57 protein-coding genes (2 of these 57 running past the window's edge) are annotated in these 55,835 nt (G+C 60.1%); 31 read left to right on the top strand and 26 right to left on the bottom strand.

Annotated elements, in window-relative coordinates:
* From BFQ03_RS27450 to BFQ03_RS27430, 5 genes are all read left to right on the top strand, one after another.
* A protein-coding gene (locus BFQ03_RS27450) for a FecR family protein (protein ID WP_032857559.1) crosses the window boundary here: on the top strand, nt 1-224 show its 3' end. It extends 745 nt beyond the left edge of the window; 224 of the gene's 969 nt are visible here — the last part of the coding sequence; its start codon lies off the left edge, out of view; it ends in the stop codon at nt 222-224.
* A 96-nt stretch (nt 225-320) separates the two neighbouring features.
* Nucleotides 321-2,726: a TonB-dependent siderophore receptor gene (locus tag BFQ03_RS27445; RefSeq protein WP_032857486.1), complete on the top strand. Its 2,406-nt coding sequence runs from the start codon at nt 321-323 to the stop codon at nt 2,724-2,726.
* Nucleotides 2,727-3,049: 323 nt separating this feature from the next.
* A complete protein-coding gene (locus BFQ03_RS30940; RefSeq protein ID WP_223232715.1) occupies nt 3,050-3,868 on the top strand; it encodes a hypothetical protein in 819 nt (272 codons plus the stop codon).
* 741 nt (nt 3,869-4,609) lie between these two features.
* On the top strand, nt 4,610-4,957 hold the full coding sequence (locus BFQ03_RS30110) for a hypothetical protein (RefSeq protein WP_139115751.1): 348 nt from the start codon (nt 4,610-4,612) through the stop codon (nt 4,955-4,957).
* Nucleotides 4,947-5,561: a hypothetical protein gene (locus BFQ03_RS27430; protein ID WP_032857483.1), complete on the top strand. Its 615-nt coding sequence runs from the start codon at nt 4,947-4,949 to the stop codon at nt 5,559-5,561. The genes BFQ03_RS30110 and BFQ03_RS27430 overlap by 11 nt, the downstream gene beginning before the upstream one ends.
* Before the next feature lie 13 nt (nt 5,562-5,574).
* Here the strand turns inward: BFQ03_RS27430 and BFQ03_RS27425 are convergent, their stop codons facing one another.
* Nucleotides 5,575-6,726 carry an MFS transporter gene (locus BFQ03_RS27425; protein WP_065944432.1) on the bottom strand — a complete coding sequence of 384 codons (1,152 nt, stop codon included), beginning with the start codon at nt 6,724-6,726 and terminating at the stop codon, nt 5,575-5,577.
* Between the two features lie 258 nt (nt 6,727-6,984).
* On the bottom strand, nt 6,985-7,647 hold the full coding sequence (locus tag BFQ03_RS27420; protein WP_065944431.1) for a carboxymuconolactone decarboxylase family protein: 663 nt from the start codon (nt 7,645-7,647) through the stop codon (nt 6,985-6,987).
* A gap of 152 nt (nt 7,648-7,799) precedes the next feature.
* On the opposite strand from BFQ03_RS27420, the gene BFQ03_RS27415 reads away from it, so the two are divergent.
* Nucleotides 7,800-8,771: a diaminopimelate epimerase gene (locus BFQ03_RS27415; RefSeq protein WP_065944430.1), complete on the top strand. Its 972-nt coding sequence runs from the start codon at nt 7,800-7,802 to the stop codon at nt 8,769-8,771.
* Between the two features lie 21 nt (nt 8,772-8,792).
* Here the strand turns inward: BFQ03_RS27415 and codA are convergent, their stop codons facing one another.
* The 12 genes from codA to BFQ03_RS27355 all read right to left on the bottom strand — a co-directional run bounded on the left by codA (nt 8,793) and on the right by BFQ03_RS27355 (nt 17,299).
* On the bottom strand, nt 8,793-10,028 hold the full coding sequence (gene codA, locus BFQ03_RS27410) for a cytosine deaminase (protein WP_032857477.1): 1,236 nt from the start codon (nt 10,026-10,028) through the stop codon (nt 8,793-8,795).
* A gap of 28 nt (nt 10,029-10,056) precedes the next feature.
* A complete protein-coding gene (locus tag BFQ03_RS27405; protein WP_065944429.1) occupies nt 10,057-11,262 on the bottom strand; it encodes a PucR family transcriptional regulator in 1,206 nt (401 codons plus the stop codon).
* Nucleotides 11,259-12,527 carry a cytosine permease gene (gene codB, locus BFQ03_RS27400; RefSeq protein ID WP_065944428.1) on the bottom strand — a complete coding sequence of 423 codons (1,269 nt, stop codon included), beginning with the start codon at nt 12,525-12,527 and terminating at the stop codon, nt 11,259-11,261. The genes BFQ03_RS27405 and codB overlap by 4 nt, the downstream gene beginning before the upstream one ends.
* 205 nt (nt 12,528-12,732) lie before the next feature.
* Complete coding sequence (locus BFQ03_RS27395; protein WP_032857471.1) at nt 12,733-13,356, bottom strand: NUDIX hydrolase; 624 nt, start codon at nt 13,354-13,356, stop codon at nt 12,733-12,735.
* A gap of 64 nt (nt 13,357-13,420) precedes the next feature.
* Nucleotides 13,421-13,618 (bottom strand): helix-turn-helix transcriptional regulator, encoded by a 198-nt coding sequence (locus BFQ03_RS27390; protein ID WP_032857469.1) that lies wholly within the window; start codon nt 13,616-13,618, stop codon nt 13,421-13,423.
* A complete protein-coding gene (locus BFQ03_RS27385; RefSeq protein WP_032857467.1) occupies nt 13,615-13,989 on the bottom strand; it encodes a hypothetical protein in 375 nt (124 codons plus the stop codon). The genes BFQ03_RS27390 and BFQ03_RS27385 overlap by 4 nt, the downstream gene beginning before the upstream one ends.
* Before the next feature lie 136 nt (nt 13,990-14,125).
* Nucleotides 14,126-14,482 carry a 6-carboxytetrahydropterin synthase QueD gene (gene queD, locus BFQ03_RS27380; RefSeq protein ID WP_003190259.1) on the bottom strand — a complete coding sequence of 119 codons (357 nt, stop codon included), beginning with the start codon at nt 14,480-14,482 and terminating at the stop codon, nt 14,126-14,128.
* Between the two features lie 141 nt (nt 14,483-14,623).
* Nucleotides 14,624-15,016: a hypothetical protein gene (locus BFQ03_RS27375; RefSeq protein ID WP_065944427.1), complete on the bottom strand. Its 393-nt coding sequence runs from the start codon at nt 15,014-15,016 to the stop codon at nt 14,624-14,626.
* On the bottom strand, nt 15,006-15,248 hold the full coding sequence (locus BFQ03_RS27370; protein ID WP_065944426.1) for a hypothetical protein: 243 nt from the start codon (nt 15,246-15,248) through the stop codon (nt 15,006-15,008). Before BFQ03_RS27370 ends, BFQ03_RS27375 begins: the two co-directional genes overlap by 11 nt.
* 72 nt (nt 15,249-15,320) lie before the next feature.
* The gene (locus BFQ03_RS27365; protein WP_032857464.1) at nt 15,321-15,533 is read right to left on the bottom strand and encodes a helix-turn-helix domain-containing protein; all 213 of its coding nucleotides are present in this window, start codon (nt 15,531-15,533) and stop codon (nt 15,321-15,323) included.
* A gap of 3 nt (nt 15,534-15,536) precedes the next feature.
* Nucleotides 15,537-16,118: a hypothetical protein gene (locus BFQ03_RS27360; RefSeq protein ID WP_032857462.1), complete on the bottom strand. Its 582-nt coding sequence runs from the start codon at nt 16,116-16,118 to the stop codon at nt 15,537-15,539.
* Nucleotides 16,119-16,219: 101 nt separating this feature from the next.
* A complete protein-coding gene (locus BFQ03_RS27355) occupies nt 16,220-17,299 on the bottom strand; it encodes a patatin-like phospholipase domain-containing protein (RefSeq protein WP_065944425.1) in 1,080 nt (359 codons plus the stop codon).
* A 159-nt stretch (nt 17,300-17,458) separates the two neighbouring features.
* Between BFQ03_RS27355 and BFQ03_RS27350 the strand changes: the two genes are divergently transcribed.
* The 7 genes from BFQ03_RS27350 (at nt 17,459) to BFQ03_RS27320 (ending at nt 23,781) form a co-directional block, all read left to right on the top strand.
* Complete coding sequence (locus tag BFQ03_RS27350) at nt 17,459-17,767, top strand: PepSY domain-containing protein (RefSeq protein WP_032857459.1); 309 nt, start codon at nt 17,459-17,461, stop codon at nt 17,765-17,767.
* Entirely contained in the window at nt 17,767-18,081 is a 315-nt protein-coding gene (locus BFQ03_RS27345; RefSeq protein ID WP_032857456.1) for a PepSY domain-containing protein, read from the top strand. Before BFQ03_RS27350 ends, BFQ03_RS27345 begins: the two co-directional genes overlap by 1 nt.
* The gene (locus BFQ03_RS27340; protein ID WP_032857454.1) at nt 18,081-18,749 is read left to right on the top strand and encodes a response regulator transcription factor; all 669 of its coding nucleotides are present in this window, start codon (nt 18,081-18,083) and stop codon (nt 18,747-18,749) included. Before BFQ03_RS27345 ends, BFQ03_RS27340 begins: the two co-directional genes overlap by 1 nt.
* Nucleotides 18,746-20,065 carry a sensor histidine kinase gene (locus BFQ03_RS27335; protein WP_032857451.1) on the top strand — a complete coding sequence of 440 codons (1,320 nt, stop codon included), beginning with the start codon at nt 18,746-18,748 and terminating at the stop codon, nt 20,063-20,065. The genes BFQ03_RS27340 and BFQ03_RS27335 overlap by 4 nt, the downstream gene beginning before the upstream one ends.
* A 207-nt stretch (nt 20,066-20,272) precedes the next feature.
* Nucleotides 20,273-21,226 carry a TAXI family TRAP transporter solute-binding subunit gene (locus BFQ03_RS27330; protein ID WP_032857449.1) on the top strand — a complete coding sequence of 318 codons (954 nt, stop codon included), beginning with the start codon at nt 20,273-20,275 and terminating at the stop codon, nt 21,224-21,226.
* 129 nt (nt 21,227-21,355) lie between these two features.
* Nucleotides 21,356-23,383 (top strand): TRAP transporter permease, encoded by a 2,028-nt coding sequence (locus tag BFQ03_RS27325; RefSeq protein ID WP_032857447.1) that lies wholly within the window; start codon nt 21,356-21,358, stop codon nt 23,381-23,383.
* On the top strand, nt 23,380-23,781 hold the full coding sequence (locus BFQ03_RS27320) for a DUF1850 domain-containing protein (RefSeq protein WP_032857444.1): 402 nt from the start codon (nt 23,380-23,382) through the stop codon (nt 23,779-23,781). The genes BFQ03_RS27325 and BFQ03_RS27320 overlap by 4 nt, the downstream gene beginning before the upstream one ends.
* 7 nt (nt 23,782-23,788) lie before the next feature.
* Here BFQ03_RS27320 and BFQ03_RS27315 read toward each other — a convergent pair whose 3' ends face one another.
* Entirely contained in the window at nt 23,789-25,936 is a 2,148-nt protein-coding gene (locus tag BFQ03_RS27315) for a methyl-accepting chemotaxis protein (protein WP_065944424.1), read from the bottom strand.
* Nucleotides 25,937-26,280: 344 nt separating this feature from the next.
* On the opposite strand from BFQ03_RS27315, the gene BFQ03_RS27310 reads away from it, so the two are divergent.
* Both BFQ03_RS27310 and BFQ03_RS27305 read left to right on the top strand, forming a co-directional pair.
* A complete protein-coding gene (locus BFQ03_RS27310; RefSeq protein ID WP_162237631.1) occupies nt 26,281-27,600 on the top strand; it encodes a Na+/H+ antiporter family protein in 1,320 nt (439 codons plus the stop codon).
* A gap of 163 nt (nt 27,601-27,763) precedes the next feature.
* Nucleotides 27,764-29,443 carry a methyl-accepting chemotaxis protein gene (locus tag BFQ03_RS27305; RefSeq protein ID WP_032857436.1) on the top strand — a complete coding sequence of 560 codons (1,680 nt, stop codon included), beginning with the start codon at nt 27,764-27,766 and terminating at the stop codon, nt 29,441-29,443.
* Between the two features lie 93 nt (nt 29,444-29,536).
* Here BFQ03_RS27305 and yegQ read toward each other — a convergent pair whose 3' ends face one another.
* Nucleotides 29,537-30,856: a prephenate-dependent tRNA uridine(34) hydroxylase TrhP gene (yegQ, locus tag BFQ03_RS27300; protein WP_032857434.1), complete on the bottom strand. Its 1,320-nt coding sequence runs from the start codon at nt 30,854-30,856 to the stop codon at nt 29,537-29,539.
* A gap of 162 nt (nt 30,857-31,018) precedes the next feature.
* Here yegQ and BFQ03_RS27295 point away from each other — a divergent pair, with 162 nt between their 5' ends.
* Nucleotides 31,019-32,080, top strand: a complete 1,062-nt coding sequence (locus tag BFQ03_RS27295; protein ID WP_032857433.1) for an AI-2E family transporter — start codon at nt 31,019-31,021, stop codon at nt 32,078-32,080.
* On the opposite strand, the gene BFQ03_RS30380 is transcribed toward BFQ03_RS27295, so the two are convergent.
* The 3 genes from BFQ03_RS30380 to BFQ03_RS27285 form a co-directional block, all read right to left on the bottom strand.
* On the bottom strand, nt 32,077-32,244 hold the full coding sequence (locus BFQ03_RS30380) for a hypothetical protein (RefSeq protein WP_032857432.1): 168 nt from the start codon (nt 32,242-32,244) through the stop codon (nt 32,077-32,079). The two genes, BFQ03_RS27295 and BFQ03_RS30380, sit on opposite strands and share 4 nt — an antisense overlap.
* 109 nt (nt 32,245-32,353) lie before the next feature.
* Nucleotides 32,354-32,548 carry a hypothetical protein gene (locus BFQ03_RS27290; protein ID WP_032857430.1) on the bottom strand — a complete coding sequence of 65 codons (195 nt, stop codon included), beginning with the start codon at nt 32,546-32,548 and terminating at the stop codon, nt 32,354-32,356.
* Nucleotides 32,549-32,777: 229 nt separating this feature from the next.
* Nucleotides 32,778-33,125, bottom strand: coding sequence for a hypothetical protein (locus BFQ03_RS27285; protein ID WP_032857429.1), 348 nt, complete (start codon nt 33,123-33,125; stop codon nt 32,778-32,780).
* Nucleotides 33,126-33,291: 166 nt separating this feature from the next.
* Here BFQ03_RS27285 and BFQ03_RS27280 point away from each other — a divergent pair, with 166 nt between their 5' ends.
* A complete protein-coding gene (locus BFQ03_RS27280) occupies nt 33,292-34,110 on the top strand; it encodes a shikimate 5-dehydrogenase (protein WP_065944423.1) in 819 nt (272 codons plus the stop codon).
* Nucleotides 34,111-34,228: 118 nt separating this feature from the next.
* Here BFQ03_RS27280 and BFQ03_RS27275 read toward each other — a convergent pair whose 3' ends face one another.
* Nucleotides 34,229-34,876 carry a YceH family protein gene (locus BFQ03_RS27275; RefSeq protein ID WP_065944422.1) on the bottom strand — a complete coding sequence of 216 codons (648 nt, stop codon included), beginning with the start codon at nt 34,874-34,876 and terminating at the stop codon, nt 34,229-34,231.
* A 114-nt stretch (nt 34,877-34,990) separates the two neighbouring features.
* On the opposite strand from BFQ03_RS27275, the gene BFQ03_RS27270 reads away from it, so the two are divergent.
* A complete protein-coding gene (locus BFQ03_RS27270) occupies nt 34,991-35,500 on the top strand; it encodes a DUF1993 domain-containing protein (protein ID WP_032857425.1) in 510 nt (169 codons plus the stop codon).
* A 149-nt stretch (nt 35,501-35,649) separates the two neighbouring features.
* On the opposite strand, the gene sstT is transcribed toward BFQ03_RS27270, so the two are convergent.
* Entirely contained in the window at nt 35,650-36,873 is a 1,224-nt protein-coding gene (sstT, locus tag BFQ03_RS27265) for a serine/threonine transporter SstT (protein ID WP_032857422.1), read from the bottom strand.
* A 211-nt stretch (nt 36,874-37,084) separates the two neighbouring features.
* Here sstT and BFQ03_RS27260 point away from each other — a divergent pair, with 211 nt between their 5' ends.
* Complete coding sequence (locus BFQ03_RS27260) at nt 37,085-38,239, top strand: MFS transporter (protein ID WP_032857421.1); 1,155 nt, start codon at nt 37,085-37,087, stop codon at nt 38,237-38,239.
* Here the strand turns inward: BFQ03_RS27260 and nhaR are convergent.
* Nucleotides 38,236-39,141 (bottom strand): transcriptional activator NhaR, encoded by a 906-nt coding sequence (nhaR, locus tag BFQ03_RS27255; RefSeq protein WP_032857418.1) that lies wholly within the window; start codon nt 39,139-39,141, stop codon nt 38,236-38,238. The two genes, BFQ03_RS27260 and nhaR, sit on opposite strands and share 4 nt — an antisense overlap.
* Nucleotides 39,142-39,275: 134 nt before the next feature.
* On the opposite strand from nhaR, the gene BFQ03_RS27250 reads away from it, so the two are divergent.
* From BFQ03_RS27250 to mnmH, 4 genes are all read left to right on the top strand, one after another.
* Nucleotides 39,276-39,527, top strand: coding sequence for a hypothetical protein (locus BFQ03_RS27250; RefSeq protein ID WP_032857417.1), 252 nt, complete (start codon nt 39,276-39,278; stop codon nt 39,525-39,527).
* Nucleotides 39,528-39,555: 28 nt separating this feature from the next.
* Nucleotides 39,556-40,305: a TerC family protein gene (locus tag BFQ03_RS27245; RefSeq protein ID WP_032857415.1), complete on the top strand. Its 750-nt coding sequence runs from the start codon at nt 39,556-39,558 to the stop codon at nt 40,303-40,305.
* A gap of 94 nt (nt 40,306-40,399) precedes the next feature.
* Complete coding sequence (selD, locus tag BFQ03_RS27240; RefSeq protein WP_032857414.1) at nt 40,400-41,434, top strand: selenide, water dikinase SelD; 1,035 nt, start codon at nt 40,400-40,402, stop codon at nt 41,432-41,434.
* Nucleotides 41,434-42,534 (top strand): tRNA 2-selenouridine(34) synthase MnmH, encoded by a 1,101-nt coding sequence (gene mnmH, locus BFQ03_RS27235; RefSeq protein ID WP_065944421.1) that lies wholly within the window; start codon nt 41,434-41,436, stop codon nt 42,532-42,534. The genes selD and mnmH overlap by 1 nt, the downstream gene beginning before the upstream one ends.
* A 67-nt stretch (nt 42,535-42,601) precedes the next feature.
* On the opposite strand, the gene lpxH is transcribed toward mnmH, so the two are convergent.
* Both lpxH and BFQ03_RS27225 read right to left on the bottom strand, forming a co-directional pair.
* Nucleotides 42,602-43,351 (bottom strand): UDP-2,3-diacylglucosamine diphosphatase, encoded by a 750-nt coding sequence (gene lpxH / locus BFQ03_RS27230; protein WP_032857411.1) that lies wholly within the window; start codon nt 43,349-43,351, stop codon nt 42,602-42,604.
* Nucleotides 43,348-43,851 carry a peptidylprolyl isomerase gene (locus tag BFQ03_RS27225; protein WP_032857410.1) on the bottom strand — a complete coding sequence of 168 codons (504 nt, stop codon included), beginning with the start codon at nt 43,849-43,851 and terminating at the stop codon, nt 43,348-43,350. The genes lpxH and BFQ03_RS27225 overlap by 4 nt, the downstream gene beginning before the upstream one ends.
* 248 nt (nt 43,852-44,099) lie before the next feature.
* On the opposite strand from BFQ03_RS27225, the gene BFQ03_RS27220 reads away from it, so the two are divergent.
* Nucleotides 44,100-45,800: a glutamine--tRNA ligase/YqeY domain fusion protein gene (locus BFQ03_RS27220; protein WP_032857408.1), complete on the top strand. Its 1,701-nt coding sequence runs from the start codon at nt 44,100-44,102 to the stop codon at nt 45,798-45,800.
* Between the two features lie 21 nt (nt 45,801-45,821).
* On the top strand, nt 45,822-47,204 hold the full coding sequence (cysS, locus tag BFQ03_RS27215; protein ID WP_032857406.1) for a cysteine--tRNA ligase: 1,383 nt from the start codon (nt 45,822-45,824) through the stop codon (nt 47,202-47,204).
* A 133-nt stretch (nt 47,205-47,337) separates the two neighbouring features.
* On the opposite strand, the gene BFQ03_RS29440 is transcribed toward cysS, so the two are convergent.
* Together BFQ03_RS29440 and BFQ03_RS27210 are read right to left on the bottom strand one after the other, a co-directional pair.
* On the bottom strand, nt 47,338-47,697 hold the full coding sequence (locus BFQ03_RS29440; protein WP_083204924.1) for a DUF6124 family protein: 360 nt from the start codon (nt 47,695-47,697) through the stop codon (nt 47,338-47,340).
* Between the two features lie 253 nt (nt 47,698-47,950).
* The gene (locus BFQ03_RS27210) at nt 47,951-49,762 is read right to left on the bottom strand and encodes a sigma-54-dependent Fis family transcriptional regulator (protein ID WP_065944420.1); all 1,812 of its coding nucleotides are present in this window, start codon (nt 49,760-49,762) and stop codon (nt 47,951-47,953) included.
* A 368-nt stretch (nt 49,763-50,130) separates the two neighbouring features.
* Here BFQ03_RS27210 and BFQ03_RS27205 point away from each other — a divergent pair, with 368 nt between their 5' ends.
* From BFQ03_RS27205 to BFQ03_RS27180, 6 genes are all read left to right on the top strand, one after another.
* Nucleotides 50,131-51,225 carry an ABC transporter ATP-binding protein gene (locus BFQ03_RS27205; protein WP_032857401.1) on the top strand — a complete coding sequence of 365 codons (1,095 nt, stop codon included), beginning with the start codon at nt 50,131-50,133 and terminating at the stop codon, nt 51,223-51,225.
* Nucleotides 51,225-52,322, top strand: coding sequence for an ABC transporter ATP-binding protein (locus BFQ03_RS27200; RefSeq protein WP_032857399.1), 1,098 nt, complete (start codon nt 51,225-51,227; stop codon nt 52,320-52,322). Before BFQ03_RS27205 ends, BFQ03_RS27200 begins: the two co-directional genes overlap by 1 nt.
* Nucleotides 52,319-53,185, top strand: a complete 867-nt coding sequence (locus BFQ03_RS27195; protein WP_032857398.1) for a carbohydrate ABC transporter permease — start codon at nt 52,319-52,321, stop codon at nt 53,183-53,185. Before BFQ03_RS27200 ends, BFQ03_RS27195 begins: the two co-directional genes overlap by 4 nt.
* 10 nt (nt 53,186-53,195) lie before the next feature.
* Nucleotides 53,196-53,996: a carbohydrate ABC transporter permease gene (locus tag BFQ03_RS27190; protein ID WP_032857395.1), complete on the top strand. Its 801-nt coding sequence runs from the start codon at nt 53,196-53,198 to the stop codon at nt 53,994-53,996.
* Between the two features lie 10 nt (nt 53,997-54,006).
* On the top strand, nt 54,007-54,279 hold the full coding sequence (locus BFQ03_RS27185; RefSeq protein ID WP_029293327.1) for a DUF2160 domain-containing protein: 273 nt from the start codon (nt 54,007-54,009) through the stop codon (nt 54,277-54,279).
* Between the two features lie 166 nt (nt 54,280-54,445).
* On the top strand, nt 54,446-55,835 hold the 5' portion of the coding sequence (locus BFQ03_RS27180; protein WP_032857394.1) for an ABC transporter substrate-binding protein. 353 nt of this gene lie beyond the right edge of the window; the window shows 1,390 of its 1,743 coding nt (coding positions 1-1,390); the start codon lies at nt 54,446-54,448; its stop codon lies off the right edge, out of view.

Raw genomic sequence — 55,835 nt, 5'->3', positions numbered from 1 at the left:
CCGGCAAACTGATATTCAACAACGCCAGCCTCGGTGAAGTGGTGCGGGAAGTCTCGCGTTACCGCGAAAAACCGCTGCGGGTCAGTGCGTCAGCCAGTGATTTGCGCCTGACCAGCGTGTTCAAGGCCAACGACACCGATGCCTTGCTCAAGGCCTTGCCGCACATTCTGCCGGTGGCCTTGCGCACGCTGCCTGATGGTAGCCAGGAAATAATTTCGCGCTAGGTTCAGGTTTTTTTCGAGTTCTTCGTCTTCTTGTCCAACTGCAACTGGTTTGCATTAACAGCCGCGCTCTCTTGGCATCACCGGACTAGGTACGACGTGAAAAAACTCGCTGCGAACAACAATAAAACCTCCCGCTGGGCCCCCCTGGCCCTGGCCTTGGCGGTCAGTGCCGCAATGCCAGCGGCTTTTGCTGACGATGCCATTCATATCAAGGCTCAGTCCCTTGGGGCGGCGCTGAGCCAATTGGGCCAGCAAACTTCGCTGCAAGTATTTTTCAGCCCGCAGATGGTGGCCGGCAAACAGGCCCCGGCCGTCGACGGCAACCTGTCGCCGGAAGAGGCCCTGCGCCAGTTGTTGCAAGGCAGTGGCCTGGACTATCAGATCGACTCGGGTTCAGTGACTCTGCATCCTCAGGCCAATGGTACCGGTGAAGCCGGTTCCCCCCTGGAGCTCGGTGCGACCGATATCAAGGTGGTGGGCGACTGGCTGGGGGATGCCAATGCCGAAGTGGTGCAGAACCACCCCGGCGCACGAACCGTGATCCGTCGCGAGGCCATGGTGGAGCAGGGCGCGATGAACGTCGGTGATGTGCTGCGCCGGGTGCCCGGTGTGCAGGTGCAGGAGTCCAACGGTACCGGCGGCAGCGATATTTCCCTCAACGTCGGTGTACGTGGCCTGACGTCGCGCTTGTCACCGCGCTCCACGGTATTGATTGACGGTATTCCCGCTGCTTTCGCGCCCTACGGTCAGCCACAGTTGTCGATGGCGCCGATCTCAGCCGGCAACCTGGAGAGTATCGACGTGGTACGTGGCGCCGGCTCCGTGCGTTATGGACCGCAGAACGTCGGTGGGGTGATCAACTTCGTGACCCGGGCGATCCCCGAGACCTTTTCCGGTGAAGTCGGCACCACCCTGCAAACCTCGTCCCACGGGGGTTGGAAACATGTCGACAACGCCTTTATCGGCGGTACTGCGGACAATGGCATTGGCATGGCGCTGCTGTATTCCGGGGTCAATGGCAACGGGTACCGCGATAGCAACAGCGGCAACGATATCGACGATGTGATCCTCAAGACCCACTGGGCGCCGACCGATCAAGACGATTTCACCCTCAATTTCCACTACTACGACGCCAGCGCCGACATGCCCGGCGGCCTGACCCAGAAGCAGTACGACGCCAATCCTTATCAGTCGGTGCGCGATTGGGACAACTTCAGCGGGCGGCGCAAGGATGTCTCGTTCAAGTACATCCGCCAGATCGACGACCGTACCCAGGCCGAAGTGCTGACGTACTATTCCGACAGTTTTCGCGGCAGCAACATCGCCAGCCGTGACCAAGTGACCCTCGGTTCCTTTCCACGCACCTACTACACGTTTGGCATCGAGCCACGGGTGTCCCATGTGTTCGACCTGGGGCCGACCAGCCAGGAAGTCAGTGTCGGCTACCGCTACCTGAAAGAGGGGATGCACGAACAGGCCAGCAACCTGCGGCTGGTCAACAACGTACCCACACCGGTCGGCCAGAATGACGGCCATGTCTATCAGGACCGTACCGGTGGCACCGAGGCCAATGCGTTCTACATTGACGACAAGATCGACGTCGGCAAGTGGACGATCACACCCGGCATCCGCTTTGAAAGCATCCGCACCGAATGGCATGACCGGCCGGTGGTGGGCTTGAACGGCACCCGCACCCAGGAGAAACGTCGTGAGGTCAAGAACAACGAACCGTTGCCAGCCCTGAGCGTGATGTACCACGTCTCCGATGCCTGGAAACTGTTTGCCAACTACGAAACGTCCTTCGGCAGCCTGCAATATTTCCAGTTGGGCCAGGGCGGTAACGGCGACCAGACGGCCAATGGCCTGGAGCCGGAAAAGGCCAAGACCTACGAGATCGGCACCCGCTACAACGATGATGTCTGGGGTGGCGAAGTGACGTTGTTCTATATCGACTTCTCCGACGAGCTGCAGTACGTCAGCAATGACGTAGGTTGGACCAACCTGGGCGCCACCAAGCACACGGGTATCGAGACCTCGGCCCACTACGATCTGTCCAACCTCGACCCGCGCCTGGACGGTTTGACCGCCAACGCCGGTTTCACTTACACCAAGGCGACCGCCGAAGGCGACGTGGCGTTCAAGGGCCGTGACCTGCCGTTGTATTCCCGGCAAGTGGCGACACTGGGGCTGCGTTATGCCGTCAACCACTGGACCCATAACCTGGACGCGTATGCTCAGTCCGGCCAACGGGCACCCGGTACCACCAGCACCTATATCACGCAGCCGACCGCAGATGGCCAGTACGGTGATATCCCGGGGTATGTTTCCGTCAACGTACGCAGTGGCTATGACTTTGGCGCCCAGTTATCGAACCTGAAGCTGGGCGTGGGGGTGAAAAACCTGTTCGACCAGCAGCACTACACCCGTTCCAGTGATAACAACTCCGGGATTTACCTGGGCGAGCCGCGGACGTTCTTTGTACAGGCGAGCGTGGGTTTCTGACGGGGATCGTCGCCTGTCCTGAGGGTGATCGGGGCGGCGGCGCTTTGTCTTTTGATGGGTGCATTGATGCTGACACGCGTCAATGTGCTTTTCCTCCTGGTGTTGCTCTTGCCTCTTACGATCCTTCTGTCGATGTTGAAGGGGGGCTCTGGCGCGCGTCCTACCTTTTTTAAGCGATTTTCATCGCTTTCAGGAACCGAACTCCGTAGGACTGCCACAGACACAATTAGCCCACTGTGCACGGGCATCCCGCGATCAGCTTATCGCCGGGGTGCTTTGGACGGTGAGGTACATCGTGTCAACAAGCCGCACTGGAGAACATTATGTCGGTACCTGCGTTCAATCAGCCTATCGTCAACCTACCTAATGACGCCACGCGTCATGGGGCCGAAGCAAAGGCCAACACCACGGGCGCTGCCGCGCCGGCCACCGGACCAGCCTCCAAGGGGCCTAGTTTCGGCGGGCCAGAGACTAAGTTGGGGCCTGTGCTTGCTGGTGTGCAGAGCGATGCAGCTCGGGGGGGCAGGCCTCCGCACCATGGGAGCCCGCCGCCAAGGCCTTTTCCTCAGCAGCCGGATCCGATCTATTCAAAACGCAGCCATGATCAGTTGGCCCAGCAACTGCTGGACAACTTCAAGGTATTCAACGATCCGAAAAACCCGTCGTACATTACGCCACAAGGTTTGAAAACCAAGGCTGAAAGCCCTCTGACAGGCCATCCGCACAAGGACCAGGACACCCGGCTGGCGAGGGAAATCATGAAACGTCCGGACCTTCTCAAAGCGCTTGATCGCGACGGTCGTACGGGTGGGTTGGATGCTCAGCTTACCCGGCAAAACATCTATGACGTCATACGCTCCGACAACCCGTTGAAGTTCAAGGACGACGAACAACTCGCCAAGGACATGCTTAAGAACTTCAATCAGTTGAAAGGAAGCTTCTGGAGCAAAGATATCAAGTTCGCCGATCTCGATGCCAAGGCCCAGCGCCCGCTGACGGGTGACACTTACAGGGATCAACTCACCCAACTGGCAAGGGAGGTCTCCAACCGGTCCAACCTGCTGCAACAAATGGACAATACTGCTGGCCCCGACTATGACGGCAGGATCAACAAGAAAGCGTTGAAGAAGTTGTCCCGTTAGACCGCTGGCAGTACAGAACCGGGAAGTACCGCAAGTCTTTCGCGGTGTTTCCCGGTTCGCCCCGGATTCCCAATTTCTCGATGACAGGGCAGTCTGATACTGCCCGCATCCGCTCATCGCCTGCTACTTCAATGATCAGGAACTGTTTTCAGTGGGTTGCCACATAACGTGTATCTGGCGGCCTTTATGACGCTGCCGGTTTTACTCAAAGCGAGGGTGTTGACATGACTTCAACGTCGTTTGGAACTCAAACTCCCGGCCTGCCGCAATCCCTTCTTGTGCCTCCTTGCGAAAACAGCACGCAGGGCCAATCTATCGGCGTCCAGAGTCAGGATACGCCTGGCAAGGAAGGTGCCGAAGTTCAGCAATTCAAGAATTTTTCTGGTCAATACACATTCAAGGCCCCGGCAGCGGACGACTTTGCCAAGGGCATGCTGCCCTACCGACCCCCCGTTGCTCCAGGCGCCACAATGGAGGCTGGCGCAGGTGTCACAACGGGGCTGATCAGCGCTATAAAAGCCTTGCTGGGGGGGGCCAGGTCGGGAACGTTGTCGTCCCGAGAACCTGACTGAATCTGCGCCCAGGCCCTGCTCGTTGTTTACATGCAGTCATCGAAAATGATCGGCTACCCCGGAACCATTGCGGGCGGTAGGCCACATACTTTGCGCTTGTTGGAAGCCACTCTTGCAGTGACGGTGGTGGCCGGTCTGAGTATGGATCTAGTAAAGGTGGAAATGAAACATGGCAATTGACGGTGGGGTACCTCTGCTGCGGCCCGATATCACGAGCCGCCATGATGCGATACCGGATGACGCACAACAGAAAGCTCATGCTGCTTCAAGCGAGAACACGCCGCGTGGGTGGCAGGTTGACAATCAACCTTTGCCCAGCACGATTCGATCCTCAGGTTTCCGGCGCCCCTTGCGATGGGCCACGCCTGACGAGATCACGCAGCATCATCAGGAGCTGAAAAACACGCCACCAGCGCGTGCAACCCATGTGAATCCCTATACCCAACTGCCGGATAGCCAGCTAGTGAAGGCGCTGGGTGATCATTTTTCCGCGCTGGAAAACTTTCATGAAAAATGAAGGATTGAAACTGTCGTCGCTGCAGCGAATCGCCAGTGAAAAAATGACTGATACACCAGCGCTCAATAACGCCATCCTGCTGGCCAGAGCCCTTGTCCTGCGCCCACGGTTGATCGACGCAATCCTCGATGAGAAGGGTTTTATAACGCGGCAAAGTCTGTCGAGGGCCGTAGAGGGCGTATTTGGCAACAGCGACCCGAATGCCTTCAGCTCGGACCCCTTTCACGCCAAGACCAATGTCGAGCTGGTGCAGGCGTTCAGGGCGGCATTTGATGAGCTGCGTGACAGGTCCCGGGACCGTATAAGCTTTTTTGAGAGCGTCGGCTATGTGCAGATCGAGAGGCTTGTCTCAATCAGCAGGGACCCGGACGAAATGGACAAGGAGGGCGTGGTTATTCGGGACCCTGCCACGGGGTTGCCGAAAAAGATGTACAGCGAACAACTGGTGTACATGTCCAAAAACCTGGTGGACCGCCCCAGGCTCTTGAGCTCACTGGAACGCATCCATTCTGGCTGGCGACGCATTTATGGCAGTCATTACCAGAAGGGGTGGTTGAGCAACAAAGACCTTGATGGCTGGCTTGAAAACAACAAGAACCTGTAGTGCCCCGGGGTTATTACACCCGCAGTATTTTCCCACTGATCGCTACGCCCAGCAGGAGCACGGCGATCAACACAAAGGCCATGCTCAGGCTGCTGCCGTGGGCGATAAAGCCGATCAGCGCGGGGCCTGCGAGAATACCTGCATAACCCAGTGTGGTAATGGCGGGCACCGCAATATGCTCCGGCATGACCGTTTGTTTGCCGACTGCGGTGTACAGCACCGGCACGATATTCGAACAGCCGGCGCCTACCAGTGCATAGCCCAGCAGCGCGGTCTCCCACGCGGGAAGCAGCGTGGCCAACAGCATGCCGGTGGTGGCCAGCGCGCCGCCGATCACGATTACCCGTGTGGCACCCAGGCGACGAACAATGGCATCACCGGTCAGGCGTCCGATGGTCATGGTCAAGGCAAACGCCGCATAACCCAGGCCCGCATAGGCTTCATCGAGGCCGCGTTCGTCACTGAGGAACACGGCGCTCCAGTCGAGCACGGCACCTTCTGCCAGGAACACGATAAAACACAGGCAGCCGATAAACAGCACCACGCCGTGCGGGATGGCAAAGGCTGGGCCGCGGCTCTCACTGCCGTAGGGCAACAAGTGCGGGGCCGCCTTGAGCAGTGCGGCCAGCGTAATCACGATGACCACCAGGGTGGCCGAAAGCGGTGAGAGCCCCAAGCCCAGCAACGCGCTGACACCCGCCGCCCCGACAATCCCTCCCAGACTGAACAGCCCATGGAAACCCGACATCATGGTTTTGCCACTGGCCCGTTCAACGATCACCGCCTGCAGGTTGACGGTGGAGTCCACCGTGCCAAGGCCTGCACCGAACAGAAACAACCCTGCTATCAGCCACGGTATCGAGCTGACCGTGGCCAGCATCGGCAAGGCCACGCAAAGCAGGATCGTCCCGGCGCTGAGCACACGTCGGCAGCCATAGCGTGACGCCAGCACGCCGGCTACCGGCATGGCGATTATGGACCCCACGCCCAGGCACAACAGCAACAGGCCCAGCGTACCTTCGTTGAGTTGTGCGCGTGCCTTGGCATAGGGGACCAAGGGGGCCCAGGCGGCAATACCAAAGCCGGCAATAAAAAACGCGATACGGGTCGACATTTGTTCCAGGCGTCCTGGAACCACAGGCGCAGGGGTGGGAATGGCAGTCATGAAAATCCTTGGTTTTGCGTTCGGCGAACGATGTCCGGCGCGACATCCTTGCACATCAGGCCTTATCGAGCGAGCCAGGTTCCCTTGGGCGCCATGAACTTTCTTTTTACAACACGGAACACTTTGCCAATGACCACCACATAGAGGCTATCAGACCTGCTTGAGGTGGCCTGGATGGTGCGTAATCCGTGTGAATGGTGTTGAACCCCGGGCTGTTTGCACAGGATTACCACCTTCCAGGCCACTTCTGCATATGGATCAGGTGGCTGCCGGGACGTACGCCCTGACTTGTACGACGTCGGCGCCAGTGACCCGTACCAGGACTGTGCCACGCGGCGTCGTTTCCTGGCCGACGTAGCTCTCCACCAGCACCCGATCCGCCGCCGTGGCGTGCAGCGATAGTTTATGGGGTTTGCGCAGCAGCTTTCGAACCAAGGTATCCACCGCAAATGATGGGTGGCCCCGGCGCACACTCTCGCAAAATGCTACCGCCACGGCGCGTGGGGGTGGTGGCGGAGGGGAGGGCAGGTTGGCCCCGGCGAACAGCAGGTTGAGCTGGTCGGCAGTGGCGACGGCCCGGGGGAAACCGGTAAAGGCCGAAACGAGCAACAGCAACTCAGTCAGTTCTCCCGCAGCCAGGCCCTGGGCGAGGCTGGTCTTGAAGTGCACGCTCAACGGCGGGCCGACCATGCCGGCGGCAACGATGGCTGCAAAAATCGCCGCTTCCTGCAGGCGCGGATCAAGGCCCTGGCGATCATGCAGATAGCCATACACCACACCGACCGCCAACTCGCCCAGGGCCGGTGCGGTATGGAACAACGCATCCAGTCGTGCGCCGCCATCAGGTACCAGCTCAATGAATGTTTTGCGGCCTTCGCGATAAAGCGCTTCAATGGGATTTTGCGGGGCAAGGGGCTTCATGGTGCATCCTCCGAGTAAATGAGGACGGCGTTTGCTCGACTGCGCACGGGCTTCGGCCTGATGAAAACGTCCATCCAGGGAGATAGGAGTGTAGAGGCCCCTGGCGCTTTTCCTATTATCGGCAATCGGCGGATGTTGAGGTGGACCACACAATGACCTTGTTCTACGACGCTCGCGGCAATATCTACGGAGTGGTCAGCCCGGCCCTGTTACGTCGCCGGGGCATTGCCGTGCCCACCAGCGCCGCACTGGCCGCCAGTACCCGCCAGGCGTGGACGGCGTCGGCGATAGCGTCTGAATGTGGCTGGGGAACGTCGCCGCGTCCAGCCGAGGCCAAGGCCTATCGCTGCGATGGTTTGCTGGTCGGGCCGTTTCAGGCTGCGCCGCCGTATGACCTGCTGATCATCAATACCGATGGTTCCCTGGCCGAGCGCAGTGGCAATGGCTTGACGATCTTTGCCCAGGCCCTGACGGATGCGGGGTTGATGACCCAGGCCTGCGAACTGCTGGTACACCATGACAAACCTGATGCGCTATCGCCGGTGGCGACATGGGTTGAGCCGGCGGTCCATGAGCAGGTTCCAGGGTTCTGGTTGGCGCTGGGGCAGCCGGCATTCGGGCCGCCGGCGGTGGGTGCGCAGGGGATGGGGAGTGCCGAGCCGGGCCCTGTGAGTGCACTGGCCGCGATCAACTCGCAATGGGCACGCAGTCAATTTGTGCGTATTGGCAATCCCCATTGTGTGACCTTGGTCGAGCACGTATCGGCCTTGCCGGACAATCGGCAAATGCACCAGCCTGAGCTGTTCGACGCGTTGAAAGCGATTGCCTTTGCCCCTCCAGCAGGTGATGGCCGGCCCTGTGCGGCCGGGGTCAACCTGCAATGGGTCGCGCGCGCGGCTGGCAACCGGCTCATCGCCCGAGTATTTGAGCGTGGCGAGGGACCTACGGCGTCCTCCGGGACCAGTGCCAGCGCGGTTGCCTGTGCGGCTTGGCGGGCTGGCTGGGTCGAGGCGGGAGACGTTGCCGTGGTGATGCCGGGTGGCACGGCGCCGGTACGTCTGCAGGTTCAGGCGGATACGCTGCTGAGTGTCAGTCTTTTCGGGGCCGCGACGCACCAAGGCTGAGGGGTATACGTACTTGATTGTTTATAGAAACGTCACTTGCGCCGGCTGGCGCTTCATCAACACCTTGGCGTTGCGGATCGAATACAGCGCCAGGCCCTGGCTGCGAATGACTTCGTAGTCGCTGTCTGCCGACAGGATCAACAGGTTGGCCGGCCGCCCGGGCTCCAGGCCGTAGCGATCGCCCAGGGCCATGGCTTTGGCGCTGTTGTCGGTGACCAGGTCCAGGGCCCTCTGCAGGTTGCTGTAGCCGAGCATATGGCAGATATGCAAACCGGCTTCGAGCACCCGCAGGATGTTGCCGTTGCCCAGTGGGTACCAGGGGTCGACGATGGAGTCCTGGCCGAAGCAGACGTTCATGCCGGCCTCCAGCAATTCGTTGACCCGGGTCACGCCCCGGCGTTTGGGGAAACTATCGAAACGGCCCTGCAAGTGAATGCTTTCGGTGGGGCAGGACACAAAGCTGATGCCGGAGTGTCCCAGCAGGCGAAACAGTTTGGCGCAGTAGGCATTGTCGTAGGAGCCCATGGCTGTGGTGTGGCTGGCGGTGACGCGGCTACCCATGTCACGGCTGCGTGCCTCTTCGGCCAGCACTTCGAGAAATCGCGAGTGGGGGTCGTCGGTTTCATCACAATGCACGTCGACCAGGCAGCCCGTGCGTTCGGCCAGGTCCATGAGGAACTTGACCGAGCTGACCCCCTGGTCGCGTGTGTACTCGAAATGGGGAATGCCGCCGACCACATCGGCGCCGAGGCGAATGGCTTCCTCCATCAGCTCGCGGCCATTGCGGTAGGACTCGATGCCCTCCTGGGGAAACGCGACAATCTGCAGGTCGATCAGGTGGCTGCTCTCCTGGCGCACTTCGAGCATGGCCTTGAGCGCCGTCAAGTCGGGATCGGTGACGTCCACATGGGTGCGCACATGCTGGATGCCATGGGCCGCCAGGGCCTGGATGGTCTGTTTGGCGCGGGTCTTGGTGTCTTCCTGGGTGATGCTGGCCTTGCGTTCGCCCCAGCATTCGATCCCTTCAAACAGCGTCCCGCTCATATTCCAGCGCGGTTCGCCGGCGGTGAGGGTGGCGTCGAGGTGGATATGTGGCTCGACAAAAGGCGGCACCACCAGGTTACCGGCGGCATCCAGGTCGTCCGGTCCCAGGGGCGGTACGGCCGTTTGTGGGGTAATGCTGGCGATCCGGCCATGTTCCAGGTGCAGATCATGCAGGCCTTCACGGTTGCGCAGGCGGGCGTTGATGATATGCATGGGCAAGTTCCTCTTGGGCAAAAAGCAATCAGGCAGACAGCCGCCAGATCATCAGCGCGACGCCGATGTCCAGACGGTCATTGGGATTGTCCAGCGATAGCCCGCACAGGGCCTCGATGCGCTGGACGCGGTGGGTCAGGGTGTTGCGGTGGACCGCCAACCGCAGGGCCGCAGCCACAAGGTTACCATTGTCGAGGAACCAGGCTTGCAGGGTCGGCATCAGGCTGGGGCCGTGGCGTTGGTCATGGCGCAGCAGAGGCCCCAGGCGTTCATGGAGAAACTGGTCGAGTAGCCCGCGATCGCGCACCGCGCTCAGTAGCTTGAGCACCCCGAGTTCATCGTAGACACAGACACCGGCATGTTCGCCAAAGCGCCGGGCGACCACCAGCGCCTGGCGAGCTTCGTCCAGGGCCTGGGCCAGGCCGGCGGCCGGGTGTTGGGCCGCGCTCAAGCCGATACAGAGCTTTAGCGGGGCCAGGCGCAGATTCAATGGTTTGAGCCAGTTCGCCAGGCGTTGTCGGTGGTCCTGATGGGGGGCCGCAAGCAGCAGGGTCCATTGTCCAGCCCTGCCGAGCACGGGCAGGCGCGAGGGATGCTCGGCGGCGAACTGGCGCAATCGACGGGTAATGCCATCGTGCTGGCGGGCCAATTGGGTCTCGGCATCCCCCGCCAGGTTTTGCGCAAATAACGCGTCGCCGCCGTCCAGTTGCAACTGCACGACTTGCCAGTGCCCGGTCAGTGGCATGCCCAGTTGGCTGGCGCGGTGCAGGAGCAGGTCGAGGGATTGATAGTCTCCGGCCAACAGGCGCTCCAGCACGTCATGCCGTGAACGCCCCAACTGTTCGGCCTCGATCAGCGCGGAACCGATGGCCTGGGTTACCAGGACCATTTTCAGTGAATAAGGTTGTTCGATCAGCGGCATCCCGGCGGCGTCGGCGGCGTCCAGCAATCCCGGGGCAATCCCCTGGATGTAATCCGGCCCCGTCAGGATCACCAGGCCGGCGACGCGCCGCGAGCAGGCTTCGTCCAGCAGGCGCAGGAGATTGGTCTCATCCCGTGGATGGTTGATGCCGGTGACGAACACCAGTTCACCGCCTAGCACCCACTCGGCAATGCCGTTGTTCTCGGCCACATAAGGCCAGCGCACGCCATTATCCAGGCCTGCGCTACCCGCGCGCAGGCTCATGGATTCCAGCCCCGGGAGGGCCAGCACATCCGCCACGGTCAGGCTCATACCTGAACGTCAGCCAATGGCACGCGTATGCGCAGGACGGCCGTGAGCAGGATGTAAGTGGCGGCCGCAGCGACAATCCCTACCAGGGGCGCAACCCACGGCGAACTGAATGCCAGCACCGTCCCGACGGCATAGGCCATCAGCCCCGGCCAATTGAACGCCGGCAAGCGCACGTCTGCCAGCCGAGGATACTGGCCGCGATAGCGATAGAAGAAGTCAGCCATGATCACCCCGCCAATCGGTGGAATCACGGTGCCCAGCAAAATCAGGTAGGGCACCAGCATGTCGTACATGCCCAGCAAGGCCAGCAGGGTACCGATCACGGCGCCGGCCAGGGTCACGGTCTTGCGCCGTCTGGTACGCAGCAGGTTGCAGCCGGCGACGGCGAAGTTGTAGATGGTGTTGTCCTGGGTACTCCAGATATTGAGCAGCAACATGGCCATTGCGGCCATGGCGAAACCTTGCAGCAGCAACACTTCCACCACATCCGGCTGTTGATAGACGATGGCACCATAGGCACCGATCAGCACCATCAGGCCGTTGCCGATAAAAAAGCCGATCAGGCTGGCCAGTACCGCCACCTTGGCCGAGCGGGAAAACCGTGTCCAGTTGGTCGCCTGGGTGGCGCCACTGACAAAGGTGCCGAATACCAGGGTAATGGCCGTGGACAGATCCAGCGCGCCACTCGGCACGACCGCGAGCAAGCCTTCAAGCCCGCCGACTTTCACGGTGGCCACCCACATCGACAGCAACAGCAGCAGGCCCATGGCCGGGACGGCAATGTAAGAGAGGATTTCCAGGCCTCGATAACCCACGTAGGCCGTGGCGCAGAACACCAGGCCGAACAGCACCATCAGCGCCAGCACGCTGCCCTGGCTCAATTCGAAATATTTGCCCAGCACCACGGCCGCCGTGGCGGTGCCCCAGGCGTACCAGCCAATCTGGGTGAAGCCCAGGATCAGGTCGCTCAACTTGCTACCCACTTCACCGAAGCAGAAACGCCCCATCAGCACCGAGTTCAAGCCGCTCTTGAAGGCGATGTAACCCAGGCCTGCGGCGTAGATACCCAACAGCAGGTTACCCAGGGCCACGACACCGAGCATCTGGGTAAAACTGAAGGCCACCCCCAGCTTGCCGCCGGCGAACATGGTCGCGGTAAAAAAGGTAAAGCCCAGCAACACCATGGCCGTGGAGCCAAGGCCCTTGCGTGCATGCATAGGCACTTCGCTGAGAGGGTAATCGTTGCCCGGTTCGTTCTGCGTCATGTGCCGTTCCCCTGTGAGTGACACAGGGCCTGTTGCAGCGCGCGTGCCAACTGCGTGGCAGTGATGGGTGCACGGTGGGCGCTGTGCAGGTTGCACAGTATTCAGGGCTGGGCAGGCCCGGAAGGCGAAATTGCTTGTGGGTGTTGCCCTGCCGGGCACGAATGCGGTGCAGGGGTGATACAAATTGGATCACTACGCCTGGGTGTCAGTCGAACAGGGTTTGGGTGATGTCCCCGCGGTGAAAGGCGAAGGCCGCTTCAAGATCACTCTCGATGGTGCGCCCGCGTGACAGGGGCGGCAGTTCGTCGAGGCGGAAGAAACCGACGTCGGTGGTTTCAAAACCCGCCATGGGAGCGGCCTGGTCGGTGCGCTCGCAGAGAAAATACAACTTGTAGAAGTCCCGCACGTCGGGCCGGTACAGGCCCTTGGCTTTGTGGGTCACGCTGTACAGCGCCCGTGCGGTGACACTCAGCCCAGCCTCTTCGTGAAGCTCCTTGACGATGTTTTCGGCGGCCGACAACCCGATATCGGCATAGCCCCCCGGCAATGCCCAGCAGCCATCCGTCGCTTCGCGCACCAGCAGGATCCGATCGCCTTCAATCAGCGCGCCACGGACATCGATCATTGGTGTTGAATAACGTTGGGCGAAGTCCGAGACCAGTCCGGTAATGCGCTCCAGCGGCACGTGCCCCAACTGCGCGAGCATGTTGTGGGCAATCTGGGCGATCTCTTCCAGGCGTTCGCGCTCGAAGTCATCGGTGCAAAAGTGCAGCCCGGTGGAGGCCAATGCCTGCAGGCGCTTGGCCTGGGCCAGCCAGGTGGATTCCATGGTTCAGTTCCTTGAGTTGCGGCGAAGTCTGGTTTTAATCGCTGTGATCCTCGAACGCAAACCCTTACGCCGAGGGCGCCTCAAAAATCGCCTCGATCGGGCGCTCAAACAGCCTGGCTATTTTGAAGGCCAGCGGCAAACTGGGGTCGTAGCGGCCGGTCTCGATGGCGTTGACGGTCTGGCGCGACACTTCAAGTTGTGCCGCCAGATCCGCCTGGGACCAGCCCCGTTCGGTGCGCAGTTCGCGCATCAGGTTGTTCATCGATAACGCCTTGCGCCGATCACCGTGGCCACTGCCCAGATACCGCCCATGAGGGGCCATACAAAAAACATCGACAGGCGTGGCAGGCCGGCGGTTTCCAGGAAGCCATAACTGAAAGTGATCAGCGCCGTGCAGATGAACGCGATGCCCAGAGCTTCCAATTGAATCTTGCGGCCCATTTCATCCATCCGGCCCAATTGACGGATCACCACGAAGGCCAAGGCAATCAGCGGGATGACCGGAACCAGGGCTAGGGCGATTTTCCCGGACCCTTCGGGAGCATCGGCCAGGAAGTGGGTGCTGACGAGCACGGCAGCCAGGTAGGCGGCCAGGGCAATGAAGAACTCCACCAGGTAGCGTTTGATCGACATAGGAACCTCTGAAAGTAAAGGGTGCTTTACATTGGAGGGGCGATCAGTATATGTCAAGCTCGCTTTACATTCGAGGCTGCCTGAACGACGGGTACAAAAAAACCACCGCTGTGGGTGGTTTTTTCAACTCATCGCCTTACTCTCCGCGATAAATGCAACCGCTGGTGCAGGTTTCATGAATACGGATGGCGCTCAGCTCTGGCAGCAACGGCTTCAACTCGTTCCAGATCCACTTGGCCAGCACTTCGCTGGTAGGGTTTTCCAGGCCGGGGATGTCGTTGAGGTAGTTATGGTCGAGGCGCTCGTAGAGCGGCTTGAAAATCGCCTTGATCTCTGAGAAGTCACGGATCCAGCCGGTATGCGGATCGAGGTCGCCGCTCAGGTGGATGGCCACCTTGAACGAGTGACCGTGCAGGCGCCCGCATTTGTGGCCTTCGGGGACGTGAGGCAAGCGGTGGGCGGACTCGAATGTGAACTCTTTGAAAATTTCCACGGTATGACCTGTAAGGCAGGAGTTTCTAGGGCGATGTGCGATTGTCAGTATCGGGTGGGCGCTTGATGGGCCCGGGCGAGCGACGTGGTGCGCATTCTAACCTGTTTTATCAAGCGATCTGGCGGTGTGTGTAAAGTCCGGTTATTCCTGGGACCATACCGTTGTACTGACCTTGACCCCATCACCGCACGGCAGTGCGCGCTGCGACCCTCGGCGCTCCAGTTCTGCATACGCGCGTGCGCACTGCTCCTGCCCTAGGGCGACGGCGTTATCAATGCTGATATTGCCGGTGGTTTCGGACACCAGGTCGCCATTTTTCTCCACTCTGATCAATGGCCGTTCGGGCTGAATCGCAAAGCGGCTTTTCGTCGGCTCGGGGTTCAGTACCGGGGCGGTGGGGGCTGCTGGCAATTGATCCTCGGTGACGCCATACCGAGTGAGAAGCGACGGATTGGGCAGGTCTTGCGCGTTTGCATGGCCTAGTGCCAAAAGCAGCAACAAAAAAAGGCTACATGTTTTGTTGTTAAAACCCATGATGAGTGTTTTCCATGGTTGATTCCGGTTGGGCTGGATTAAAGAACAACTTGTTGTTGTCGCAGCCACGTTTACGGCAAGGAGTTTCCAGCCAGGTAGAAGAACCGTAGCGGTTGCCAAACTGCGTGCCAGGTTCATAAACCTTGAACGAGGAAGGGTTGAAACTGGTGTTGCTGCATCCGCCAGTCATCAGGACGATAGTGAAGAGGCCCAGGAACTTCATGGGTTTCATAGGAAAAGGTCCGCTTTAAGTTGATCAGTGTTTTACAAGGCTGCCCAAGAGCCAGGTAGTACAGTCCAGGGCCTAGGGCTCTTCAGACTCGAACTCCAGCAAGTCGCCGGGCTGGCAATCCAGGGCGATACAGAGCTTGTTCAGGGTTTCGAGTTTAAAGCCTTTGATTTTTCCGTTTTTCAATAGCGACAGATTGGCTTCCGTAATCCCAATGGCTTCTGCAAGCTGGTTGGAGCGGATCTTTTTCTTCGCCATCATGACGTCCAAACGAATAATGATGGTCATGGTTTAGATGATGCTTTTGTTTTCATCGTTGATAACTTTTGACTCAGCCACTATGAGTGAAAATGCGCAAAGGAATATGCCTTGCAGTATTCCATAGATGGCTTGGGACGAAATACCAATGCCGATGCTGATGCTTCGCTCATTGGGTGGCATATCGATAGCAAAGGCCAGCCCTTGAAGCGTCTCAATAATGGGGGTCAGCAGGGGGTTAATAATAAACAGTAAGCCCATCCACCACAGCATTCTGATGTTTGACTCGGTCCAGATATTACCTTTGGAAATACCCATGAAAAACAGCCCGGTGAGCACCAGTGCAACAATCGTCAGGCTGATGGGCAGCATTTCCAATGCCAGGGCCAGGCCCATGGCCAGCGAAGATGGCTGATAGCCGGGTGCCAGCAACAAAGGCATCTGTTCGCCGTAGGTCTTCATGTAGTCCGCCAGGGCGCTGGGAAAGTCGAAGACCCAGAACAAAATGGGCGCGCCGAACTCGATCAATGCGACGCACCATGCCAGCAGCGCGGCAAATGCCCCGATGGATCGCAGTCGGGTGTTGGTGGAGATGGAGTCGAGATGATTGTTCATGGGTAGATCCATACGGGCTGATGGAAGAATAATCCATGAATAATTATCTAATTACAATAATTTCTTTCGAAAAATAATTAGCCGTGCTTGCGGCAGGCAATTCAGAGCTCGATCAGGCGCTCGCCCAATCTGCCGCTATCGACCAATTCAAGGAATTCATCACCCAAGCGCTGGCTTTCACTCATTGCGGTTTGCCAGTACTGATTGCGGCGGGCGTCGTCCCCCAGAAAGCGCTTGAAGTCGCTTCGATCCGGCAATTTGCCGTGGGGCAGGCGGGCCAGATAGTCCCGTGACGGGGCCACTAGCAACACATCCTGCAAGCCCTGCGGGTTGCTGCGCCGCCAGGGCAGGCTCTTGTCGAACCAGCCGGGGATGACCCGATCGGTGAAGTGCGGGTACAGCACAATGTCATCGCCGTGGTAGGGCAGGTCGAGGTGGTAGTCCAGCAGGCCGCCATCGCGATAGGTGCCAGCACCGGCGCCCGGCAAGTCGCGCACGCCTTGCATGACCATCGGGATCGAACCGGACGCCAGCAATGCCTGGCGCAGGTTGCCCAGTTCCAGGTCGAGAAAGCGTGAAGGGAAGTCCTTGAGCGGGTGCAGGGGTGGCGCCTGGCGCGGGTCGTGGATGATCAGTCGCTCAAAATGCCGGGACAGTCGCGCACGGCCGCGCAGGTTGTCGGCGATCACCGAGGACAGTCCCAGGCCCAGGCGGCCACGGTGGTCGTCGGCCAGCAGGCCATGGCTTTTGACGACAACGATGTTCAGGCGATAGTGCGGGTTGGCCAGAAGCATCGCATCGCGGCCGGCCAGCAGGTCATCGAGCATGCGCTGGCAGCTCTGGCTGACCTCGGCCATGGTCACGCCCTTGGCAAAGCGTTGCTCGTTGTACAGGCGACCGAGATCGAGCAGACCCTGCACCGGGTCGGGCAGGCAGGCGCTGGCAAAGCGCCAGGAACCGATGGACGCACCCATCAGCGAGCGCTCGCGGGGCGCGCGCGCCAGCCAGTCACCGAACAGCGCCAAGTCCAGGCCCTGGATCCCCAATGCCTTGGGGCCACCGGCCGCGCCGGGCAGGATGCCCACGTCTTGAGGTTTGAGGCCTTGCTCGCGAATGCGTGAAAAGGCGCGCTGGCCAGCCTTGATCGTCAGGGCTGGGAACTTGATGTGGATGGCCGTCATACCGATCTCTGTGCAGGCGAGCGGGGCAGTATAGGAAATCTTCCCCAGGGCCTGGCAAGGTGTTGTGGGATAATTGCCATGATGGCAATTCAGTTTCAGTTAAGTTGCGATCCGTACTGTGGGGGCCGTAGGCAAAACATCCTGAAATGGAGAATCATCATGAAAATCCTCACGGCAACTATTGCCGCCAGTATCATCGCCCTCACCACCGGCCTGGCTCAGGCGCGGGACCTGGGGCCGGATGAAGCGCTGAAATTGCGTGACGCTGGTACCATCCAGTCTTTCGAGAAGCTCAATGCCGCTGCCCTGGCCAAACATCCTGGCGGCACCGTGCATGAGACCGAGCTGGAACAGGAGTACGGCAAGTATATTTACCAGGTTGACCTGCGCGATGCCCAAGGTGTGGAGTGGGATGTGGAATTGGACGCGGTCACCGGGCAAGTCCTCAAGGATCATCAGGATACGTAATGAAGGTAAATCTACGCACCGGCAGTCGACTGGCGCTGGTGCTCCTGGCCTTTTGCTCGGTGGTGGCTGCCCGGGACCTCAATCAGGACGAAGCCCTGGCGCTGCGCCAGCAAGGGGTGATCCTGCCCCTTGAACAACTGTTGCAGCAGGCCATGGCGCGGCATGCCGGCTCCCGGTTGCTGGAGGCCGAGCTTGAGAGTAAACACGGTAGTTACGTCTATGAAGTGGAGCTGGTGACCACCGACGGCGTGGTTCGGGAAATCAAACTGGACGCGACCACCGGCGTACTGCTTAAAGACGAGGAAGATGACTGATGCGCCTGCTTCTGGTGGAAGACCACGTGCCCCTGGCCGATGAGTTGATGGCCGGGCTCAAAACCCAGGGCTATGCGGTGGATTGGCTGGCGGACGGTCGCGATGCGGTGTATCAGGGGCGCAGCGAGCCTTACGACCTGATCATCCTTGACCTCGGCCTGCCCGGGTTGCCGGGGCTTGAGGTGCTGAGCCAATGGCGCGCCGCTGCCCTGGCGACCCCGGTATTGATCCTCACCGCCCGCGACTCCTGGGCCGAGCGCATCGAAGGGCTCAAGGCCGGGGCCGACGATTACTTGAGCAAGCCGTTTCACCCCGAGGAGTTGCACCTGCGCATCCAGGCCCTGTTGCGCCGTTCCCATGGCCAGGCCAACCAGCCGACGCTACAGGCGGCCGGCCTGCACCTGGATGAAGGCCGCCAGTGCGTGATACGCGACGGTGCCGAGGTGCAACTGACCGCTGCCGAGTTTCGCCTGCTGCGCTACTTCATGCTGCATCCCGAGCAGATCCTGTCGAAAAGCCATTTGGCCGAACATTTGTATGACGGTGAAACCGAACGTGACTCCAACGTCCTCGAAGTCCATGTCAACCACCTGCGGCGCAAGCTCGGCCGTAGCGTAATTGAAACCCGGCGCGGCCAGGGTTATCGCTTTGGCGCCAGCCCCACGTGAGGTCGATCCAGCGGCGGCTGAGCCTGGGGCTGATCAGCGTGATGGTGATCGTCGGCCTGGTGCTGGCGCAAACCAGCCTGTGGCTGTTCGAAATGGGCCTGCAGCGCTACCTGGAGGCTGGCCTGCGCAACGACAGCGAAAACCTGCTGGTGGCCCTGGTGCGCGGCCCAGGTGGTGTGCAACTGGATGAGCAACGCTTGTCGCCGGCCTATCAACGGCCGTTCTCCGGGCATTATTTTCGTATCGACTTCAGTGACAACCACTGGCGCTCCCGCTCACTGTGGGACCAGGAGCTGCCGCAACTGCCCCAGGCTGGCTTGAAGGGTAATCTGCAGTTGGGGCCCGAAGGCCAGCAATTATTGATATTGCGCTCGGACTACAAACGGTTTGGCCAGGCGATTTCGATCAGCGTGGCCCAGGACTACACACCTGTCAGGGAAAGTTTTCGCCTGATGCGCCAAGTTGGCCTGGTCCTCGGGTTGGCGGCGTTACTGCTGATCCTGGTTCTGCAGCGTGTCACTGTGCGCCGGGCGCTGCGCCCACTGGAAACCGCCCGCGAGCAGATTGCGCAGTTGCAGCAAGGCCAGCGCTCTCAACTGGATACCCAGGTGCCAGTGGAGCTGGAACCGCTGGTGGCGCAGATCAATCACCTGTTGGCCCATACCGAAGACAGCCTCAAGCGCTCACGCAATGCCTTGGGCAACCTCGGCCATGCCCTGAAAACCCCATTGGCGGTGTTACTGAGCGTGGCGTCCAGCGAGCAGCTCAAGGACCGGCCACAGTTGGCCAAGCTGCTTCGCGAACAATTGACGCAAGTGCAGCAGCGGCTCAACCGTGAACTCAACCGCGCGCGTCTGGCCGGTGAAACCCTGCCTGGTGCATTGTTCGACTGCGACAGTGAACTGCCGGGCCTGCTGGCGACCCTGAATATGATCCACGGCGAGCACCTGGACTTGAGCTACCACGTGCGCCCTGGCCTGCAATTGCCGTGGGACCGCGAAGACTTGCTGGAGCTGCTGGGCAATCTGCTGGACAACGCCTGTAAATGGGCGGATGCCGAAGTGCGCCTGAGCATTGAGCAGACTGCGCACAATTACCAATTGATCGTCGAGGATGACGGCCCGGGCATTCCCGAGAGTCAGCGTGACCAGGTTTTCAGCCGTGGTACCCGCCTGGACGAACAAACCCATGGACACGGCCTGGGGTTGGGCATCGTGCGCGATATCGTCGAGGTGTGGGGGGGCGCGTTGCAGTTGCACGAGAGTGAACTGGGCGGCCTCAAGGTGCTGATCGAGTTGCCTCGACGCCCAACCTGATTGGCCGAAAGGCCATCAATGTGGGGAGCCGATTTGCAACAAGACTTTTCTTGCGGCGCCTGGGCGGGACAATTTCGCATATAACAACGACCTGGCTAGCCGTGCCAAGCAAGTTTCCCAGGCTTGCAGGCACGGCATCTGCCATTGCGCTCGTCAGCCAGATACTCGGCTGCTCGGCACCTAATAAGAAAGATAAAAGGTGAACCCATGCGAATGACCAAACGCTTCAGTCTGTTTGCTGCTGCCGCAGCCCTTGCCGCCAGTTCCTCGGCGCTCGCCGCCCCGACCTTTATCAACGTACTGACCGGTGGCACCAGTGGCGTGTATTACCCGATTGGCGTGGCCTTGTCGCAGTTATACAGCAACGGTATCGAGGGCTCGAAGACCTCGGTACAGGCCACCAAGGCGTCGGTGGAAAACCTCAACCTGCTGCAAGCCGGTCGCGGTGAGCTGGCCTTTGCCCTCGGCGACTCGGTAGCCGATGCCTGGAATGGCGTGGAAGACGCCGGCTTCAAGACGCCACTGAAAAAGCTGCGGGCGATTGCCGGTACCTATCCGAACTACATCCAGGTTGTCGCCAGCAAGGAGTCGGGCATCACCACCCTGGCCGACCTGAAAAACAAGCGCATTTCCGTCGGCGCGCCGAAGTCCGGTACCGAACTGAATGCCCGCGCCATCTTCAAGGCCGCCGGCCTGAGCTACGAAGACATGGGCAAGGTCGAGTTCCTGCCGTACGCCGAATCGGTCGAGCTGATCAAGAACCGTCAGTTGGACGCCACTTTGCAGTCTTCGGGCCTGGGCATGGCGGCGATCCGCGACCTGGCCGCGACTATGCCGATCACCTTCGTGGCCATTCCGGCGGATGTCACTGCGAAGATCGATAACGCGGCTTACCAGGCGGCCTCGATCCCGGCGGGCACCTACGACGGCCAGGACAGCGATGTTCCGACCGTGGCCATCACCAACCTGCTGGTCAGCCATGATGGCGTGTCCGATGACGTCGCCTACCAGATGACCAAACTCATGTTCAACAACCTCGACCGCCTGGGTAACGCTCACTCGGCCGCCAAGGACATCAAGCTCGAAGGCGCGGCCAAGGGCCTGCCGATCCCGCTGCACCCTGGCGCCGAGCGGTTCTACAAGGAAGCGGGCGCGCTGTAAGTGACGGGACAGTAGGGCGCTTTGCCCGCGTCAACCGCTCCGGCCATGTGCTGGCTCTGCGAACAAAACCGGCGCCCACCGCGCGCGGGTCTTGTTCGCACATCGACGTTGTAACCAGGGAGTGACCCCATGAGCGAGCAGGACCAAGGCCTCGCCGCCAATCCCGGCAGTTGGCCGAGAGCGCTGTTCTATGTCGCGCTACTGTTTTCCATCTTCCAGATCATCACTGCAGCCTTTCACCCGGTATCCAGCCAGATTCTGCGTGCCGTGCATGTGGGCTTTCTGCTGCTGGTGGTGTTTCTGTGCTTTCCGGCGCGTGGCAAGGAGCAGCCTTGGCAGCCAATGGCCTGGCTACTGGGCCTTGCGGGGATGGCGACGGCGTTCTACCAGTGGTATTTCGAGGCCGACCTGATTCAACGCTCCGGCGACCTGACCCGTAGCGACATGGTCGCAGGCCTGGTGCTGATCGTGCTGGTATTCGAAGCCGCGCGACGGGTGATGGGCATTGCCTTGCCGCTGATCTGTGCGCTGTTTCTGGCCTATGGCCTGTTCGGCCAGTACCTGCCGGGCGAGTTGATGCACCGTGGCTATGCCATTGACCAGATCGTCAACCAACTGGCCTTTGGCACCGAAGGGCTGTACGGCACTCCGACCTACGTATCGGCCACGTATATCTTCCTGTTCATCCTGTTCGGCGCGTTTCTCGAACAGGCAGGGATGATCAGGCTGTTCACCGACTTCGCCATGGGCCTGTTCGGCCACAAGCTCGGTGGCCCGGCCAAGGTTTCGGTGGTGTCCTCCGCGCTGATGGGCACGATCACCGGTTCAGGTGTGGCCAACGTGGTCACCACCGGCCAGTTCACCATCCCGTTGATGAAGCGTTTCGGCTATAAGTCGGCGTTTGCCGGTGGCGTGGAGGCGACCGCGTCGATGGGCAGCCAGATCATGCCGCCGATCATGGGCGCTGTGGCCTTTATCATGGCCGAGACGATCAACGTGCCGTTTTTCGAGGTGGCCAAGGCCGCGCTGATTCCGGCCCTGTTGTACTTCGGCTCGGTATTCTGGATGGTTCACCTGGAAGCCAAGCGCTCCAACCTGTGTGGCTTGCCCAAGGATGAGTGTCCGAACCCCTGGGCGGCGGTGAAGCAGCGCTGGTACCTGCTGATTCCGCTGTTTGTGCTGATCTACCTGCTGTTCTCCGGGCGCACCCCGTTGTTCTCCGGCATGGTCGGCCTGGCCCTCACGTCCATTGTGATTCTTGGCTCGGCGATCATCCTGCGGGTGTCGTCCACGGCCATGCGCTTTGTCTTCTGGATCGTCCTGGGCGTGCTGTGCGCGGGCTTCTTCCGGCTGGGTATCGGCATGGTATTCGGGGTAGTGGCGCTGTTGGTGGCGGTGTGCTGGTTCATCAAGGGCGGCCGCGACACCCTGACAATCTGCCTGCATGCTCTGGTTGAAGGCGCACGCCATGCAGTACCGGTGGGGATCGCCTGCGCGCTGGTGGGGGTGATCATCGGGGTGGTGTCGCTGACCGGGGTGGCCTCGACCTTTGCCGGCTACATCCTCGCCATCGGCCAGGACAATCTGTTCCTCTCGCTGGTGCTCACCATGCTGACCTGCCTGGTGCTGGGCATGGGCATACCGACGATTCCCAACTACATCATCACCAGCTCGATTGCCGCCCCGGCACTGTTGGACCTGGGCGTGCCGCTGATTGTGTCGCATATGTTCGTGTTCTATTTCGGCATCATGGCCGACCTCACGCCGCCGGTGGCGCTGGCCTGTTTCGCGGCGGCACCGATTGCCCGGGAGAGCGGCCTGAAGATCAGCTTCTGGGCGGTGCGCATCGCCGTTGCCGGGTTTGTCGTGCCGTTTATGGCGGTGTACGAACCGGCACTGATGCTGCAGGGCGATAGCCTGCTGGCCACTTTTTATGTGGTGGCCAAGGCGTTGCTGGCCATTGGCATCTGGGGCGCTGCGTTTACCGGTTACTTGCAGGCCAGGCTGAGCGGGTGGGAGCGCTTGCTGGGCTTTGCCGCCGGCGCCAGCCTGATTCTGGCAACGCCGTTAAGCGATGAAATCGGCTTTGCCCTGGCGGCATTGTTGATCGCGCAGCACTGCTGGCGTGCCCATCGTGCCCAAGCGGCTACGGTGTGATCGGCCTGTGTCTGGGCTTGGCGGGCACGGTGTGGGCACAGGTGCCCACGCCGGCCTTCACCCTGGCCTGGACGCATACGATTGAGCAAGTACGCTGGGAGGAGGATTACCGCGTGAGACCCGAGGGGCTGGTGTTGGGCGAGGCGCGGGTCAAGGGTTCCGGGGCCGGTATGGAAATTCCGCACGGCGCCGAACTGCGCGAGGGCAGTTGGCATTACCAGCGTCAACTGCCCCCGCTGCAACCCCTGCGCCTGGGGCGAACACCCGAAGCCGGGGATTATCAACTGTGTTTCAACCAGCGTTGCCAGTCGATGAGCACCTGGCTCGGCCCGCCACAGGCGCGCCAGCCGGCGGTGGAGCTCTGGAGTTGTGAGCTGGCGCCGTACAGCGCCAGTTAAATCACCCTCAAACCCGGAACTGGTCCATCAAGCCTTGCTGTTGATTGGCCAGGCTGTTGAGCGTCTGGCTGACCCGCGCCGATTCATTGGCCTGGCCCGACAGCGACTCGGTCACGTCGCGAATGGTCGCCACGTTGCTGTTGATCTCCTCGGCCACCGCGCTTTGCTGCTCGGCGGCGCTGGCGATCTGCAGGTTCATGTCGCTGATCACCGTCACCGCATCGCCGATCTGGCGCAATGCCGTAACGGCCTGGCCCACCTGCTCGACACTGCCCTGGGCCTGGCGATGGCTGTTGTTCATGGAACCCACCACTTCCCGGGTGCCGCTCTGCAACTGCTCGATCACCTGGCGGGTTTCCTCCACCGACTCCTGGGTGCGTCGGGCGAGGTTGCGCACCTCATCCGCCACCACCGCAAAGCCACGGCCAGCCTCACCGGCGCGGGCCGCCTCAATGGCGGCGTTGAGCGCCAGCAAGTTGGTCTGCTCGGCAATCGCGCGGATCACTTCCAGGACGGAACCGATCTGTTCGCTATTGGCTGCCAGGCCTTCGACCTGGGTCATGGCCGTGCTCATATCTGCCGCCAGGGCGCCGATGCTGGCGGTGGTGCGGTCGATCACGGTCAGGCCTTCGCGGGTGGCCTGGTCGGCATCGCGGGCGGCCTGTGCGGCCTGTGCGGCGCTGCGGGCCACATCCTGGGCGGTGGCGCTCATTTCGTGGGAGGCGGTGGCTACCTGGTCGACCTGGCGGTATTGCTGGTCCATGCCGGCGCTGGTCTGGCTGGCAATGGCCGCTGATTGGTCGGCGGTGCTGCGCGCGTCCTGCACCGAACGTTTGACCTCGGCAATGATCGGTTGCAGTTTGTCGAGGAAGCGGTTGAACCAACTCGCCAGTTCACCGAGTTCGTCGCGCTTGTCGTAGGCCAGGCGTCGGGTCAGGTCGCCTTCGCCGCTGGCGATATCTTCCAGCATATGGGCCACACCGAGGATTGGCCGGGTGACGCTGCGGGCCATCAGCCACACCAGCAACAGGCCGACAATTGCGGCCAGCAAACCCAGGCCCAGTTCCAGCAGGGTGCCTTTGGTGTTGTCGGCATCCAGTTCGGCCTTGAGCGCTTGCGCGGGGCCGATCAGGACTTTTTCCGGGACATCCAGCAACACACCCCACGACTTGCCGTCGGGAATCGGCTGAAACGGTGCCAGCACCTTGAGCTGATGATCGGTGCGCAGGCTAAAGGTCTGGGTGCTGTTGGCCATGGCGCTGATCAATTGCGCACCGCTGGTGGTGTCGACGCTGTCCAGGCGCTGGCTGAGCTTGCTTGCATCCGGGCTGTAGCCAGCGAGCAAACCCACCGGGCTGATGATGCTGACACGGGTCTGGCCGTCATAGAGCTTGCGGCTGGCGTTCTGGCTGACGGCCTGCAAGCTGTTGAGGTTGATGTCCACCGACAGCGAGGCGATGACTTTGCCATTGACCGTGAGCGGGAACACGATGCTGGTCAGCAATACGTTTTGCCCGTCGATCACATAGAAGTACGGCTCGATCACACACGGTTTGAGCGTGGTACGCGGGCAGGTGAACCACGTGTTGGCCTTTTCGCCGCTGGGGCCGATGCTGGTGTCGGACATGTCGCTTTCCGGCAGCGCCATCGAAGTCAGTGTGCCGGGTGTCGGCTGTGACCAGTACAGGGCGAAGCGGCCTTTTTCGTTGCTGCCCAGCTCCTGTTGACCGGCGAACAGCTCATCCTTGCCATCCAGGGCATTGGCTTCGAAGACCAGGGACAGGCCCAGCAGGTCCGGGTTGGCTTGCAGGGCGGCCTTGACCTGGCGGGTCAGGTCTTCACGCAGGTCGAAGGCATCGAGGAAGCGTTTCTCGGCCTGTTCGCGCAAAAACAGCACCTGGCGCGAAAAGCCATGGCCGTACTGGTAGGCATCCATAAACTGCTGGCGAATGCCCAGGGCCTGGACTTCACCTTGGGCTTCGATGCGCGATTGGGCCGCGACGTTGAGCATCTCGGTGCTGGAGGCCTGGACGCGTTGCGAGCTCTGGTCCATCCGATACAGCGAAAGGCCCACCAGCAGGGTCACGATGCCCAGCAGACAAAGGCCGGCGAGGAGGGTGATTTTCCATTGAATGGACAGCTGCCTGAGCGACATGGAGATCCTTAACCTTTCGTTACGACAGAGATGATCCGTTGTATCGGCCGCACGGTTTTTTTCTTTATTCATACGCTCAATTGAATTCTGTCTGCGACGTCGCGCTTTGACATGGCGCGCCTGCTGCTGCAAAGTGCGCGCCCTCTAATAAAACTCCTTTTCTGCTGGCGTCCACACTGCCGTTACCCCGGCGGGCGAGGCCCTGGCGTGTGTTTTTGGTAGGCGCGAGCTTGCTCGCGAAGATCGTGAACGATCATGCTGGTTTGCCGGTTGATCGCGGCGTTCTTGGGTTATTCGCGAGCAAGCTCGCTCCTGCATTACGTTTCTGTCTTGAGGTAACCATGATTAACGCAGTAATCGCCGCGGTTGGTACCATGCTGGTGCTCAGCCTGTCCCGCGTGCATGTGGTCATCGCGATCATCGTCGGCGCCCTGGTCGGCGGCTTGACCGGCGGTCTTGGGATCGACGCGACGCTCAGCGCATTCAACAGCGGTCTGGGCGGCGGTGCCACGGTGGCGCTGTCCTACGCATTGCTCGGCGCTTTCGCCGTGGCGATTGCCAAGTCCGGCCTGGCCCATGCCCTGGCGGACAAGGCCCTGCTGCTGGTGGGGCGCCAGGAGGCGAGCGGCGGCAATCACGTCAAATGGCTGCTGATCTGCCTGCTGGGGGCGGTGGCGATTGCCTCGCAGAACATCCTGCCGATCCATATCGCCTTTATCCCACTGCTGGTGCCGCCGCTGCTGTATGTGCTGACCAAGTTGCAGATTGACCGGCGCCTGATCGCCTGCGTCATGACCTTTGGCCTGATCACCCCGTACATGTTCCTGCCGGTAGGGTTTGGCAATATTTTCCTCAACCAGATCCTGCTGGCCAATGTCGCCAAGAGCGGCGTGGATATCAGCCAGGTCAACGTCACCCACGCCATGGGCATCCCGGCGTTGGGCATGGTGTTCGGCCTGTTGGTCGCGGTGTTTATCAGCTACCGCAAAAAGCGCGTCTACGACCTGGAGAAGATCGAACGGGTCGAACAAGTAGCGGTGCAATACAACCCGCTGACTCTGTTGGTGGCCGGGGTGGCCATTGCCTCGGCGTTTATCATCCAGTTGTGGCTGGACTCGATGATCGTCGGTGCCCTGGCCGGTTTCCTGATCTTCTCGGTATCGGGCATCGTGCGCTGGCGCGACACTGATGATCTGTTCACCGAAGGCATGAAGATGATGGCGATGATCGGCTTCATCATGATCGCCGCCTCGGGGTTTGCCGAAGTGCTCAAGGCCACCGGCCAGGTGCAGACCCTGGTGGAATCCTCCGCCGCCTTCATCGGCCACAGCCGTGGCGTGGGTGCGCTGTTGATGTTGCTGGTGGGCTTGCTGGTGACCATGGGCATTGGCTCGTCGTTCTCCACGGTGCCGATCCTCGCAGCGATTTTTGTGCCGTTGTGTGTGCAACTGGGCTTCAGCCCGCTGGCCATTGTGTGCATCGTCGGTACCGCCGGGGCCCTCGGTGACGCCGGTTCGCCAGCTTCGGACTCGACCCTGGGGCCGACCTCGGGTTTGAATATCGACGGCCAGCATCACCACATCTGGGACACCGTGGTCCCGACGTTCCTGCACTACAACCTGCCGTTGCTGGTGTTCGGCTGGTTTGCCGCGATGACTCTCTGACCTCTCCTGTAGGAGCGAGCTTGCTCGCGAAGGACTCAAGGGCACCGCGCCCATCCAGGATGCCGGTGTTATTGCCGAGCTTTTTCGCGAGCAAGCTCGCTCCTACAGTTTTCTCTCACAGGGCCGTTAACCTCTTAACATTGCCCGAGAAGAGAGAAGATCCATGCGTCTGAGTCTGAAGGCCAAAGTCCTGTCCCTCGCCGTCCTGCCGGTGTTGTTGTTTGCCGTGGTCATCAGCCTGACCACGGTGTGGATCCTCAAGGAGCAGGCGCGCACCGAGGTGGCCGAAACCCGCCAGCGCCTGCTCAACAACGCCAAGGCCACCCTGCAAAGTTATGTAGAAGTGGCGATGACCACTATCAAACCGCTGTACGACGCCGCCACCCCTGGTGATACGCAGGCGCGGGCGCAAGTGGTCAAGCTGTTATCCAACACGACCTACGGCAAGGACGGCTACTTCTTTGGCTACGACTCGGAAACCATCCGCCTGTTCAAGGGTAATAGCCCCGATGGCGTAGGCAAAAGCTTCAAGGACAATCGCGACCCTAATGGCGTCTACGTCAACCGCGACCTGGTGAAGGTCGGCAAGGACGGCACCCATTACCTGCAATACAGTTCCACGCAACCGGGGCAAACCGAACTGGTGCCCAAGCTCGGCTACACCGAATACCTGCCCAAGTGGGACATGGTGATTGGTACGTCGGTCAACCTGGACGGTATCGATGCCCTGGTCAGCGAGGTCGAGGCCAAGGTCAACGAACGTATGGAAGGGGTGCTGTTGAGCATCATCGGGATCGCCGTGGTCCTGCTGTTGCTGATCGCTGCGGTGGGCATGGTGCTGGCCAATACCATCCTGCGGCCGTTGCACCTGATGAAGGCCAACCTCGATGACATCGCTGCCGGCGAAGGTGATTTGACCCGGCGCCTGGCGATCACCAGCCAGGATGAGCTGGGCGAATTGGCAGGCTCGTTCAACCGGTTTGTCGACAAGATCCATGGTCTGGTGCGCCAGATCACCGACATGACGTCGCAACTGACCGGCCTGGTCAGCCAGGTGTCCGAGCAAGCCCAGCGTTCGGAACAGGCCATGGAGCGTCAGCGCCAGGAGACCGATCAGGTGGCGACGGCGATCAATGAAATGTCCTCTGCGGCCCATGAAGTGGCCCGCAGCGCCCAGGGCGCCGCGGTGGCGGCGCAACAGACTGACGTAGAAGGCCAGAGCGCCAAGCGCGTGGTGGATGGCAGCATTGCGCAGATTCATGCGTTGGTGAGTGACATCCGCAGCAGTGGCGTATCCCTCGATAGCCTGCAACAGGACGTGTCATCGATTGTCAGCGTGCTCGGGGTGATCCGTTCGATTGCCGAGCAGACCAACCTGCTGGCCCTCAACGCGGCCATTGAAGCGGCGCGTGCCGGTGAAGCCGGGCGTGGGTTTGCGGTGGTGGCCGATGAGGTGCGTGCGCTGGCCAGCCGCACCCAGCAAAGTACCCAGGAAATCCAGGGCATGATCGACCGCCTGCAAAAGGGTACCGAGGCCGCCGTGGAGTCCATGCGCCGTTCCAGCGATGCCGGTGAGGGCACCTCGGCCCAGGCCAACGAAGCCGGGGCGTCCCTCGATACCATGGCGCAACTGATCGGCACCATCAACACGATGAACGCGCAGATTGCCAGTGCCGCCGAAGAACAAACCGCCGTGGCCGAAGAGATCAACCGCAGCGTGCATCAGATTGCCGTAGCGGTGGACAGCGTGGCGGATGAGACCCAGCAGGGCGCACAGACCTCCCGCAGCTTGGCGGACCTGGGGCAGCGGTTGGGGCAGTTGGTGGGGCAGTTCAGGATCTGACTTGGGAATTGCGGTGCTTGTTCTGGCCTCTTCGTGAGCAAGCCCACATTTTGAATGTATTCGCAGTTCAGAATGTGGGCTTGCTAACAGTCGCTACACATCCCGCATCAACAACCCAAACCCGATATCCATTTCCAGCGGCACCGGCACATACACCGTATGCCCATCCCCCGGCGCCACCTCGATGGCTTCACCCTTGGCGTTGTGCATCAGCCCCAGGTCAAAATGGAAGTTCCCCGCCGGGGTCATCAATTCCAGATGATTGCCCACGGCAAAGCGGTTCTTCACCTTGACCTCGGCCAACTCCCCGCGCCGCTCGCCGGTCAATTCGCCGACAAACTGCTGGCGTTCGGAGACTGAGCTGCCGTTCTGGTAGTTCTGGTATTCGTCATGCACATGGCGGCGCAGGAAGCCTTCGGTGTAGCCGCGCTGGGCCAGGGATTCAAGATTGGTCATCAAGCCACGGTCGAACGCACGACCGGCCACCGCGTCATCGATGGCCTGGCGGTACACCTGGGTGGTGCGCGCCACATAGAAGTGGGATTTGGTGCGGCCTTCGATCTTCAGTGAATGCACGCCCATCTGTGTCAGGCGTTCGACATGCTGCACTGCCCGCAAGTCCTTGGCGTTCATGATGTAGGTGCCGTGCTCGTCCTCGAAGGCCGGCATCTGTTCGTCCGGGCGATTGGCTTCCTGAAGCAGGAACACCTGGTCGGTGGGCGCGCCGAGGCCCAGGGTCGGCTCGGGCTGATACTGCTGGACGATATCGCCCACGGTGTTTTCCTCGGCCGGTGTGGCCTGGTATTTCCAGCGGCAAGCGTTGGTGCAGGTGCCCTGGTTGGCGTCGCGCTTGTTCATATAGCCGGACAACAGGCAGCGCCCGGAGTAGGCCATGCACAGCGCGCCATGCACAAACACTTCCAGCTCCATGGCTGGTACCTGTTGGCGGATCTCGGCGATTTCTTCCAGGGACAGTTCCCGCGACAGGATGATCCGGCAGAGGCCTTGCTGTTGCCAGAACTCGACACTGGCCCAGTTCACCGTGTTGGCTTGCACCGATAGATGGATCGGCATCTGCGGGAAGTGCCGGCGCACGAGCATGATCAAGCCTGGGTCGGACATGATCAGCGCGTCCGGGCCCATGGCGATCACCGGTTCCAGGTCCTTGAGGAAGGTTTTTAGCTTGGCATTGTGCGGCGCGATATTGACCACCACATAAAAGCGCTTGCCCCGCGATTGCGCCTCGGCGATGCCCAGGGCCAGGTTGGCGTGGTCGAACTCGTTATTGCGCACCCGCAAGCTGTAGCGCGGTTGGCCGGCGTAGACCGCATCGGCACCGTAGGCAAAGGCGTAGCGCATGTTTTTCAGGGTGCCGGCAGGGGCGAGCAATTCGGGGGCAAGAACAGAGGGCATGGGGATTCAGGTCGCAAAAGGGCGGCAGGGTAGCCGAGCCGGACCTGGCGGTTATTGATCTGGGTCTACGCTGTAGAAATAAAGATGGCACTCGTGCGATGCGCGGTGGACTAAGCAACAGGGCGCGCTGGGCGCCTGGCGTTTTTCTGGCACGGATCGGACATGAACCAAACGAATCTGCAATTCAAAACCTTGCTGTTGCTGCTGGTCATGGTGACCGTCGCGTTTTTCTGGATCCTGCTGCCGTTCTATGGCGCGGTGTTCTGGGCGGTGATCCTCGGGATCATCTTTGCGCCCATGCAGCGGCGCCTGCAGCTCAAGTTTGGCTGGAATCGCAACCTGACGTCGCTCTGTACCTTGATGGTGTGCCTGGTGATCGCGATTTTGCCGGTGATCATCACCAGTGCCTTGCTGGTGCAGGAGGGCGCGACGCTGTACCGGAACGTCGAAAGCGGCAGGCTGGATATCGCCGGTTACATCGAACAGTTCAAGAACTTCCTGCCACCTTACTTCCAGCATCTGCTGGACCGCTTCGGCATGGGTAACCTGGAGGGGCTGCGCGAGAAGATCGTCAAGGCCGCGATGCAGGGCAGCCAGTTCTTCGCCAGCCAGGCGTTCAGCTTTGGCCAGGGCACCTTTGATTTCCTGGTGAGCTTTTTCATCATGCTGTACTTGCTGTTCTTCCTGCTACGCGACGGCCCCGAACTGGTGCGCAAAGTGCGTACGGCGGTGCCGCTGGCCGAGCCGCAGAAGCGTCGCTTGCAGCTCAAGTTCAACCGCGTGGTGCGGGCGACCGTCAAGGGCAACGTGCTGGTGGCGGTGACCCAGGGCGCATTGGGCGGTTTGATTTTCTGGTTTCTGGAAATTCCCAGTGCATTGCTCTGGGCGGTGCTGATGGCGTTTCTGTCGCTGCTGCCGGCGGTGGGCGCGGGAATTGTCTGGGGGCCGGTAGCCGCGTACTTCCTGCTCAGTGGTTCAATCTGGCAAGGGGTGGTGCTGGCCTTGTTTGGGGTGTTTGTGATCGGCCTGGTGGACAACGTGCTGCGCCCGATCCTGGTGGGCAAGGACACCAAGATGCCGGATTACCTGATCCTGATCTCGACCCTGGGTGGCCTGTCGATCTTCGGCCTCAATGGTTTTGTCATCGGGCCATTGATTGCCGCGTTGTTCATGTCCAGCTGGGCGCTGTTTGTCGAAACCAAACGACAAGTGCGTTTGCCTTAAGCTTCAAGCTTGCGGCTTTGCGCTTGCGCAGCCGACAGTGAAGTCAGCGGGCCACTGATGGCTTCACCGTCGCGTACCAAGTACCAGCAGGCCAGCAAACCCAACTCCCGAAGAGGGACGGGGACGGCACTGCCGACGACGGACATGATCTGGATAGTGGGCATATCTACCTCCATTGCTGATGGAGGTAACCTTACGGCGGCCAGCGCTTGAGGGAAAATCACCCTGCTCGATAGTCAACATCATTGTTATCGAGACTGCGCCCGCAGGCGCTCAGTCCACGACCTGATCCAGCATGTTCAGCACTTCCTGCTCGTTGAGCAGGCCCTTGTGGACCAGGTTTTCGGCCAGCAACGAGAGAAACTTGGCACTGCGATGGCCTTCCAGGTGCTTGAGTTCGGTCAAGGCGCTATAGACTTTGCTCGACGTGCAGAGACCGGCGGTACGGTGCGGATTTTGTGTGGGCATGCTGGATCGTCCTTGTTGTTATGGCCTGTTAGGGATGGACAGTTTCGATAGTGAGAGTGCCGTGTGACACAAACATGACAGCGCAGGCCCCGATTGGGCAAGCGCACGTTGGCCTTGATAATGTCGGATTTAACAGCCAGCGTTGTCCCCATAGCGACCTTGGCAAGATTTATTCAGACCGGCAACCCATAAAAAAGCCCCGCCTGGCATGCGGGGCTTTTTGCGGTGCTTACCAACCGCGCCTGTAATAGCCGTGGGGTGGGCCGTAGTAGCCACGTGGTGGCCCGTAATACACGGGCGCCGGGCGGTAATACACCGGCTGCTGCACATACACCGGCGCTGGCTGGTAATAGACCGGCGGCGGGGCGGCGTACACCGGCTGGGGCTGGTAATACACCGGTTGCTGCTGCACATATACCGGCCGATCATGGCTGGCGATCACTGAGCCCACTACGGCTGCGCCGACAACCGCACCCAATACGGCCGGGCCACCCCAACCGCCGCCATGGGCGGAAGCTTGGCCGGCTACAGCGAGCGCACCGATCAGCAAGGCGATCCTGGGGATTTTACGCATCATGGTCTTTCCTCGGTTGGCCCCTGCGCTTGTGGTCTGCAATCAATAGACTCAAGGATTGTCGCGGGGATACTTTTAAGACAACGTATTTCAGGAAAACAGCACCGCCACTAGGTAAAGGTTGTGTAAGGTCTGTACCGGTTTGCTTACTTGATGAAGGAGTCATTGGATGTTGATGAACCCCAACAAAGATACCCAACTGTGCATGTCACTGTCGGCCCGCCCAGGTAATTTCGGCCTACGTTTTCATAACCATTTGTATGAGCAGTTGGGGCTCAATTTCTATTACAAGGCTTTCAGCAGCCAGGATTTAAACGGCGCCGTGGCCGGTATCCGCGCCCTGGGTATTCGCGGCTGCGGCGTGTCGATGCCGTTCAAGGAGGCCTGCATCGAGCTGGTCGATGAACTGGATGACTCGGCCCGTGCTATCGCTTCGATCAACACCATCGTCAACACCGCCGGCCATCTCAAGGCCTACAACACCGATTACATTGCCATTGAGCAGTTGCTGAAAAAGCATGCCGTGCCCAAGGATTCGACCTTCGCCCTGCACGGCAGTGGCGGCATGGCCAAGGCTGTGGCCAGTGCCTTGCGCGATGGTGGCTACGCCAATGGCCTGATCGTTGCCCGTAACGAAGCCGCCGGCCGGGCCCTGGCGCACAACCTGGGGTATACGTGGCAGGCGACATTGGGCGAGACGCGCCCGCAGATGCTGGTCAATGTGACGCCAATCGGCATGACCGGCGGCGCCCAGGCCGAGGATCTGGCGTTTGAGGCTGCTGCGATTGACTTGGCGGACACGGTGTTCGATGTGGTGGCGATTCCCGCCGAAACACCGCTGATTGTGCGTGGCCGGGCCCAGGGCAAGCGGGTGATTACTGGCCTGGAAGTGATTGCGATCCAGGCGCTGGAGCAGTTCGTGCTGTACACCGGCATCCGACCGACGGATGAGCAGTTTCAGAAAGCGGTGGCGTTCGCCCGACAGTAATCGCTCTGAAAAAACACAGTTGATCCATGTGGGAGCTGGCTTGCCCTAATGCCAGTCAGTTAAGCGGATTCTGCTTTCTGTAGGAGCGAGCAAGCTCGCTCCTACAAGGGACAAGGTGTTATTCGAGACGCGACAGGCGCTCTTCCAGCGCCGCAATCCGCGCCTCCAGCTCTTCGATGCGCTCCACGGAAACTGCGCCTGCGCTGCTGCGCTCCGCCGGGTTACCACGAGCGGCGAGGATCGCCTCGATATCCGCCGGGTCGCCCAGGGAATGGGTGTAGCGATCTTCGCGCTGCCCGGCCTGCTTGGGCACCAACACCGCCAGGTTACGGGCGATCAGGCGTTCGAGTTGGTGTACCACCTGTTCGGCATCTTCAAAGTCATGCATGCGCCCGCTGCGGGTCAGCAGTTCATTGACCGTCTGTGGGCCGCGCAGAAACATCAGGCCAGTGAGGATCACCTGCGCCGGCACCAATTCCAGGGCCTTGTCCACGCGGTGTTCCCAGCGATCGGCGCGGCTGCCCATCACAAGCTTGGTAAAACCCCGTCCCTCCAGGGCACGCAGGCTTTGGCCGACCTGGCCCTGGCTGAGGTTGGTCACAGGCTCCCGGCTGGTTTTCTGGTTGCAGGCCAGCACCAGGGCATTGAGGGTCAGCGGGTAGGTTTCCGGGTTGGTCGCCTGTTTTTCGATCAGGCTGCCCAGGACGCGGATTTCCGTGCTGTTGAGGCGCGGTTCGGAGGAAGTGGTGTCGTGCTCGGTGGTCATCGCGCTTTCCCTATGCTGTGAGCCCACTAGCCTAATCCCGAAAAAATAAAAGACAAGCGACGCGCATGGCTATAATCGCCGCTGTCCAACCCCGCCACTATTGTCGAGACTGTCATGACTATTTCCCTGTACGCCGCTTCCCTCCCAGTCTTCAAGCAAATGCTCAACGCCCTGAGCGACGTGCTGAACAAGGCCGAGGCCCACGCCACTGCCAAGAACATCGACCCCAATGCCTTGCTGCAGGCGCGCCTGTTCCCGGATATGTTCCCGCTGGTACGCCAGGTGCAGATCGCCGTGGACTTTGCCAAGGGCGTTTCCGCGCGCCTGGCCGAGATCGAAGTACCGAAATACGAAGACAGCGAAGTCACTTTCGCTGACCTGCAAGCGCTGATCGCCAAGGTCCTGGCCTTTATCGACACCATCACCCCGGCGCAGATCGACGGCAAGGAAGGTATCGAGATCGTCACCCGCCCAGGCACCCCGAAAGAAAAACGCTTCAGCGGCCAGTCCTACCTGCTGACCTACGGCCTGCCGCAGTTCTTCTTCCACGTCACCACCGCTTACGCTTTGCTGCGTCATAACGGTGTGGAAGTGGGCAAGCGCGACTACATGGGCGCGTTCTAAGTACTGAGTAACACCCCAAAACAAATGTGGGCGCTGGCTCTGTAGGAGCTGGCTTGCCTGCGATGCAGGCACCTCGGTCTATCAGTTGCACCGAGGTGATGCTATCGCAGGCAAGCCAGCTCCTACAGAAGTCAGCGCCCACTGTTGTGTCAGGCTGGGTTCTTGTCTTCCTGGCCCAGGCACGCCGCTGCGGTGAACAACACGTCAGTGGACGAGTTCAGCGCAGTCTCCGCCGAATCCTGCAACACCCCGATGATGAAGCCCACGGCTACCACTTGCATCGCGATTTCACTTGGGATGCCGAACAGGCTGCACGCCAGTGGAATCAACAGCAACGAGCCACCGGCCACGCCGGATGCGCCACAGGCACACACCGCAGCCACCACGCTGAGCAGCACGGCAGTCGGCAGGTCAACGGCAATGCCCAAGGTATGCACGGCCGCCAGGGTCAGCACGGTGATGGTGATGGCGGCGCCGGCCATGTTGATGGTTGCGCCCAACGGGATCGATACCGAATAGGTGTCTTCATGCAGGCCCAGGCGTTCACTCAACGCCAGGTTGACCGGGATATTGGCCGCCGAACTACGGGTGAAGAATGCAGTGATACCGCTCTCGCGCAGGCACAGCAGCACCAGCGGGTAGGGGTTGCGACGCAGTTTCCAGAACACGATGGCCGGGTTGACCACCAGGGCCACGAACAGCATGCAGCCGATCAGTACCAGCAACAGGTGCGCATAGCCGAGCAACGCGTCGAAGCCAGAAGCGGCGAGGGTCGAGGCCACCAGGCCGAAAATGCCCAGCGGCGCAAAACGAATCACTACGCGCACGATCAGCGTGACACCGTTGGACAGGTCGTCCAGCACCGTGCGCGTGGTTTGCCCGGCATGGCGAATTGCAATGCCCATGCCGATGGCCCAGGCCAGGATGCCGATGAAGTTGGCGTTCATCAGGGCGCTGACCGGGTTGTCCACCACGCTGAGCAGCAGGCTCTGCAGCACTTCACCGATACCGCCCGGCGCGCTGACGGCCACGTCATGGGTGGCCAGGACCAGGCTCGACGGGAACAGGGTGCTGGCAATCACCGCCACGACCGCTGCCGAAAAGGTACCCAGCAAGTACAGGAACAGGATCGGGCGGATATGGGTTTCCTGGCCATGCTTGTGGTTGGCAATCGAGGCCATCACCAGCACAAACACCAGGATCGGCGCGACGGCCTTGAGCGCCGAGACAAATACCTTGCCGATAAACGCGGTGGACAGGGCCGCGCTGGGCGACAGCAGGGCCAGTAGGATGCCAGCAACCAGGCCGATGATAATTTGGGTCACCAGGCTGACGCGCATGAGGCGTTGAAGCAGCGAAGGGGCAGCAGTCATAAAGAGTTGTCTCTAGTTTTTTTAATGTGTGCAGCGCTATGCAGGGCGCGAAGTCTAACATGCTGTAGGAAATATCCGGTTTGCTGCGGCATTCAGTCGCCAGCGCCGTGCGTGGTTTGGTCACATTCTGTTAAGATTCGCCATCCTCTTCTTATCTCTCTGTCAGCGGGCCCTTGGGCTAACGCTGGCGTCGCCGTTTCTGGAGTTGTTCATGTTGTTGCCCATCCTGCTGCTGTCGGCGGCTGGTTTTACGGTGTTGACCACCGAATTTGTGATCGTCGGCCTGTTGCCGTCCATCGCTCGCGACCTGGATGTGAGCGTGTCCCAGGCCGGTTTGCTGGTAACCCTGTTTGCCTTCACCGTGGCCGCGTTTGGGCCGTTTCTTACCGCGTATTTCGCGCGCTTCGAGCGCAAACGCCTGTTTATCAGCATTCTGTTGATGTTCGGCGCGGCCAATACCCTGGCGGCCCTGGCGCCGAATATCTGGGTGATGGCCGTGGCACGGCTGATTCCGGCGCTGGGGTTGCCGGTGTTCTGGGCCCTGGCCAGTGAAACGGCGGTGGATATCGTCGGCCCGGACTACGCTGGCCGGGCGATTGCCAAGATCGGCTTTGGCATCGTCTGCGCCACCGTATTCGGGATTCCGGTCGGTACCCTGATCTCCGATATGTTCGGCTGGCGCACTGCTTTTGGCATTCTGGCGGTGGTGGCGGTGCTCAAGGCGTTGCTGCTGTGGGTGTATCTGCCGGCGACGAAGGTGAAGAAAGACGACGTAACCCTGCGCTCGCAGTTCAAGATCCTGCGCAACCCCTTGATGCAGGGCCACGTTTTACTGTCGATCCTGGTATTTAGCGGCATGTTCACCGCTTATACCTACCTGGCGGACATTCTTGAGCGTCTGGCCGGCTTCGACGGCACGCTGGTCGGATGGTGCCTGATGGGCTTTGGCGCCGTGGGCCTGATCGGCAACTCGTTGGGTGGGCGCATGGTCGACAAGCATCCGCTGATCGCGTCCATGGTGTTCTGCGGCTTTATGATCGCCGGCATGGTGGCACTGGTGCCGGCGATTCACTCCACCCTCGGCCTGGCAGCGGCCATGGGCATTTGGGGCGTGACCCAGGCGGCGCTGTTCCTGGTCAGCCATGTGCGGTTGATGAAGGCCGCGCCCCATGCCCCGGCATTCGCGGCGTCGCTGAACATTGCCGGGGCCAACCTGGGCATTGGCCTGGGGGCGATGGTCGGCGGGCGGGTGATCGACACTCTGGGGCTGGGCAGCCTGGGGTTCGCGGCATCCGGCTTTATCCTGCTGTCGATCCTGCTGGCCCTGTGGTTGATGACCGCCAAGACTCGGGTTGCCTGCGCCTAGACCGGCAGTGAGGTGAACAACTCGCGCCGCGCACCTTCGGTAATCGCCACGATGCCGGGGTGCTTGACCTTGCGCTCCACCGAGATCGCGTAGAACGACTCGGTGACGGCGTCCGTCTGACCAATCAGTGCCACGCCGTACTGGCGCAGCACTTCATCGGCAATCACGCTGGGGGCGATGAAAATCCCGCTGCCGGATTGACCAAAGGCCTGCATCAAGGCGCTATCGTCGAATTCGCCGATGATCCTGGGCTGGATCTGCTGTTCGGCGAACCAGCGCTGCAAACGGCTGCGCACCACGGTTTCCGCGCCGGGAATCAGCAGCGGTGCGCCGTGCAGGCACTGTGGGAAATCACCACTATGCTTATCAGCCAATGCCTGGGTAGCGAAAAAACTGATGCCACATTCCCCCAGTTTCTGGCTGTAGCCCTTGATGTCCAGGTGTGTCGGCATCGGGCTGTCGGAAATCACCAGGTCCAGGCGCTGGATCGCCAGGTCGGCCAACAGGCGTTCCAGTTTGTCTTCGCGGCAGGTAATGCGCAGCGGCTCGCTCAATTCCATGGTCGGCGCGATCAGTCGATAGACGATGGACTTGGGCACCACATCCGCCACGCCGACGCGAAACACGATCTGCTGTTCATTGGGCTGGGCGCGCAGCATTGCTTCCAGCTCATTGCCGGTCTGGAACATCTGCTCGGCATAGGGCAGGGCCCGGCGCCCGGCTTCGGTGAGTTCCAGTTGGCGCCCGACCCGTTGAAACAGGGCGATGCCGAATGTCTGTTCGAGCAGGCTGATTTGCCCGCTGATGGTCTGCGGGGTGAGGTTCAACTGCTCACAGGCGCGCACGATGCTGCCAGTCTTGGCCACCACCCAGAAGTAATGCAGTTGTCGGTAATTGAGCATGGCGGCCATCACTTCGTAAAAACCGAAGTATACGCGAGAAAAATACGAATTTTACTGAAGTGTTCACCTGCATAGAATGCCTCGCTATCGCGGGGCCACTACTTGGACCCAATGGTTCTAACGAGGAATACATCATGAAACTCAATTCTTTCGGCGCGGCATCGTTGCTTGCGCTTTCATTGGTGATGATCAGCGGCTGCGATCAGGTCGAAAAAAGCACGCAGCAGGTCCTGGACAAAGCCAGTGAATCGGCCAAGCAAGCGATCGACGACACCCAGAAGGCTGCCGAGCAGGCATTGAGTGAAGCGACACAAGGCTTGATCAGTCCAGAAAAAAAGGACGATCAGGAAACTAAAGAGTCTGAATCGAACACCAAAGAAACCTAATCTCCCAGCACAACGTCAGGACTGACCTATGGATTACCTTTTACAACTGGCCGCCAGCCCCACCGCCTGGGTGGCGCTGGCAACCCTGATCGTCATGGAAATCGTGCTGGGCATCGATAACCTGATCTTCATCTCGATCCTCACCAACAAATTGCCGGAGAAGCACCGGGCCAAGGCGCGGCGCATCGGTATCAGCATGGCGTTGGTCTTGCGCCTGGGTCTGTTGAGCACCATCGCGTTCATCGTGCAGTTGACTGCACCGGTGTTCGAAGTGTTCGGCCAGGCGTTCTCGTGGAAGGACATGATCCTGATCGCCGGCGGCCTGTTCCTGGTGTGGAAGGCCACCACCGAGATCCATCACAGCATGGACCCGGAACCCGAAGAGAAAACCAGCACTGGCAATGTCGTGGCCATCGGCTTCGCCGCCGCGATCGGGCAGATCCTGTTGCTCGACCTGGTGTTCTCCATCGACAGCATCATTACCGCCGTGGGCATGACCGAGCACTTGCCGATCATGATCATTGCGGTGGTGACCTCGGTGATCGTGATGCTGGTGGCGGCCGAACCCCTGGCCAAGTTCATCAACGACAACCCGACCGTGGTCATGCTGGCCCTGGGCTTTTTGATCATGATCGGCATGACGCTGATCGCCGAAGGCTTCGGTGCCCACGTGCCTAAAGGCTACGTGTACGCGGCCATGGCGTTCTCGGCTGCGATCGAGTGCCTGAACATTGCACGGCGCAATCGGCACAAGCGTTTGCTCGCTGCCCGTCAGTAACCGCTGAACCCCAAAGGCCGGCTGCGCTCTCAAGAGCCCAGCCGGCTTTTTGCTGTCTGGTAGACTCCCCGCACTTGATAGCTTGAGGTCCACCATGAACGAGCCGATTCGCCTGACCCAGTACAGCCACGGTGCCGGTTGCGGCTGCAAGATTTCGCCACAGGTGCTGGAAGTGATCCTCGCCGGCAGCGGCGCGCAGAACCTCGACCCCAAGCTCTGGGTAGGCAATGCCTCGCGGGACGATGCGGCGGTGTACGCCATCGATGAAGAGCGCGGCGTGGTCTCCACCACTGACTTTTTCATGCCTATCGTTGACGATCCCTTCGACTTTGGGCGAATTGCCGCCACCAACGCCATCAGTGATATCTACGCGATGGGTGGCGACCCGTTGATGGCCATTGCCATTCTCGGCTGGCCGGTCAATGTACTGGCCCCGGAAATCGCCCGGGAAGTGATTCGCGGTGGCCGCTCAGTGTGCGACGCGGCGGGTATTCCCCTGGCCGGCGGCCATTCCATCGACGCCCCGGAGCCAATCTTCGGCCTGGCCGTCACCGGTCTGGTGGACAAGCGCCATATGAAGCGCAACGACACGGCCACCGCCGGCTGCCGCTTGTACCTGACCAAACCCCTGGGCATCGGCATCCTCACCACGGCCGAGAAGAAGGGCAAACTGCGTGAAGCCGATATCGGCCTGGCGCGGGACTGGATGTGTACCCTCAACAAGCCTGGCAGCCGCTTTGGCAAGCTGGCTGGCGTGACCGCGATGACCGACGTCACCGGTTTCGGCCTGCTCGGCCATCTGGTGGAAATGGCCGACGGCAGCGGTTTGACTGCCCTGATCGAATACGAAAAAGTCCCACGCCTGCCGGGGGTCGAGTACTACCTGGAGCAGGGCTGTGTGCCCGGCGGTACTTTGCGCAATTTCGACAGCTATGCCAGCCAGTTGGGACGCATCCAGGAGTTGCACAAGCGCGTGCTGTGCGACCCGCAAACCAGCGGTGGCCTGTTGGTGGCCGTGACGCCGCAGGGCGAGGCCGAGTTCCTGGCGGTGGCCGCCGAGCTGGGGCTTAACCTTGCGCCTATCGGTCAGTTGGTTGAGCGACAGAGCAACGCGGTAGAGGTGTCTTGATGCCCATCGACATCACCGATTACCGCGATATTTTTCTCAACGACCGCCCGATGATGGATACCCGCGCCCCGGTTGAGTTCGTCAAGGGCGCGTTCCCCGGCGTGGTCAACCTGCCGTTGATGATCGACGACGAGCGCCAGCGGGTGGGTACTTGCTACAAGCAGCAGGGGCAGCAGGCGGCGATTGTGCTGGGGCATCAGTTGGTCAGTGGCGCGACCTTGCAAGAGCGGCTGGCGCGTTGGACCGCGTTTGCCCAGGCCAACCCTGATGGTTACCTGTATTGCTTCCGGGGCGGCTTGCGTTCGCACTTGGTGCAGAAGGTGCTCAAGGACGAGTCGGGTATCGACTATCCCCGGGTTGGCGGTGGCTACAAGGCCATGCGTACGTTCTTGCTGGAGACGGTGGAGCAGGCTGTCGAGCAGTGCGATTTCGTCCTGCTGGGTGGTCTGACCGGCAGCGGCAAGACTGAGGTGCTCCATCAGTTGCACAATGGTCTGGACCTGGAAGGCTACGCCAATCACCGGGGCTCCAGTTTTGGTAAACGGGCCACGGGCCAGCCGTCCAATATCGATTTCGAGAACCGCCTGGCGGTGGACGTGTTGAAAAAGCGCGCGCGGGGTATCGAGCAGTTTGTGCTTGAGGATGAAAGTCGCATGATCGGTAGCTGCGCCTTGCCGCTGAACCTGCATCGGGGCATGCAGGCGTACCCGATGGTGTGGCTGGAAGAAAGCCTGGAAAACCGCGTCGAGCGGGTCTTGCGCGACTATGTCATTGATCTGTGCGCACAGTTCAACGCCGAGTTTGGCGAAGCAGGTTTGAGCCTGTTCGCCGAACGTTTGACCCAGAGCCTGGCCAATATCCACAAACGCCTGGGTGGGGAGCGCTACCAGCATTTGCATGGACTGATGCAGGACGCCCTGGCCGAGCAAGCCCGCACGGGAAGTGTGGACTTGCACCGGGGCTGGATTGTCGGGCTGCGCGAGTACTACGACCCGATGTACGCCTTCCAGCGTGAGAAGAAAGGCGCGCGGATCGAGTTTGCCGGGGAGCAGGCTGCGGTGCTGGAGTATTTGCGCGAGCGCGGTGCCCGGCGCGGGTGATTGGGTGGTTTTTGGGCCCTCATCGCGAGCAAGCCCATTCCCCCGTTTGATTCGTGTTGTTGGTAACTCAGGCGCCAGGCAACGCCAACTGCGGATTGACGAAGTCAAACGCCGCCAACTGGAAACCTTGCTCATCCACTTGCAACGCCCAACCTTGCTTGTCCCAGTCTCCCAGCACAATGCGCTTGGCCGCCTGCTCGCCAATCTGCAATTTGTGAATGGCCGGGCGGTGGGTGTGGCCGTGGACCAGGGTGCGCACGCCGAACTGCTGCATCACCCGTGGTACTTCCTCGGGCGTCACATCGACAATATCGTTGGCTTTCATCCGCGTTTGCGCACGGCTTTCACTGCGCAGTTTGCGCGCCAGTTTATGGCGGGTGCGCAAGGGCAGGTGGCGCAGGATAAACAGCACGATAGGGTTACGCAGGATGCGCCGCAGCTTCATATAGCCGAGGTCGCGGGTACACAGGCTGTCGCCGTGCATCAACAGCACGGGCTCGCCATGCAACTGCACGACAGTGGGGTCCTTGAGCAAGGTCACGCCTGCTGCTTTGCAGAATGCCTTGCCGATCAGGAAATCCCGGTTGCCATGCATCAAAAATAGCTGGGTGCCGCTGTCGCTCAGCTCACGCAGAGCCTCGCAAATGGAGCGCTGGAACGGGGTCATCGCATCGTCGCCAATCCAGGCTTCGAAAAAATCTCCCAGGATGTACAACGCTTGCGCACTACGGGCGCGGCCGTTGAGTAAACCCAGAAACGCCCGGGTAATATCCGGGCGCTCCTCTTCCAGATGTAAGTCTGAAATCAGCAATATCACGCAATGATCTCGGCTTTCTCGATGATCACGTCGTCTGCTGGTACGTCCTGGTGGCCGGATTTCATGGTGGTGGAAACACCCTTGATCTTGTCCACGACGTCGGTGCCTTCGGTGACTTTACCGAATACCGCGTAGCCCCAACCCTGCACGGTCTTGGCGCTGTGGTTGAGGAAGCTGTTATCAGCCACGTTGATGAAGAACTGCGCGGAGGCCGAATGCGGCTCCATGGTACGGGCCATGGCGACGGTGTACTTGTCGTTGGAAAGACCGTTGTCCGCTTCGTTCTGGATGCTGGCACGCTTGTCTTTCTTTTCTTTCATGCCGGGTTCGAAACCACCGCCCTGGATCATGAAGTTGCCGATGACACGGTGGAAAACAGTGTTTTCGTAGTGGCCGGCTTTGACGTACTCGATGAAGTTGGCGACGGTGGTCGGCGCTTTCTCGGCGTTCAGCTCGATGACGATGTCACCGTGGTTGGTGCTCAGTTTGACTTGAGTCATGTTCACTACTCTTTCAAGGAATTCGTGGGGTTGGGCGTATTCAACGCCTGCATCCGTTCAGCAATACACTGCCAAGGCGCGCAGTTTAGCGTGCCCTGCAGGAATTTCGAGGTGGTTTTTTACCGCCCATGCAATAAATGCAGCAGTTTTTGAGCCTGCTCTGTCAGCGGCTTGACAGCTTCGGCTATGATAAGCCCTTTGTTTTATCTGGCCCCAACCGGCCACGAACCTGTCTGTTCAAGGATCTTATGAGCAAGCCCACTGTCGACCCTACCTCGAATTCCAAGACCGGACCTGCCGTCCCGGTCAACTTCCTGCGCCCGATCATCCAGGCGGACCTGGATTCGGGCAAGCACACGCAGATCGTCACCCGCTTCCCGCCAGAGCCCAACGGCTACCTGCACATCGGTCACGCCAAGTCGATCTGTGTGAACTTCGGCCTGGCCCAGGAGTTCGGTGGCGTCACGCACCTGCGTTTCGACGACACCAACCCGGCCAAGGAAGACCAGGAATACATCGACGCCATCGAAAGCGACATCAAGTGGCTGGGCTTCGAATGGTCCGGTGAAGTGCGCTACGCCTCCAAGTACTTCGACCAGTTGTTCGACTGGGCCGTGGAACTGATCAAGGCCGGGAAGGCCTACGTCGACGACCTGACGCCTGCGCAGGCCAAGGAATACCGTGGCACCCTGACTGAGCCTGGCAAGAACAGCCCGTTCCGCGACCGTTCGGTAGAAGAGAACCTGGACTGGTTCACCCGCATGCGCGACGGTGAGTTCGCCGACGGTGCACGTGTGCTGCGCGCCAAGATCGACATGGCCTCGCCGAACATGAACCTGCGCGACCCGATCATGTACCGCATCCGCCACGCCCATCACCACCAGACCGGTGACAAGTGGTGCATCTACCCCAACTACGACTTCACCCACGGTCAGTCGGACGCCATCGAAGGCATCACTCACTCCATTTGCACCCTGGAGTTCGAAAGTCACCGTCCGCTGTACGAATGGTTCCTCGACAGCCTGCCAGTACCGGCGCATCCGCGTCAGTACGAATTCAGCCGCCTGAACCTGAACTACACCATCACCAGCAAGCGCAAGCTCAAGCAACTGGTCGATGAAAAGCACGTGTTTGGCTGGGACGACCCACGCATGTCGACGCTGTCGGGCTTCCGCCGCCGCGGCTACACCCCGGCGTCGATCCGTAACTTCTGCGACATGGTCGGCACCAACCGTTCCGACGGCGTGGTCGACTTCGGCATGCTGGAATTCAGCATTCGCCAGGACCTGGACCACAACGCCCCGCGCGCCATGTGCGTGCTGCGTCCGTTGAAAGTCGTGATCACCAACTACCCGGAAGGCCAGGTCGAGAACCTCGAACTGCCGCGTCATCCGCAGAAAGAAGAACTGGGTGTGCGCAAGTTGCCGTTCGCCCGTGAAATCTATATCGACCGTGATGACTTCATGGAAGAACCGCCAAAAGGCTACAAGCGCCTGGAGCCGAACGGCGAAGTGCGCCTGCGCGGCAGCTACGTGATCCGTGCTGACGAAGCGATCAAGGACGCCGATGGCAACATCGTCGAACTGCGTTGCTCCTACGATCCGGACACCCTGGGCAAGAACCCTGAAGGCCGCAAGGTCAAGGGCGTGGTGCACTGGGTGCCGGCGGCGGCCAGCGTCGAGTGCGAAGTGCGCCTGTACGATCGCCTGTTCCGTTCGGCCAACCCTGAGAAGGCCGAAGACAGCGCCAGTTTCCTTGACAACATCAACCCTGATTCCCTGCAAGTACTCACTGGTTGTCGTGCCGAGCCATCGTTGGGCGAAGCACAGCCGGAAGACCGTTTCCAGTTCGAGCGCGAAGGCTACTTCTGCGCGGATATCAAGGACTCGAAACCAGGCGCTCCGGTATTCAACCGTACCGTGACCTTGCGTGATTCGTGGGGTCAGTGATTCAGTCTTAAGGGATTCATCGTGCTAACGATCTACAACACGCTCAGCAAGACCAAAGAAGTCTTCAAGCCGCTGGATGGCAACAAGGTGCGCATGTACGTGTGCGGCATGACCGTGTACGACTACTGCCACATCGGCCACGGCCGCAGCATGGTTGCCTTTGACCTGGTGACCCGCTGGTTGCGTTTCAGCGGCTACGACTTGACGTATGTGCGCAACATTACCGACATCGACGACAAGATCATCAATCGCGCCAACGAAAACGGCGAGTCGTTCGATGCGCTGACCGAGCGCATGATTGCTGCCATGCACGAGGACGAGGCGCGCCTCAACATCCTCAAGCCGGACATGGAACCGCGTGCCACGGACCACATCCCTGGCATGCACGCGATGATCCAGACCTTGATCGACAAGGGCTACGCCTACGCCCCGGGCAATGGCGACGTGTACTACCGCGTCGCCAAGTTCATGGGCTACGGCAAGCTGTCGCGCAAGAAGATCGAAGACCTGCGCATCGGTGCACGCATCGAAGTCGATGAAGCCAAGCAGGATCCGCTGGACTTCGTGCTGTGGAAAGGCACCAAGCCGGGCGAGCCGAGCTGGGAGTCGCCGTGGGGCGCCGGGCGTCCGGGCTGGCACATCGAATGCTCGGTGATGTCTACCTGCTGCCTGGGCGAGACCTTCGACATTCATGGCGGCGGCAGCGACCTTGAGTTCCCGCACCACGAAAACGAAATCGCCCAGAGCGAAGCGGCCACCGGCAAGACCTACGCCAACGCGTGGATGCATTGCGGCATGATTCGCATCAATGGCGAGAAGATGTCCAAGTCCTTGAACAACTTCTTCACCATTCGCGACGTGCTGGAAAAGTACCACCCGGAAGTCGTGCGTTACCTGCTGGTATCGAGCCACTACCGCAGCGCCATCAACTACTCGGAAGACAACCTCAAGGACGCCAAGGGCGCCCTCGAACGTTTCTACCACGCGTTGAAAGGCCTGCCAGTCGTGGCGCCGGCCGGTGGCGAAGCATTTGTTGAACGCTTCACCAGCGTGATGAACGACGACTTCGGCACCCCCGAAGCCTGCGCCGTACTGTTTGAAATGGTCCGCGAGATCAACCGCCTGCGCGAGAGCGATCTGCATGCAGCAGCTGGTTTGGCAGCCCGTTTGAAAGAACTGGCCAGCGTACTGGGCGTTCTGCAAATGGAAGCCGACGACTTCCTGCAAGCCGGCGCGGAAGGGCGTGTGGATGCAGCTGAGGTCGACGCACTGATCCAGGCCCGCCTGAATGCCCGTGCCAACAAGGACTGGGCAGAATCCGACCGCATCCGCGACCAACTCACCGCCATGGGCGTGGTGTTGGAAGATGGGAAGGGCGGGACGACGTGGCGCTTGGCTGACTGACGGCTGATTGCTTCAAGCTGAATAAAAACGCCCCGACTGGTTTGGGGCGTTTTTATTTGTGCAGGTTTTGCCAATCAACACCGCTCAACTGTAGGCGCTGGCTTGCCAGCGATGGCGGACGGGCTATCGCAGACTAATCTGGATGGTGAGTGGGCCTTGTTCTTTCTTGCTCAGTTCCACATTGAACGACGGCGCTGTTCACCAATAGCTCAACTCCTTCCAGCATCCGACAAATTCCTAGCGCCACACGCCGTGCAGTGCCGTCTACTTCAAAAGCCAAATGGGTTGCCAATACTTGAGCCGATGCAAGGTCTTCCGAGGCGTTGATCAACAATACCTCTGCATTTAACCCTTCGCGCACGGTGAAAAGGCGGTGGTTTTCAGTAGGCCGCTTGGTTTCGGCAGGAGGGTTCAGATAGTAGTCAATCGCTCGTTGAGCAGTTGCCTGAAGCGAGGTTGAGTCTAACGGCGGGTTTGGGCTGTGTTTGATCATGGCAAGGCTCCCAGAGTTATGGAACTGCTACCCATCGCTGCGAAACGATACCTGGGTGGCAGCTGTACGCAGGTTCGCAGACCGGGACTCTAGGAACCCGGCATACCCGAAGGTATCCCGCGCACAGCCGCCATGACATCAGGCATAAAAAAGCGCCCGTTATCTTGTGGTGGACGCTGTGCGTCTAGAGTTTAACCGGGCTGCGAAACCCGGTCGCTGAATTTGCAGCGACTGCCCGTAGGGGCGGTTACCGTTACGTAGCGGCGCGTAACCGCTTGTATAAGGTATTACGGCTAACCCCCAGCTCCCGCGCCAGGTGGGAGATATTGCCGCCGACCGCTGCCAGTCTTTGCTGAAGGTTCTGGATATCGTCTAGATCGCCTATTACCAATGGCGTAGCAGGCGAGGCTTGGCCCAGGTCGACAAAGAAATCATCGGGCAGATGCTCCGGGCGGATTGGTTGGTCTTCGGCCATGGCCAGCGCGACCTGCATCACACTGCTGACCTGGCGCAAGTTGCCTGGCCAAGGGTGTTGCTCGAATAACGCCAGCACTTCAGCACTGAGGCCGGCCCATTGCGTCGGTTCGCGATGCTGTTGCCATAGTTGCTTGAACAGCGCCTGTTTATCGCTGCGCTCACGCAGGGGCGGCAGTTCCAGGGTCAGGCCGCCGATACGGTAGTACAAATCCTCACGAAACCGTCCGATCTGCACCTGTTCACGCAGCGAACGGTTGGTGGCCGAGATAATGCGCAGGTCCACCGGGAACAGTTCGCTGCTGCCCACCGGTTGCACGCAGCGCTCTTGCAATACCCGCAGCAGCCGGGCCTGGGTCGGGAGGGGCATGTCACCGATTTCATCGAGAAACAGCGTGCCTTTGTCCGCCTTGCGGATCAGGCCGATGCTGCCTTTTTGGTTGGCACCGGTGAACGCGCCTTTTTCGTAGCCAAACAGCTCCGATTCCACCAACTCGGCAGGAATTGCCGCACAGTTGACTGCGATAAAAGCCTGTTGGCTGCGGGAGCTGGCCTGGTGCAGGGCTTTGACGAAGACTTCCTTGCCGACACCGGTTTCACCGTGGATCAGCAGCGGGATATCTTTTTCCAGCAGGCGTTCGGCTTGGCGCACGGCCTTTTCCACGCGGCTGTCGCCAAAGTGCAGGGTCTTCAGGCCAATGGTTACAGGGGCGGGCTCGCTAAAGATCCGGGCCTGTACCGGCGATTGTTTGGGCCGTTTGAGCAAGCACTGGAAACGGTTGCGCCCCGCAGCCTGTAGGGCAAAGGGCTGGCCTTCGGGCTGATTGAGCAACTCCAGCAGCGAGACCTTGAACAGGCTGTCGATCATCACCCGTGACAGGCTGATGCCCAGCAGGTTGTCGGCACGGCGGTTGGCTGAAAGCACCTGGCCACTTTCATCGAAAATCAGCAAGCCGGCCCACTGGCTGTCGAGGTTGTTCAGGCTGGTGTTGAAAGTCAGTTGGAAGTGCTCGCCGCCAAACAGGTTGAGGATCAGCCGGTTTTCCACGGTCTGGCTCATCATCTTGACCATGCCCAGGGTGTGGGAGGGTGGCAGGTAGCTGTCACTGGAGACATCCAGCACCGCGATGATCTCGCGGTTGGCATCAAAGATCGGCGCCGCTGAGCCGGTCATGAAGCGGTTGGCCTTGAGGAAGTGTTCGTCATGCTCGATATGCACCGCCTGGGCGCAGGCCAGGGCGGTACCAATGGCATTGGTGCCGGTGGCGCGCTCCAGCCAACTGGCCCCGGCATTGAAGCCTCGTGCCAGCTTGGGCTCGATAAAGCGTTGGGTGCCCCAGGAGGTGAGGACCTGGCCGTGGTTGTCGGCGAGCATGATCAGGCAATTGGAGTTGCTGAGGATGTTCTCGTAATAGGGCAGGACTTCCTGGTGAGTGGTCTGCACCAGGGAATGTTGGCTTTCCAGCAATTGGCTGATGCCCTCGGCGGGCAGTTGGTCGAAGCTGGGGGCGCTTTGGTGATCGAGGCCAAAGGCACGGCAGCGGCGCCAGGAGTCCTGGATGATGGTGTCGTGGGGCAAGGATTCGGCCATGGAGACCTTCTTTTTATTGTTATTTGGGGCTTGCGCAATCTAACGGTGAAAAGCGATCAAATTGTGGGAGCGGGCTTGCTCGCGATAGCGGTGTATCAGTTGCAGGTCAGGTGCCTGAACCAGCGCTATCGCGAGCAAGCCCGCTCCCACATTTCGATCTGTGTCGTTGGTGAGGCTTATTCAGTGTTGTTCAGAACTGTTCATTGTCAACCCGCTGGTTGTTCAATTGTTCAGTTGCGAATGTTCATTTCTGTTCAGGGCTGAACGGCGGTTTTCCTCAACTTATTGAACCATAGGCGCTTTTTATTTCTGGCACGAAACTCGCTCTGGCCTTGGAAGAACAATTCCAATAATAAAAAGGTCGTGTCATGTCATTGACCCTGGAACATGTCACCCGCGTTGTCGAAGGCCAGACCTGGATCGATGATGCCAACCTGCGCTTCGAAGCAGGCTCCTTCAATGTCCTGCTCGGCCGTACGCTGTCCGGCAAGACCAGTCTGATGCGTCTGATGGCCGGCCTGGATAAGCCTGACAATGGGCGCATCCTGATGAACGGTGTGGACGTTACCCACAAGCCCGTGCGTTTGCGCAATGTGTCGATGGTCTACCAGCAGTTCATCAACTACCCGACCATGACCGTGTTCGAAAACATCGCCTCGCCCTTGCGCCAGGCCGGGGTGTCCAACGAACTGATCCAGAGCAAAGTGCTGGAAACCGCGCAGATGCTGCGTATCGACAAGTTCCTGCAACGCCATCCCCTGGAGCTGTCCGGTGGCCAGCAGCAACGAACGGCCATGGCCCGGGCGCTGGTCAAGGACGCCGAATTGATCCTGTTTGATGAGCCTCTGGTGAACCTGGACTACAAATTGCGCGAAGAGCTGCGTCAGGAAATGCGCGAGCTGTTCAAGGCGCGCAACACCATCGCCATCTACGCCACCACCGAGCCCAATGAAGCCCTGGCCCTGGGCGGCACCACCACGATCCTCCATGAAGGCCGGGTGATACAGAGCGGCAAGGCCGCCGAGGTCTATCACCAGCCGCAAACGGTGCTGGCCGCCGAGCTGTTTTCCGAACCGCCAATCAACCTGATGCCGGGGCGGATTAGCGGCAACGAGGTGAGCTTCGCCAACGATGTGCACTTCCCATTGAATGTGGACCTGCGGCCGATTGGTGAAGGCGAGTTCCGTTTTGGCGTGCGCCCCAGTCATATCAGCCTGGTACCCAGCAATGACGATGACCTGGAACTGGCCGTGACCGTGGAAGTGGCGGAGATCAGTGGTTCGGAAACCTTTCTGCATGTACGCAGTGACCATTTCCTACTGGTGTTGCACCTGCCTGGGGTGCACGAATACGACGTCGATGCGCCGATCCGGATCTATATCCCCACCCATAAACTGTTTGTGTTCGATGGCCAGGGCTGCTTGGTCCAGGCGCCCGGGCGCCGTGTCGCGAGGGTTGCCTGATGGCCGAGATCCATTTGCAGAACCTGGCGCATAGCTACAGCCCTACGCCTGCCGGTCCCGAGGACTACGCCATTCGTGAAATGAACCACGTCTGGGAGCAGGGTGGCGCCTACGCGTTGCTCGGCCCGTCGGGCTGTGGCAAGTCGACGTTGCTCAATATCATCTCTGGCCTGCTTAGCCCTTCGGAAGGCCAGGTACTGTTCGACAGCAAGGTGGTGAATGACCTGACTCCGGAAAAACGCAATATCGCCCAGGTGTTCCAGTTCCCGGTGGTCTACGACACCATGACGGTGTTCGACAACCTGGCATTCCCCCTGCGTAACCAGGGCATGGCCGAGGCGAAAGTGCACAGCAAGGTGCAGGAAATTGCCGAGGTGCTCGACCTGCAGAACCTGTTGGGCAAAAAAGCCCGCAACCTCAGCGCCGATGAAAAGCAGAAGGTATCGATGGGCCGTGGGCTGGTGCGCGATGACGTCTCGGCGATCCTGTTTGATGAGCCGCTGACAGTGATCGATCCGCATCTGAAGTGGAAACTGCGGCGCAAGCTCAAGCAGATCCACGAGCAGTTCAACATCACCATGGTCTACGTCACCCACGATCAGTTGGAGGCCTCGACCTTTGCCGACAAGATTGCGGTGATGTACGGCGGGCAGATTGTGCAGTTCGGCACACCGCGGGAGTTGTTCGAGCGCCCCAGTCATACCTTTGTCGGCTATTTCATCGGTAGCCCTGGGATGAATCTGATTGAGGTGCAGGCTGACGCCGGTGGTGTGCGTTTTGCCGGTACTCACCTGGCGTTGTCCGAGCTGCAGCAACGTCAGATTTCGGAAAAAGCCTACAAGAAACTTCAGGTCGGGATTCGTCCCGAGTTTATCCATGTGTGGGACGAGCCCAATCCCGATGCGTTGCAGGCCGACGTCATGCATGTCGAAGACCTGGGCACCTACAAGATCATGACGCTCAACCTCGACGGTGCGCCGTTGAAAGTACGCCTGGCCGAAGACAAGCCGGTGCCCGAGGGGCGGGCCTCGATCAGTTTTCCGGCGCAATGGCTGATGGTGTATGCCGACGATTACCTGCTGGAGGTGCGGCCATGAACAAGGTGCAGAACAACAAGGCCTGGTGGCTGGTATTGCCGGTGTTCCTGCTGGTGGCGTTCAGCGCGGTGATCCCGATGATGACCGTGGTCAACTACTCGGTGCAGGACATCTTCGACCAGTCCAGCCGCTATTTCGTCGGGGCTGACTGGTACAAACAGGTGCTGCTTGACCCGCGCCTGCATGACTCGCTGCTGCGCCAGTTCATCTATTCGGCTTGTGTGCTGCTGATCGAAATCCCGCTGGGTATCGCGATCGCCCTGACCATGCCGACCAAGGGCCGCTGGTCGTCCCTGGTATTGATTGTGATGGCCATCCCGCTACTGATCCCGTGGAACGTGGTCGGCACCATCTGGCAGATTTTTGGACGTGCCGATATCGGCCTGTTGGGCTCGACCCTGAATGCCATGGGCATCAACTATAACTATGCCGCCAACACCATGGATGCCTGGGTCACGGTACTGGTGATGGACGTCTGGCATTGGACGTCCCTGGTGGCGCTGCTGTGCTACTCGGGGCTGCGAGCAATCCCGGATGTGTACTACCAGGCTGCGCGGATTGATCGGGCATCGGCCTGGGCCGTATTCCGACATATCCAATTGCCGAAGATGAAGAGCGTGCTGTTGATCGCGGTGATGCTGCGTTTCATGGACAGTTTCATGATCTACACCGAGCCGTTTGTGCTGACCGGCGGTGGACCGGGTAATGCCACTACCTTCTTGAGTCAGACCTTGACCCAGATGGCGATAGGACAATTCGACCTGGGCCCGGCTGCTGCGTTTTCCCTGGTGTATTTCCTGATCATCCTGTTGGTGTCCTGGCTGTTCTACACCGCCATGACCCACTCCGACGCCAACCGCTGAGGCCGCCAACATGAGCAAGCGCAAGGTCATCCCACTGCTGATCTACATCCTGTTCCTGCTGGTGCCGATCTACTGGCTGTTGAACATGTCCTTCAAGAGCAACACCGAAATCCTCGGAGGGCTGACGCTGTTTCCCCAGGACTTCACCTTCGCCAACTACAAGGTGATTTTCACCGACCCCAGTTGGTACACCGGCTACCTCAACTCGTTGTATTACGTAAGCCTGAACACGGTTATTTCCCTGACAGTGGCGCTGCCGGCGGCCTACGCGTTTTCACGCTATCGCTTCCTGGGCGACAAACACCTGTTCTTCTGGTTGCTGACCAACCGCATGGCGCCGCCGGCGGTGTTTCTGCTGCCGTTTTTCCAGCTGTATTCGTCGATTGGCCTGTTCGACACCCATATCGCGGTAGCTCTGGCTCACTGCCTGTTCAACGTACCGCTGGCGGTGTGGATTCTGGAGGGATTCATGTCGGGGGTGCCCAAAGAGATCGACGAAACTGCCTACATCGACGGTTACAGCTTTCCGAAGTTCTTCGTGAAGATATTTATCCCATTGATTGGCTCTGGGATCGGGGTCACAGCGTTTTTCTGCTTCATGTTTTCCTGGGTCGAACTGCTGCTGGCGCGCACGCTGACCTCGGTGAACGCCAAGCCGATTGCCGCCGTGATGACGCGTACGGTATCGGCCTCCGGCATTGATTGGGGCGTGCTCGCGGCGGCCGGGGTGTTGACCATTTTGCCGGGCATGCTGGTGATCTGGTTTGTTCGCAACCATGTGGCCAAGGGCTTTGCCCTGGGTCGGGTCTGAGGAAACGATGATGGAATGGATGGCCTGGACCACCCCGACGGCACTGTTTTTTGCGGCGATTGCCCTGCTGTTGGCGGGCATGACCACGTGGGAGCTGCGTTCGCCGAGTATTCCCCGGCGCGGTTTGTTACCGATCAGCACGACGCGTGGTGATCGCTTGTTTATCGGTCTTCTCGGGAGCGCCTACCTGCACCTGCTGGTGATTGGCGTAACCGGCTGGAGCATCTGGGTGGCGTCCGCGCTGTCTGTGGTGTGGCTGTTGTCTGTGATGCGCTGGGGCTGAGGTGGTCCCCATACCCCTGTAGGAGCGAGCTTGCTCGCGAAAGTCGTCAACGATAACGCAGGTTGTCTGGATTAACGCGGTGTCTTGGGGTTTTTCGCGAGCAAGCTCGCTCCTACATGGGTCGGGGCATCTGTCGGTCCCGTCTGAAATCAACCAGGAGGTCTCTATGTTCGATAAAAACAATAAGCTGCGACATAGCATTTCATTGGCCGCCGTCTTGGCCCTCAGCGGCTTGAGTGCTGCGGCCTGGGCTGATGCCTATGAAGATGCCGCGAAAAAATGGATCGGCAGCGAGTTCAAACCGTCCACCCTGACGCAAGCCCAGCAGCTTGAAGAGTTGAAGTGGTTTATCAAGGCGGCCGAGCCGTTTCGTGGGATGAAGATCAATGTGGTGTCGGAAACCCTCACCACCCACGAGTACGAATCCAAGGTACTGGCCAAGGCCTTCAGTGAAATCACCGGGATCAAGCTGACCCACGACCTGCTGCAGGAAGGCGATGTGGTGGAGAAACTGCAAACCCAGATGCAGTCCGACAAGAATATCTATGACGGCTGGGTCAATGACTCCGACTTGATCGGTACGCACTTTCGTTATGGCAAGACCGAGTCCATCACCGACCTGATGGCCAATGAAGGCAAGGACTTCACCTCGCCGACCCTGGACCTCAAGGACTTTATCGGCATCTCGTTTACCACCGCACCAGACGGCAAGATCTATCAGTTGCCCGACCAGCAGTTCGCCAACCTCTATTGGTTCCGCGCTGACTGGTTCGAGCGTGCTGACCTGAAAGCCAAGTTCAAGGAAAAGTACGGTTATGAACTGGGCGTACCGGTGAACTGGTCAGCCTATGAAGACATCGCCAAGTTCTTCAGCGAAGACGTCAAGGAAATCGACGGCAAGCGCGTCTACGGGCATATGGACTACGGCAAGAAAGACCCGTCCCTGGGCTGGCGCTTTACCGATGCCTGGTTCTCCATGGCGGGTGGCGGCGACAAGGGCCTGCCCAATGGCTTGCCGGTAGACGAGTGGGGGATCCGGGTCGAGGACTGCCATCCGGTGGGTTCCAGCGTGACTCGCGGCGGCGACACCAACGGCCCGGCCGCGGTGTTTGCCACGCAGAAGTATGTCGACTGGATGCGCGCCTATGCGCCACCGGAAGCGGCGGGCATGACCTTCTCCGAGTCTGGGCCGGTGCCGTCCCAGGGCAATATCGCCCAGCAGATCTTCTGGTATACCGCTTTTACCGCCGACATGACCAAACCCGGGCTGCCGGTGATGAATACCGACGGTACGCCGAAGTGGCGCATGGCACCGTCGCCACGCGGGCCGTATTGGGAGGAGGGGATGAAGCTGGGGTATCAGGACGTGGGTTCCTGGACGTTCCTCAAGTCCACGCCTGAGAAGCAAAAACTCGCGGCTTGGCTCTATGCGCAGTTCGTGACGTCGAAAACCGTCTCCCTGAAAAAAACCATCGTCGGCCTGACGCCAATCCGCGAATCCGACATCAACTCCCAGGCCATGACCGACCTGGCCCCCAAACTCGGCGGCCTGGTGG

Origin of the sequence: Pseudomonas sp. 25 R 14, from assembly GCF_900004755.1 — a bacterium.
Classification (GTDB): domain Bacteria; phylum Pseudomonadota; class Gammaproteobacteria; order Pseudomonadales; family Pseudomonadaceae; genus Aquipseudomonas; species Aquipseudomonas brenneri.
Note: the sequence above shows the minus strand (reverse complement) of the source record. Positions and strands in the feature narration are given on the sequence as shown.

Bases quoted from the DNA above. Each gene is read 5' to 3' on its own strand.
- BFQ03_RS30940 (WP_223232715.1), top strand. From the start codon at position 3,050: ATGTCGGTACCTGCGTTCAATCAGCCTATCGTCAACCTACCTAATGAC.
- BFQ03_RS30110 (WP_139115751.1), top strand. From the start codon at position 4,610: ATGGCAATTGACGGTGGGGTACCTCTGCTGCGGCCCGATATCACGAGC.
- BFQ03_RS27430 (WP_032857483.1), top strand. From the start codon at position 4,947: ATGAAAAATGAAGGATTGAAACTGTCGTCGCTGCAGCGAATCGCCAGT.
- BFQ03_RS27425 (WP_065944432.1), bottom strand. From the start codon at position 6,726: ATGACTGCCATTCCCACCCCTGCGCCTGTGGTTCCAGGACGCCTGGAA.
- BFQ03_RS27420 (WP_065944431.1), bottom strand. From the start codon at position 7,647: ATGAAGCCCCTTGCCCCGCAAAATCCCATTGAAGCGCTTTATCGCGAA.
- BFQ03_RS27415 (WP_065944430.1), top strand. From the start codon at position 7,800: ATGACCTTGTTCTACGACGCTCGCGGCAATATCTACGGAGTGGTCAGC.
- codA (WP_032857477.1), bottom strand. From the start codon at position 10,028: ATGCATATCATCAACGCCCGCCTGCGCAACCGTGAAGGCCTGCATGAT.
- BFQ03_RS27405 (WP_065944429.1), bottom strand. From the start codon at position 11,262: ATGAGCCTGACCGTGGCGGATGTGCTGGCCCTCCCGGGGCTGGAATCC.
- codB (WP_065944428.1), bottom strand. From the start codon at position 12,527: ATGACGCAGAACGAACCGGGCAACGATTACCCTCTCAGCGAAGTGCCT.
- BFQ03_RS27395 (WP_032857471.1), bottom strand. From the start codon at position 13,356: ATGGAATCCACCTGGCTGGCCCAGGCCAAGCGCCTGCAGGCATTGGCC.
- BFQ03_RS27390 (WP_032857469.1), bottom strand. From the start codon at position 13,618: ATGAACAACCTGATGCGCGAACTGCGCACCGAACGGGGCTGGTCCCAG.
- BFQ03_RS27385 (WP_032857467.1), bottom strand. From the start codon at position 13,989: ATGTCGATCAAACGCTACCTGGTGGAGTTCTTCATTGCCCTGGCCGCC.
- BFQ03_RS27375 (WP_065944427.1), bottom strand. From the start codon at position 15,016: ATGGGTTTTAACAACAAAACATGTAGCCTTTTTTTGTTGCTGCTTTTG.
- BFQ03_RS27370 (WP_065944426.1), bottom strand. From the start codon at position 15,248: ATGAAACCCATGAAGTTCCTGGGCCTCTTCACTATCGTCCTGATGACT.
- BFQ03_RS27365 (WP_032857464.1), bottom strand. From the start codon at position 15,533: ATGACCATCATTATTCGTTTGGACGTCATGATGGCGAAGAAAAAGATC.
- BFQ03_RS27360 (WP_032857462.1), bottom strand. From the start codon at position 16,118: ATGAACAATCATCTCGACTCCATCTCCACCAACACCCGACTGCGATCC.
- BFQ03_RS27355 (WP_065944425.1), bottom strand. From the start codon at position 17,299: ATGACGGCCATCCACATCAAGTTCCCAGCCCTGACGATCAAGGCTGGC.
- BFQ03_RS27350 (WP_032857459.1), top strand. From the start codon at position 17,459: ATGAAAATCCTCACGGCAACTATTGCCGCCAGTATCATCGCCCTCACC.
- BFQ03_RS27345 (WP_032857456.1), top strand. From the start codon at position 17,767: ATGAAGGTAAATCTACGCACCGGCAGTCGACTGGCGCTGGTGCTCCTG.
- BFQ03_RS27340 (WP_032857454.1), top strand. From the start codon at position 18,081: ATGCGCCTGCTTCTGGTGGAAGACCACGTGCCCCTGGCCGATGAGTTG.
- BFQ03_RS27330 (WP_032857449.1), top strand. From the start codon at position 20,273: ATGCGAATGACCAAACGCTTCAGTCTGTTTGCTGCTGCCGCAGCCCTT.
- BFQ03_RS27325 (WP_032857447.1), top strand. From the start codon at position 21,356: ATGAGCGAGCAGGACCAAGGCCTCGCCGCCAATCCCGGCAGTTGGCCG.
- BFQ03_RS27315 (WP_065944424.1), bottom strand. From the start codon at position 25,936: ATGTCGCTCAGGCAGCTGTCCATTCAATGGAAAATCACCCTCCTCGCC.
- BFQ03_RS27305 (WP_032857436.1), top strand. From the start codon at position 27,764: ATGCGTCTGAGTCTGAAGGCCAAAGTCCTGTCCCTCGCCGTCCTGCCG.
- yegQ (WP_032857434.1), bottom strand. From the start codon at position 30,856: ATGCCCTCTGTTCTTGCCCCCGAATTGCTCGCCCCTGCCGGCACCCTG.
- BFQ03_RS27295 (WP_032857433.1), top strand. From the start codon at position 31,019: ATGAACCAAACGAATCTGCAATTCAAAACCTTGCTGTTGCTGCTGGTC.
- BFQ03_RS30380 (WP_032857432.1), bottom strand. From the start codon at position 32,244: ATGCCCACTATCCAGATCATGTCCGTCGTCGGCAGTGCCGTCCCCGTC.
- BFQ03_RS27290 (WP_032857430.1), bottom strand. From the start codon at position 32,548: ATGCCCACACAAAATCCGCACCGTACCGCCGGTCTCTGCACGTCGAGC.
- BFQ03_RS27285 (WP_032857429.1), bottom strand. From the start codon at position 33,125: ATGATGCGTAAAATCCCCAGGATCGCCTTGCTGATCGGTGCGCTCGCT.
- BFQ03_RS27280 (WP_065944423.1), top strand. From the start codon at position 33,292: ATGTTGATGAACCCCAACAAAGATACCCAACTGTGCATGTCACTGTCG.
- BFQ03_RS27275 (WP_065944422.1), bottom strand. From the start codon at position 34,876: ATGACCACCGAGCACGACACCACTTCCTCCGAACCGCGCCTCAACAGC.
- BFQ03_RS27270 (WP_032857425.1), top strand. From the start codon at position 34,991: ATGACTATTTCCCTGTACGCCGCTTCCCTCCCAGTCTTCAAGCAAATG.
- sstT (WP_032857422.1), bottom strand. From the start codon at position 36,873: ATGACTGCTGCCCCTTCGCTGCTTCAACGCCTCATGCGCGTCAGCCTG.
- BFQ03_RS27260 (WP_032857421.1), top strand. From the start codon at position 37,085: ATGTTGTTGCCCATCCTGCTGCTGTCGGCGGCTGGTTTTACGGTGTTG.
- nhaR (WP_032857418.1), bottom strand. From the start codon at position 39,141: ATGCTCAATTACCGACAACTGCATTACTTCTGGGTGGTGGCCAAGACT.
- BFQ03_RS27250 (WP_032857417.1), top strand. From the start codon at position 39,276: ATGAAACTCAATTCTTTCGGCGCGGCATCGTTGCTTGCGCTTTCATTG.
- BFQ03_RS27245 (WP_032857415.1), top strand. From the start codon at position 39,556: ATGGATTACCTTTTACAACTGGCCGCCAGCCCCACCGCCTGGGTGGCG.
- selD (WP_032857414.1), top strand. From the start codon at position 40,400: ATGAACGAGCCGATTCGCCTGACCCAGTACAGCCACGGTGCCGGTTGC.
- mnmH (WP_065944421.1), top strand. From the start codon at position 41,434: ATGCCCATCGACATCACCGATTACCGCGATATTTTTCTCAACGACCGC.
- BFQ03_RS27225 (WP_032857410.1), bottom strand. From the start codon at position 43,851: ATGACTCAAGTCAAACTGAGCACCAACCACGGTGACATCGTCATCGAG.
- BFQ03_RS27220 (WP_032857408.1), top strand. From the start codon at position 44,100: ATGAGCAAGCCCACTGTCGACCCTACCTCGAATTCCAAGACCGGACCT.
- BFQ03_RS29440 (WP_083204924.1), bottom strand. From the start codon at position 47,697: ATGATCAAACACAGCCCAAACCCGCCGTTAGACTCAACCTCGCTTCAG.
- BFQ03_RS27210 (WP_065944420.1), bottom strand. From the start codon at position 49,762: ATGGCCGAATCCTTGCCCCACGACACCATCATCCAGGACTCCTGGCGC.
- BFQ03_RS27205 (WP_032857401.1), top strand. From the start codon at position 50,131: ATGTCATTGACCCTGGAACATGTCACCCGCGTTGTCGAAGGCCAGACC.
- BFQ03_RS27200 (WP_032857399.1), top strand. From the start codon at position 51,225: ATGGCCGAGATCCATTTGCAGAACCTGGCGCATAGCTACAGCCCTACG.
- BFQ03_RS27195 (WP_032857398.1), top strand. From the start codon at position 52,319: ATGAACAAGGTGCAGAACAACAAGGCCTGGTGGCTGGTATTGCCGGTG.
- BFQ03_RS27190 (WP_032857395.1), top strand. From the start codon at position 53,196: ATGAGCAAGCGCAAGGTCATCCCACTGCTGATCTACATCCTGTTCCTG.
- BFQ03_RS27185 (WP_029293327.1), top strand. From the start codon at position 54,007: ATGGAATGGATGGCCTGGACCACCCCGACGGCACTGTTTTTTGCGGCG.